Here is a 54499-nt window from a genome sequence, read left to right as displayed (position 1 = left end):
TTTAAAAGAGACAGATGCCGTCGAGGCGTGCATCGTTGCTGCTTTCGCCGGGTGTTGCGGCGAGATCGCTCGCGTGGGTGTGCGGGGCAAAGAAAAACCCGCCACGAGGGCGGGTTTTGAGTATCTCACTGGATCCCTGCCTGCGCAGGGATGACGTCATGGCAAAGGCATTCGCGCGATGCGCGAACGCGCCATGACGTCACTTGATCTTGCCTTCCTTGTAGATCACGTGCTTGCGCACGACCGGATCGTACTTCTTGAATTCGAACTTTTCCGGGGTGTTCTTCTTGTTCTTCTGCGTGGTGTAGAAGTGGCCGGTGCCGGCCGAAGAAATCAGGCGGATCTTGTCTTGCGATTTGTTGGCCATGGTGTGCTCCTCAGACCTTTTCGCCGCGGGCACGCATGTCGGCAATCACGGCTTCGATGCCATTCTTGTCGATCGTGCGCAGGGCGTGGTTGGAAACGCGCAGCTTGATCCAGCGGCTTTCGCTGGGGACCCAGAAACGACGCTCGTGCAGGTTGGGCAACCAGCGGCGACGGGTCTTGTTGTTGGCGTGCGAGACATTGTTGCCGCTCTGCACACCCTTTCCGGTGACTTGACATACACGGGCCATGACGACCTCCCAAGAATGGCTTCGGTTGAAGCCGTGATTGCCACCCGTTGGCCAGGGCGGCATCGGCCCAGCGACGCTGGTGCGCCACGCAATGCCGGAGATGTTGCATGGCCCGGTCGCGTGGGTCCGCATTGCGTGGCGGACCACCCGGAGAACCGGGCCGACATGAGGCGAGCCGCGCATTGTCGCAGAAACAAGCGGTTGGGCGCAATCCTCGGCCATCCGCGCAAGGGCGCGATGGGTGCGCCAGACGGGGATGTATGGAACAATCTGTCTCTTTGCTCGACCGCCCAGACTTTGAGAGGAACACCCGATGGCACAAGAGATCACCAACGACCAGGCCAACGGCCAGGCCAGTCAGCCGCAGCTGGTGATGCAGAAGATCTACGTGAAGGACGTCTCCTTCGAGGCGCCCAACGCGCCGCAGATCTTCCAGGATATCGACGAGAACGCGCAGCCGCAGGTGCAGTTGAACCTGGGCCAGAAGGCCAGCGACCTGGGCAACGACCTGTATGAAGTGGTGCTCAGCCTCACCCTGACCTGCACCGTGGGCCAGCGCACCGCCTATCTGGCGGAAGTGGAGCAGGCCGGCGTGTTCGGCATCGCCGGTTTCAACGACACCGACAAGGCCGGCATCCTGGGCAGCTATTGCCCGAACCTGCTGTTCCCGTATGCGCGCCAGGTGATTTCCTCGATGGTGCTCGAAGGCGGCTTCCCGCCGTTCCTGCTGCAGCCGATCAATTTCGACGCGTTGTTCGCCGAACAGCAGCGCCGTGCCGCCGGCGGCGACGAAACCCCGGTCATGCTCAACAGCTGAACCCGGACCATGCCTGACAAGCCGAAGCTGACGGTGCTCGGCGCCGGCTCCTGGGGCACGGCGCTGGCGGCTCTGTGCGCCCGCAACGGCGTGCCTACCCGCCTGTGGGGCCGCGATGCGGGGGCCTTGGCGCAGATGGCGGCGCAGCGTTGCAACGCGCGCTACCTGCCCGATGTGGCCCTGCCGGAAACCCTGCAGTACGAGGCCAACCTGGGCACGGCCGTGCGCGGTGCCGACATCGTGCTGATCGTGGTGCCCAGTCACGCGTTCGCGGCGATGCTCGATGCGCTGGTGCCGCTGCTCGATGCCGGCACGGCGATCGCGTGGGCGGCCAAGGGCTTCGAGCCCGGTACCGGGCGTTTCCTGCACGAGCTGGTGGCGGAGAAGTTGCCGGGCCGGCCAGCCGCGGTGGTCACCGGGCCGTCGTTCGCCAAGGAAGTGGCCACCGGCCTGCCCAGCGCAGTCACCGTGCACTCCGACGACGATGCTTTCGCGCAACGACTCGCCGGCCTGCTGCATGCGCCCAATCTGCGCGCGTACTCCGGCGGCGACGTGCTCGGCGCCGAACTCGGCGGCGCGATGAAGAACGTGCTGGCGGTCGCCACCGGCATCGCCGACGGCATGAACCTGGGCCTCAACGCCCGCGCCGGCCTGATCACCCGCGGCATGAACGAGATGCTGCGCCTGGGTGTGGCGCTGGGCGCGCGGCCGGAAACGCTGATCGGCCTGTCGGGCCTCGGTGATCTGGTGCTGACCTGCACCGGCGACCTCTCGCGCAATCGCCGGCTCGGTCTGGCGTTGGGCCAGGGCGTGGCAATCGACGAGGCGGTGCGCCGCATCGGCCAGGTGGTGGAGAGCATCCTCACCGCCGATGAAGTGGCGCGGCTGGCTGCCAAACACGGCCTGGACCTGCCGATCAGCGCCGGCGTGCGCGCCGTGCTGCACGGCGAGGTCACCCCGGCCGAGGGGCTCAAGGCACTGATGGCGCGCGAGCAGAAGCCGGAATATCCGCACGGCCTGTTCGGCCGCGACTGACGCGGTGGTGGCGGCGAACGTCGCGATCATCGTCGCATCCGGTGCCGGCACTGCTAAGCTCAAGCATTTGGTCGTCGCCACGGAACGCACGCGGATGCCGCAACCGGACGAGAAGCAGCGCATCGCCAGTCCCCCTGCTGGCGACGACGAAGCCCTGCCGCTGGCCTGGCGGCGGCTGCTCGCCGCGCCCAAACCCGCGGCTGGCGACGACGGTAGCGTGCTGGGCTTCTTTGTCGAGGTGATGCCCGAGGAGGGCGCAGCCTTTGCGCGGGTGGACGTGGCGCCGGTGCTGCTCAGCGTGGCCGAGCACGGCCGTTACAGCCGCCCGGTGCCGCTGGACAGCCGCCATCTGGTGCAGACCCCGCTGCAACCGCACGAGCAGCGCCTGGCCGCCAGCGTGCTCGGCCTGCCGCTGAGCGTGCGCAAGAGTCGCAGCTATGCCCGGCTCGGCGGCCACGTCGGCGACAGCCTGCTGGCCGAGGTGCTCGACACCGCGCCGTGCTTCCTGGGTGGGCTGGCCGGCCTGCGTCTGTCGCGCGGCAAGTCCCACCAGCTCAACTGGCACTGGCAGATGGATCCCGACGGCAGCCAGCGCCTGCTGCCGCTGCTGCCCAACAACCAGCGCCTGCTGCGCGTCGGTGCGTTGTGGTACCTGGACGCCGAGCGCGCGACCCTGGGCCTGTTCGATGCGCCGGCCGAGGAAACCCAGTGGCTGGAGCTGCCGCCGCTGAAACACGAACACGGCCGCCGCCTGCGCAACAAGCTGCCGAACAGCCGGCTGGCCACGCGCGTGCCGCTGCCGCAGGTGTTCGGCGATCTCAAGCGCTCGCAACTGGCGCCCAAGCCGGTGCTGATCCTGCATGCGCTGACCCGCCACGCGCGGCTGGCGGCCGGCACGCCGCCGCTGGGCTATGCGCGGCTGGCTTTCGATTACGCCGGGGAGCGCCTGCCCGGTCGCGGCGGCGAACCGCTGGTACGCCGCGTGCGCAACGACCAGCTGGTCGAGATCACCCGTCGCCGCGCCGAGGAACTGGCCGCGATGGAGCAGCTCGAACGCGCTGGGCTCACCCCCGGCGTGGACACCGAAGGCCTGCCGTGGGACGTGGCCGAAACCCTGCCCGAAGATGCCTGGCTGTTCCCCGGGGCCGGCTATGCCGGGGCACTGGAGGTCAACACGCCGGCGCGCTGGCTGGCATTGCGCCCGAAGCTGGAGGAGGAAGGCTTTGTCGTCGAATACGCACCCAGCTTCCCCTTCGAGGTGCTGGAGGGGCCGGTGCGCTGGTACGGCCAGGCGGCCGAGGACGTCGACGACCATGCCTTCGACCTGGAGATCGGCATCGAGGTCGATGGCCAGCGCCACAACCTTCTGCCGGCGGTGGCGCAGGCGCTGGCCGAACATCAGTTGACGCTCAGCCCGGCGGCGAACGAGCCGGAGGACGCGGTGTGGTACGCGCCGGTCGATGCGCGCCGCCGCGTGCCGGTGCGCCTGCGCGAACTGCGCGGCCTGCTGGCGCCACTGGCCGAATACCTGGAGAAACCGCGCAAGGCACTCCACCTGCCGCGCGTGCAGGCCGGCCGGCTGGAGGAACTGGCCGCCGCCATGCCCGTCGGCGGCACGCTGCAGGCGGCCGAGCCGCTGCTGGGTTTCGCCGCGCGCCTGCGCGATGCCGCCGCGCGCGCCAGCGACGCCGTGCCCGAGGGACTCGCCGCCGAACTGCGGCCCTACCAGCGCGAAGGCCTGCGCTGGTTGAACGCGTTGGCGGAAGCCGGCGTCGGCGGCGTGCTGGCCGACGACATGGGCCTGGGCAAGACCCTGCAACTGATCACCCACCTGCTCTCGCTCAAGCAAGGTGGTGCGCTGTCCCAGCCCGCGCTGATCGTGGTGCCGACCAGCCTGATCCCGAACTGGCAATCGGAGATCGCGCGCTTTGCGCCGATGCTGCGGGTGCTGACCCTGCACGGCCCGCAGCGCGCCGAAGACTTCGACCAGCTCGGCGCGCAGGACATCGTGCTGACCAGCTACGCCCTGCTGCCGCGTGACGTCGCCGCGTTGCGGCAGCAGTCGTTCGCGCTGATCGTGCTGGACGAGGCGCAGCAGGTGAAGAACCCGCGCACGCAGGCACGCCGCGCGTTGCTCAGCCTGCGCACGCCGCGCTACCTGTGCCTCACCGGCACGCCGCTGGAAAATCATCTGGGCGAGCTGTGGTCGCAGATCGACCTGGCCGTGCCCGGGCTGCTCGGCGACGAAGGTGCATTCCGCCGCCACTACCGCGTGCCGATCGAGAAACAGCGCGACGAGGAGTGCCAGCAGCGCCTGAACCTGCGCCTGGCGCCGTTCATCCTGCGCCGGACCAAGGCGCAGGTGGCGAAGGAGCTGCCATCGAAAACCGAGATCACCCGCCGCGTGGTGCTGGAAGGCCGCCAGCGCGAGCTGTACGAAGGCCTGCGCCTGTCGCTGGCCGAGGAGCTGCGCGAGGTGATCGCCCAGCGCGGCATTGCGCATTCGGGCATCGTGGTGCTCGATGCGCTGCTCAAGCTGCGCCAGGTCTGCTGCGATCCGCGCCTGGTGAAACTCGAAGCGGCGCGCGGCGTGCGCGAGTCGGCCAAGTTCGAGCTGCTGATGGACATGCTGCCCGCGCTGCTGGACGAAGGCCGCAAGGTGCTGCTGTTCTCCCAGTTCACCGGCATGCTGAAACTGATCGCCGCCGAGCTCGATCGTCGCCGCATCCGCTACGTCACCCTCACCGGCGACACCCGCGACCGCGCCGAGCCGGTGCAGCGCTTCCAGGACGGCGAGGTGCCGCTGTTCCTGCTCTCGCTGAAGGCCGGCGGCGTGGGCCTCAACCTCACCGCCGCCGACACGGTGATCCACTACGACCCATGGTGGAACCCCGCCGCCGAGGCGCAGGCCAGCGACCGCGCGCACCGCATCGGCCAGGACAAGCCGGTGTTCGTGTTCCGCCTGATCACCAGCGGCACGGTGGAAGAGCGCATCGAGGAACTGAAACTGCGCAAGGCCGAACTCGCCGACGCCGTGCTCGAAGGTGGCGGCAGCCGCGAAAAGCTGCGCTTCGACGAAGGCGACCTGGATACCTTGCTGGCACCCGGTTAGCGCGCCAGCTCACCACACCCGTCCGGGTGGGAGTCGTGTCACGACCCCGGCGGCAGTCGCGTGCGCAGCAGGGCGTCGACCGACTGCTGCCACTGCGGCGAGCCCGGCGTGGACTGCGGCGCTTCCTCGCCCAGCTTGCGCTGCACGGCCTGGTTCCACTCGGGCGAACCGGGGTCAGGGCCGTGGCCCTTGTCACTGATGCCCAGCGACTGATCGACCCAGGCCAGCCATTCCGGCGAACCCAGGGCGGGATTGGCGGGTGCCGTCTGCGTCTCGCCGGGGGGCGCCGGAGGCGTGGGCGCGGGCGAGCAGGCGGCGAGCAGCAGGGCGAGCGGAAGGCTGGCGATGAGGCGGCGCATGGGACGGCTCCGGAAAGGACGGTGGTGCCGGTTCAGCCTAGCGTCCGACTTGTCGCCGGTGATTAACTTTTCATGATGCGCGCAGCGCGGGTTCAGCGAAGCGCGGTCGGCTCAGTCGCGTGCGGCCACTTCGTCGATGTGGCGCAGCAGGTCGGCGGGGTCGTCGTAGACGCGAAATGCACCGGACTGCTGCAGCTCGGCGTGGCCGTAGCCGCCGGACAGCAGGCCCACGCCCAGCGTGCGGGCGCGTTGCGCGGCGAGCATGTCCCACACGCTGTCGCCGATCACCAGCGATTGCCGGATGTCCACGCCGAGCCGCTCGGCCGCTTCGATGAACAGATCCGGGTCGGGCTTGGCGTGGCGCACCTGGTCGCGCGTCACCACCGGGACCCTCGACGGATCGACACCGAGCGCCTCCAGGTTGTGCCGCGCCGTTTCCATCCGCCCGCTGGTGGCGATCGCCCACGGGATGTCCTGCGCGGCGAGGTACTCCAGCAGTTCGCGCGCGCCGGGCAGCGGTCGCACCGCGCCTTGCGCATGCATGCGGTTGAACGCCTCGGCGTGATGCGCGCGCATGCGATCCAGTCGCTCGGCCGTGATCGGCAAAGTCGTCTCGCGCAACAGCATGTTGGCGAACAGGCCGCCGCTCATGCCGATCTTGCGATGGATCCGCCACACCGAAATGTCCAGCCCTTCGGCGTCCAGCGCCTGCTTCCACGCCAGCACGTGCTGGTAGACGCTGTCGATCAGGGTGCCGTCCAGATCGAACAGGAAGGCGCCGTCACGCCGCGGCATGGCCGCTCTCGCGCCGCGGCAGCAGCGGCCGGCCCGAGTCCAGCACGGCCAGCGCGGCGCCGCCGAGCAGGCCCGGTTCCGGATTCATGATCGCCTGGGTGGGCACCTTTTCCATGATGTCGCGGAAGCGACCCTTGGCTTCGAAGCGCTCGCGGAAGCGCCCGCGTTCCAGCCACGGCAGCAGCACCGGAATCAGTCCACCGGTCAGGTAGACGCCGTCCCAGGCGCCGAGCGTGAGTACCAGGTCACCGGCCACGCTGCCGAAGATGCCGGCGAAGGTTTCCACCGTGCGCGTGCACAGCGGGCAGCTGTCGGCCTTGGCGCGGGCGGTGATGTCCTCGGGCTTCAGGTCGGCCGGTTGCGCGCCGACCATGTGGCAGATCGCGTCGTACAGGTTCACCAAGCCCTGGCCACAGATCAGCCGCTCGTTGGAGACGCGGCCGTACTTGTGGTTGAGGTAGTCGAGGATGGCGATGTCCTCCGGCGTGTGTGCGGCGAAGCCGGCGTGGCCGCCTTCGGTCTGCAGCACGCTGCAGTGGCCGCCGCGCACCAGCAGGCCGCCCACGCCCAGCCCGGTGCCGGGGCCGACGATGGCAAAAGTCTGTTCGTCCTCGGCACCGACCACCGGCCGCGGCACCGGGCCGACGTCGACCAGGTCGTCACCGTGCAGCAGGGTCACCGCCATGCTCTGCGCGGCGAAATCGTTGACCAGGTGCACATGCTCCAGGCCCAGCGCCTCGGCGGTCTGGTGCGCCGAGATCGCCCACGGATTGTTGGTGACCTTCACCGTCTCGCCGTCCACGATGCGTCCGGCCGCGGCGACGATGGCGCGCTTCACCACCAACCCCGTTTCGTCGAGATACTGCCGGGCGGTGGCTACCAGCGAATCGTGCTCGGCGACCCGATAGCGCCGGATGCTGTCGGCCAGCAGCGGGTGCTCGCGCGACGGGTTCGCCACGCCGAAGCGGACGTTGGTGCCACCCAGATCGACGAGCAGGGTGGGTACGCTGCGGGACGGGCTCATGTAGCTTCCTGCGGAAACGGAACAGCAAGCGTGCCGCCGTTGTGCCGCGTAGTCCAGCGTTTTGCATCCGTACGCGCCGGAATGGCGGCGCCGGCGGACCGCGGCTGCGTGCGGGGCAAAGGCGTAAAATAGAGGGCTGCCGACTTGCGAGTACCGCCATGAGCTTTCCCGCCACCCGCATGCGCCGCATGCGCCGCGACGCCTTCTCCCGCGCGCTGATGCGCGAGCACACCTTGCTGCCGAGCGACCTGATCATGGTCGCCTTCGTGATCGAGGGTGAGGGCCTGCGCGAAGCGGTGCCGTCGATGCCGGGCGTGGATCGGCTCTCGATCGACGAACTGCTGAAGCTGGCCGGCGAATGCGTGCGCCTGGGCATTCCCGCGTTGGCGCTGTTCCCCTCGCCCGGCGCCGGGGTGAAATCGCTCGATGCCGCCGAGGCATGGAACCCCGACAACCTGATGCATCGCGCCACCCGCGCGCTGAAGGCGAAGTATCCGGAACTGGGTTTGATCGGCGATGTCGCGCTCGACCCGTACACCACCCACGGCCAGGACGGCCTGATCGACGAGCACGGCTACGTGATGAACGAGCCCACCGTCGAGGCGCTGGTGAAGATGTCGCTGGCGCAGGCCGAGGCGGGCATGGATATCGTGGCGCCGTCGGACATGATGGACGGCCGCGTCGGCACCATCCGCGACGCGCTGGAAGCGGCCGGCCACATCCATACGCGCATCCTCGCCTACTCGGCGAAGTACGCCTCCGCGTTCTACGGCCCGTTCCGCGACGCGGTCGGTTCCTCGGCCAACCTCGGCAAGGGCAACAAGCACACCTACCAGATGGACGTGGGCAACAGCGACGAGGCGCTGCGCGAGATCGAGCTGGACATCGCCGAAGGCGCCGACGCGGTGATGGTGAAACCGGGCATGCCGTATCTCGACGTGCTGCGCCGGGTCAAGGACGCGTTCGGCGTGCCCACCTTCGTGTACCAGGTCAGCGGCGAATACGCGATGCTCAAGGCCGCCTCGCAGAACGGCTGGCTGGACGAGAAGAGCGTGGTGCTGGAAGCACTGACCGCGTTCAAGCGCGCCGGTGCGGATGCCATCCTGAGCTACTACGCGGTGGATGCGGCGCGCTGGTTGCGCGGCGAGTAAGGGCCTTTCCCGGCCGCCTTTGCACGGATGGCGCGTGATGGCTGGCACGCGGAGGGGGCGAGCTCGGCACGCCATCGCCGCGAACGCGTCTGGAAGCCGCCGGCACCCTCGCGTAAGCTGGCGAGCGGGGCCGATGAAATGGCCGGGGGCGAATGAGGATGGGGGAGTTGCAGGATCACCCGTTGTTGACTGATCGCGCCGCCGGCTTGCCGGCGGCGGCGACGGTTCTGCTCGGGCAGGCGGAGGCCGCGCTGCAGGCGCAGGATCCGCAGGCCGCCGAGGTGGCGCTCGATGGCGTGCTGGCGATACTGCCCGATTGCGCCGAGGCCTTGCGCATGCAGGGCGTGGTGCGCCACCTGCGCGGCGATTACGTGGCTGCCGTGGCGGTGTTGCAGCGCGCGCGGGCGTTGCAGCCGGATGATCCGCTGGTGCGCATGAACCTGGCGACGGCGCTGTTTGCCGCGGGCGAGCCCGCCGCGGCGATCGCCGGCTTGCAGCGCTGCTGCGCGATGGCGCCGGGTTTCGCGCCGGCATGGTTCAACCTGGGCAAGATGTACATGCTGCAGCAGCGTCCGGCCGGGGCGGTCACGGCCCTGCACCGCGCGCTGGATGCCGAACCCGGCCACGTGCCGTCGCGGATGCTGCTGGCGCAGGCGCAGGCGAGTCTGGGCGCGCTGGAGCCGGCCGGCGAAAACTATCGCGCGGTGCTGCGCCTGCAGCCGGACCAGGCCGATGCATGGGTCGGCCTGGCCGACCTGGAAACGGCGCGATTCAGCGCGGCGGACGCGGCTCAGCTCGAACAACTGCTGGGCTCGCCACTGGCCAGTCCGCGGGCACGAGTTTGCCTGGGTTTTGCGTTGACCCGCGCACTGGAAGACCAGGGCGACTACGCCGGTGCCTTTCGCACGTTGCGCAAGGCCAATGCGCAGATGTACCGCCAGCTCGCCTGGAATCCGGCCAGGGCCACGGCGCAGATGCAGGCGATGCGCCGCGTGTTCGACGCACCGCGGGCCGGTGCCGCCGACGCGAGACTGGGCGAGGGGATGATCTTCGTGGTCGGCATGCCGCAGGCCGGTTCGCGGCTGACCGTGCAAGTGCTGGCCGCGCATCCGGCCGTGGCGGTGGTCGACGAAACGCAGGTGGTCGAGCAGGTACTCAAGGCCGAAACGCAGCGGCTGAGGCAGCCCCGTGCGCAGTGGATGGCGCACGCGACGCCGGCGGACTGGCAGCGGCTGGGCCAGGAGTACCTCGCCCGCACCGCGTCATGGCGCGGCGACCGGGCTTGCCTGGTCGACCGCACGCCGGACAACTGGCGGCTGGTCGGCGCGATCCGCGCGATGCTGCCGGGTGCGCGCGTGGTGGACAGTCGTCGTCGTGCGCTGGAAACCTGCTTCTCCTGCTACCGGCAGCTGTTCCTCGATCGCCACGAATTCAGCTATGACCTCGATCACGTGGTCGGCTGCTGGAGCGATTACGACGCGCTGTGCCTGCACTGGCGGCAGCTGTTTCCCGGCGGCTTTCTCGAACACCACTACGAGGCGTGGCGCGCCGAACCGGTGTTGCAGGTACGTCGCCTGCTGGCGTTCTGTGCGCTGCCGTTCGCGCCGGCCTGCGTGGACGTGCACGACGGCGGCGAGCGCATCGTCGGCAGCGTGGCCGAATTGATGCGCCGGGACAGCGAGCGCTGCGCCGCCTACGGCAAGGAGCTCAAGCGCCTGCGTGCCCTGCTGCGGATGCGTGGCGCGGGCGAATGAGCGCCGGCCACGCGGCAGCCCCGCGCGGCCTCACGAGCCTGCGCTGGACGCCGCCGGCGCTGCCACGGACGCGCCTGCGGCCGGCGGAAGTGCCGGACACGCCACTGCCCGCCGCGGCGTGTCCGGCCCCGGCGGCACGTACTGCTGGCCGATCGGACCCATGCGCTGCACCAGCGGTACCACCGCGCGGTTGAGGCGCCAGTCGTAGATCACGCTGAAGGCCATCACGCGGGCGACGTATTCGCGGGTTTCCTTGTACGGGATGGTGGCGACGAACAAGTCCGGCGCCAGCGTGCCGCGTTCGGCCAGCCACACGTCGACGCGGTTCGGGCCGGCGTTGTAGGCCGCGCTGGCCAGCCAAGTCGAGCCGTCGAAACGCTGCGCCATCTGCGCCAGGTAGCGCGTGCCCAGGGCGATGTTGACCACCGGGTCGTACAGGCTGGCGCCGCCGTTCCATGGCAGGCCGGCGGCGCGCGCCACCAGCGCGCCCGTGCTCGGCAGCAGCTGCATCAGGCCGCGGGCGTCGGCGCCGGAACGCGCGTCGCTCATCCACGCGCTCTCGGCGCGCAGGATCGCGTACGCCCATGCCGGATAGATGCCGGCCTGCTCGGCCTGCGGCACCAGGCCATCCTGGCTGGCCAGCGGGAAACGCAGGTCATACAGGCGCAGCGCGTCGCCGCTGCTGAGCGTGAACACCGCGCGGTCGTACCAGCCGCGGCGATTGGCCAGGTCCGCGGCGAGGCGTCGGGTCGCCTCGTCGGCGCCGTGCAGGGCGCGGTTCCATTCGCGCCGCGCCAGCGACGGCAGATCGACCGCAAACAGCTCGAACGCGCGCTGCAGGGCGGGCTGCGTCAGCAATGCCTGCTCGCGGGGCGGGTCACCGGCCAGGCTCAGCGGGCAGATCGCGTAGTCCTGCTGCAGGCGGTCGGCGGCGAGGAAGCCGAAGTAGGTGGCCTGCCCGGCCAGCGCGGCGTATTGCTGTCGTGCGGCAGCGGTGTCGCCGGTGGCGGCGAGCGCGCGGGCGCGGAGGTATTGCCATTCGTCGTCTTGCTGCAGCGATGGCGGCATCGCCGCGATCGCCGCCAGCACCGCCGGCCAGTTCATGCGCGCCAGCGCCACCCGCGCGCGCCATTCGCGGGTGCTGTCGTCCTGTGCGGCAGCGGGCAGTGCGATGAGACGGGCGAGCGCGTTGTCGTCGAAGTCGGTGGCGTGGAACAGCGCCAGCGCACGCAGGATGGCGTCACGTTGCGGGGCGTTGAAGGCGAAGCGCGACTGCAACTGTTGCCACGAGGCGTCGGCGCTGTCCACGTCGCGCCGGGCCTGTCGCACCAGCGCCAGGGTGGCAGCCTGGCGTGCGCGCGGCGTGTCGCTCCAGTGCGAGGCCTTGGCCAGCGCTGCGGCCGGGTCGCGCAAGGCCAGCGCCAGCCGCTGCGCGTCGTCCTGCTGGGCGGCGGGCAACCAGCTCGCCAGGCTGGCGATGGTGCCGGCCTGGCCGGCATCGGCGGCGCGGTCGATGCGCGTCCACAAACGCGCGGCGGTGAGCAGGCCCTGGCGCTGCGCGGCGTCGAGCACCGGGTCGCAGGCGTCGGGCAGGTTCGGCTGCGACCACAGCGCAGCCAAGTCGCGATCGAAGTCCAGCGCGGCGCCTTGTGCGAGCTTCGCCTGCAGCGCGTCGCAGCTCAGCGTGTCGCCGAGGCCCGGCTGGTACAGCGCAAGAAAACCGCTCCAGTCCTGCCGCCGCGCCAGCTCGCGCAGGAAATCCCGGCGCAGGTCGGCGGCGGGAATCCAGTCCGGATACTGCTTGAGGTAGGCCTCGACGGTGGCGCGGTCGACGTTGCGGATGTCGTGTTCCAGCGCTGCCGCTTGCAGGTAGGGATACAGCGGGTAGTCGTGCAGCGTGCCGGCGAGCGCGCGCCAGTCGTCGCCTTGCTCGGCCGCCGCGTAGGCCTGCTTGAACGTGGCGCGTTGCGCCGGCGTCGGCTCGGCGGCCTGCGCGTTGCCGGCGAGCAGCCAGGCGCAGGCCAGCAGCAGGCCGCCCGCGCGCGCCAGGCATGAGGAAGTGAAAACAGGCATGGGGACTCCGCGATTCGATCTGGCGGCAGTGTAGTGGATGGTCTGCAACGTCTTGTTTGGATCGGGTGAACGCATGGCGCGCCCTGCTAAGCTGGCACGCTGATTCGTCGCCATCCACGGTTTGCCGCATGTCATCCGAAGCTGCGCCTGTTGTCCGTCGGGAACCTCTGGCGTGGCTGGCCTTGCTGCTGGCAGCACTGGCATCGCTGTACGGCTGGTGGGCGATCGGCCGGCCGGTGGCGTTGCCCGATGCGCCCACGTCGCGCATCGCCTGCGTGTCGTATGCGCCGTTCCGGCTGGCGGGCGAGTCGCCGCTCGACGCCTCCGCTTTCGTCAGCGCCGAACGCGTCGACCAGGATTTGCGCGCGCTGTCGCAGCGCTTCGATTGCGTGCGCACCTACTCGCAGGGGCAGGGCCTCAGCGCGGTGCCGCGGATCGCCCGCCGCTACGGCATGAAGGTGCTGCTCGGCATCTGGCTGGGGCAGGACCCCAAGGCGAACGACGAACAGATCCGTCTCGGCATCGCCACCGCGCGCGCCTACCCGGACGTGGTGCGCGCGGTGATCGTCGGCAACGAGGTGTTGTTGCGCGGCGAGCTGTCGTCGGCGCAGCTGGCGGCCGATCTGGCGCGCGTGCGCGAGGCGGTGCCCGAGCCGGTGACCTATGCCGACGTGTGGGAGTTCTGGTTGCGCCATCCCGAGCTGGCCGCTTCGGTGGACTACCTCACCATCCACATCCTGCCGTACTGGGAAGACCGGCCGGTGCCGCCGGAACGCGCGGTGCAGCACGTGGCGGCGGTGTACGCGAAGGTGAGCGCGGCATTTCCCGGGCGGCGCGTGATGATCGGCGAAACCGGCTGGCCCAGCGCCGGCCGCCCGCGCCAGGCGGCCAGCGCCAGCGTGGTGGACGAGGCGCGCTACCTGCGCGACTTCCTGCGCTACGCGGAGAAGACCGGCCTGCCGTACAACGTGATCGAAGCGTTCGACCAGCCGTGGAAGCGCGCGCAGGAAGGCACGGTAGGCGGCTACTGGGGCATTTTCGATGCCCAGGCGCGGCCGAAGTTTGCGATGACCGGGCCGGTGGTGGAGATGACGCGCTGGTGGCTGGGCTGGCTGGCCGCGGCGCTGGGTGGCGTGATCTTCGCGCTGGCCGGCACATGGCGACGTCGCCGGCACGGCTGGCGCGAGCGGCTGGCACGGGGCTTGGCGGGCGTGGCCAGCGGTGGCGCCATCGCCTGGCAATTCCGGCAGATGTGGTTTGCGTGCCGCAATCCGTGGGAGTGGACGATCTCGCTGGCCGCCTGCGTGCTGGCCGTGTTCACCGCGCTGCGGCTGGCGCGCTGGATCGCCGGGCGGCTGGCCGGAGCGCCGCGGCCGGGTGGCGCCGGCGGCTGGCGCACGCCGTGGCTGTTCGCGCTGGCGTACTACGGGCTGTTGCTGGTTTTCGACGGACGCTATCGCGATTTCCCGCTGGGCCTGTTCGCACTGCCGTGCGTGGGCCATGCGCTGGCGGGGTGGCTGTCCCGCGCAAGCGAGCGGGTGCGGCCCGCGCTGGAGCAGCGCTTCCTCGCCGCGTGCCTGCCGCTGCTGGGCGTGGTCGTGGTGGTGCAGGAGGCCGGGCTCGACCCGACCGCGTGGTCATGGCTGGTGCTGAACCTGCTGTTCGCCTGGCCGGTGTGGCGTGCGTGGCGCGCGGGCGTCCGCCTGCAGGCGCAGCAGGCGCAGGCTGCCCAGTAGCAAGGCCAGCGCGCCGGCCTCGGCGCCGTACAACTGCATCGCGAACACGCCCAGCGCGGCAGCCAGCCAGGCCAGCGACGGGCGCCGCAGCAGCCACGCCGGCAGCAGCGCGACGAGCGCGAGCGAGCCGTAGACGTGGTGCAGGAAACCCAGCACCAGCCACGTGCGCAGCGTGCACCACGCAGGGCCGTGGCCGCTGCCGCACAACTGCCCGATCGCGCTGGATTCGATCAGCCCGAAACGCAGCGCGGTGGCACCCAGCCCCACCGCCAGCAGCGCCAGCCACCATCCCGCGGCGCGCCACGGCAGCGAGGTCATCGGCGCTTCTTCCGGTTCGAGCTGCGGCCGCCGACGTGAGCGGGCAGGCGGATTTCCGCGGCCACCGGCAGGTGGTCGGAGAACGCCTGCGGCAGCGTCCAGGTCTTGTCCAGCTGGATCGCCTCGGAGGTGAGGATGTGGTCCAGCGCCCGCCGCGGCTTCCAGCTGGGGAAGGTGGGCGTGGGCTGCGCCGGCGGCTGCAGGCTGCTCTTGCCGAACAGCTGGCGCATTTCCACGCTGCCGGGCTCGGTGTTGAGATCGCCCATCAGCACGGCATGGCGGAAATCCTGCAGCAGCTCGGCGATGAAACCGAGCTGGCGCGCGCGCGCCGGGGCGCTCAGCGAGAGATGGGCGATCATCACCGCCAACGCGTCCTCGCCTTCGCCGAATTGCGCCAGCAGGGCGCCGCGGCCGGGGATGCGGCTGGGCAGCGGGTAGTCCATCACGGCAGTGGGTTCCAGCCGGCTGATCAGGCCGTTGGCCGAGTGCGCCAGCCTGGCCATCGCGCGGTTCGGCTGGTGACTCCAGAACGGCAGGCCGGAGGTTTCGGCGAGGTAACGGGTCTGGTTGAGGAAGCCCGAACGCAGGCTGCCGGCGTCGGCTTCCTGCAGGCCGATCACGTCGAACCCGGCCAGCACCTCGGCCAGACGGTCGAGGTTGTCCATCTTGCTGCGCCCGGGCAGCACCGCCTTGAGGCTGCGGGTCAGGTAGTCGCGGTAATGCGCCACGCTGGCGCCGGCCAGGATGTTGCAGCTGAGCAGGCGCAGGCGGCGCTCGGCGGGGGCAGTGGCAGGGGCAGCAGCAGGATTCATGACAACACGGGGCAGAAGAGGGAAGCGGAGGCCTTCAGCGGCCGGCCTGGCCGCCCGCTTGACCTGCAGCATGCACGCTGCCGCATGAACGCGACGGGGGATGCGCGATCCACCGCGTCGCAGGGCCGCCTGGCGCCGGTTACTTGCCGGCCAGTTCGCGCTTGGCCAGCCATAGCGCCACCGCCATCATGTGCTCGTGCGAGCGCACCGTGGCAATGCGGTACTTGCCGTCGACCACCAGGGTCGGCGTGCCGTCGACCTGCCAGGTGCGCAGCAGGTCGAGGTCGTGCTTCATCTTCTCGGTGGTTTCCGGCGCCATCGCGATGCGCATGAACTCGTCGCGGTTGACCCCTTCGCGGGCGTAGAAATCGGCCAGCTCGTCCATCGAGTTGATCGGGTAGTGCTCGCCGAACTTGGCCACGAACAGCTGCAGGTGGGTGCGTTCGACCACGCCCAGCTGTTTCGCCGCGTAGTAGGCCCGCGCGAACGGCACCCACTGCTGGTTGAACGGCGCCGGCAGCAGCTTGAACTCGACCCCGGCCGGCAGTTCCTTGCGCAGCTTTTCGGCGTCCGGCGCGAACTGCGCGCAATGGATGCAGCCGTAGGAGAACACCTCGACCAACTCGACCTTGCCGTCGCTGCCGTAGCGCTGGTGCGGGGAGGGCAGGGTGACGTAATCGGTGCCCTCGACGTACGGCGCCGGGTCGCTGGATTGCGCAGTGCAGGCGCTGGCCAGCAGCAGGCCGGCGAGCAGGGCCAGGACGGGCAGGCGGGCGTATCGCTTGAACATCGGGTCGTTCTCCACGCGGGTGGCGGCGCGCCGCCGCACGCGCCGGGTTGTGCTGGCGGCTTACTTGCCGGCCTGTTCCTTGGCGACCAGCCACTGGGTCAGCTCGATCGTCTGGGCATAGCCGCCGGCCGTGCTCGGTCCGTAGCGGTACTTGCCGTTGACGACCATCGACGGCGTGCCGTCGATGCCGTACGCCTTGATCAGATCATCGGCACGCTTCATCCTGGTGTTGACCGAGAACGAGTTGGCGACCGCGACGAACTCCTTCGGATCCACGCCGAACTGCGCGTAGAACTTCGCGATGTCCTCGATCGTGGGCCACGCTTCCTTCGGCTTCAGGCCGGTGCCCTTGAGGTTGTATGTGGCCGTTTCGCCGGTTTTCCAGGTGGCGTCGAACATCGCGTCATAGCTCTTCTCGGCCACGCCCAGCGCCTGTGCCGCATAGAACGCGCGCTGGTAGACCACCCAGTTCTCGTCCGGACGGAATGCCGCGGGCAGGTAGTTCATCACCGCGCCGGCGGGCAGGCTCTTGCGGATCTGGTCGGCCGTGGCGTGGAACGCGTTGCAGGCCGGGCAGCCGAAGGAGAACACCTCGGTCACCTCGATCTTGCCGGGGTGGCTGGTCGGCTGCGCCGGTTCGATCAGGAAATAGTTCTTGCCCTCGACCCACTTGCCGTTGTCGACGAAGGGAACCGCCGGTGCGGCAGCGGTCGGCGCGCTTTCGGCCGGGGCGGGCGCGGCGCTGACGGCGGTGGCCGGCGCGCTGCTGTCGTCGACGGCAGGTGCACTGGTCGCCGGTGCCGGTGCGCTGGCCGGGGTCGCTGGGGCGGTCATCGTGCTGCTGGCGGCGGGCGCGGCGGCCGGTTGGCCCTCGTCATGGCTGCTGCAGGCGGCGAGGGCGAGCAGGATGACGCAGAGAATCGGAAGACGCTTGAACATGACCACCTCGAATCGGTGAAACGGGAGACGCGCCGCGCGGGCCGGGGTCGGCGCGACGAACGCGGTCAGGGTGTGGCGGCAGCTGCGGGCTCGCTTTCGGCGGAGTGCAGGCCTTCGATATAGCTGGCCAGCGCGGCGATGTCCCTGGCGTCAAGTTTCGCGGCGATCGCGGGCATGATCTGCGAGCGGGTGTCGGTGCCCCAACTGGTGCCGTCGTGCCAGGCCTTCAGCGTGGCCTCCACGTACTGCGCGTGCTGGCCGGCCAGCTGCGGGTACATCGCGCCCGGGTTGCCGCGGCCGTCGATGCTGTGGCAGGCCATGCAGGCCGGGATGCCGCGCGTGCTGTCGCCCTGGCGGAACAGGGTCTCGCCGGGCTCGACCAGCGCCTGGTCGGCCACGCCCGGACGCGATTTCTGGCTGGCGAAATAGGCGCCCAAGTCGTGCATGTCCTGCACCGACAGCGGGGTGGCCATGCCCAGCATGATCGGGTTCTGGCGCTGGCCGGACTTGAAGTCGGTCAGCTGGCGCACGATGTACTGCTCGCTCTGCCCGGCCAGTTTCGGGTACTGCGCGTCGGCGGAATTGCCGTCCATGCCGTGGCAGGCGCCGCAGACGGCGGCCTTGGCCTGGCCGGCGGCGGCATCACCCGGCTTGACGGCCACGTCGGCCACGCTGGCCGGAGCCGGCGCTGCGGCGCTCGCAGAGGCGGCGGGAGCCGGCGCTTCCTGGGCCATCACGGCCGTAGCGGACAGTGCCAGCGCGAGAGCCAGGGCGGACCCGAGCGCGGCGGGCCGAAAACCAGCAGAGCGAAAACTCATACACTTGACTCCCGAGAGACTTGCGAACACTGCCGACGGCGCACCGAAACGAAGCGGTGGGCAGAAACCGCAGAATTATCCCGTGCCCATCCACCTTGGTCAAACCGCTCCCATGCCCAATCCCCTCCAGGGCGCGCAGTTCATGCTCGCCGCGCACCGCCTCAGCCAGCTGCCCGCCGACGAGGGCGCCGAGGTGGCGTTCGCCGGCCGCTCCAATGCAGGCAAGTCCAGCGCGCTCAATGCGCTGACCAATCACAAGGGCCTGGCGCGTACCTCGAAGACGCCGGGACGCACCCAGCAGATGGTCGCCTTCAGCCTGCCGCCGCCCAGGGATGGATCGCCGGAGCAGGCGTCGCAGCCTGCCAGGCGCCTGATCGACCTGCCCGGCTACGGCTACGCCAAGGTGCCGCTGGACATGCGCGAGCATTGGAAACAGGAGATCGACGCCTACCTGCACCGCCGCCGCAGCCTGCGCGCGCTGGTGCTGATCGTCGACATCCGCCACCCGCTGAAGGAATTCGATCGCCTGATGCTGCAGTTCTGCGCCGACACCGGCCTGCCCTGCCACGTGCTGCTGACCAAGGCCGACAAGCTCTCGCGCGGCGCCGCCAGCCAGGCCCTGGCTGCCTTGCGCAAGCAGTTTGCCGCCGAGGGACTGCACGCCAGCGCGCAGGTGTTTTCGTCGTCCGCCGGCACCGGCGTGGACGAGGCGCGCAACGCGGTGGCGAACTTGCTGCAACAGCCGCGACCCGACCATCCCGCGCAGTCGTAGGAGCCCGCTCGCGGGCGATGCCCTTGCGCCGGAAACGGGGAATCGCGGGAGCACCACCCGCGAGCGGACTCCTGCATGGGGAGTGCTCAGCCGCTGATGGCTTCCAGGAACACCGCGCACAACGCTTCCATCCCGGCGCGGTCGTCCTCGTCGAAGCGGTCGGTGACCGGGCTGTCGACGTCCCACACGCCGAGCAGCGAACCATCGCGGCGGACCAGTGGCACCACGATCTCCGATTGCGAGGCCGCGTCGCAGTAGATGTGGTTGGGGTGCGTGCTGACGTCGCGCACCAGCTGGGTCTGGCGCTCGCTCGCCGCGGTGCCGCAGACGCCACGGCCGAGCGCGATGCGGATGCAGGCCGGCTTGCCCTGGAACGGTCCGACGACCAGCTCGGTGCCGTCGAACAGGTAGAACCCGGCCCAGTTCAGCTGCGGCAGGCCGTGGTAGACCAGCGCGCTGAAATTGGCCGCGTTGGCGATCAGGTCCGGCTCGCCCGCGAGCAGGCCGCGCGCCTGCTGCGCCAGGTGCTGGTAGAGCTCGGGCTTGCTGGCGGTGGCCAGGGGCGTGGCGTTGAACATCGTGGTTTCCGTGGTGAAACGCATATCATGCGCCGAATCGTCGTGACGAGAATGCCACATGGGCCTGGTCGAGCAGCGCGAGGGGACGGAAGCGGGGCGACTGGATGCGTTCGTGGACGGCGCGTTCGCCTTCATCCTGACCTTGCTGCTGATCGGTGGCGCCTCGATCCCGGACAGTGCGGCGAAGCTGCTGCACGCGCTCGGCGGCGTGCCGGCATTTGCCGCGTGCTTTTTCCAGGTCGCCTTTTTCTGGCACGGCCACGTGCGCTGGCGCAGGCTCTGTCCGCGGGATGAGGCGGCCGGACGCTGGTGGTCGTTGCTGCTGGTGTTTTTCGCGCTGATCTTCGTCTATCCCCTGCACATGGTGTTTGCCGGGGTGTTCTCCTGGCTGAGCGGCGGCCTGCTGCCCAGCGACTTCGCGCCCGTCGGCGGCCCGATCGACATGCGCATCCTGTTCGCCTGCTACGGGCTGGCCTACGCCTGCATGGCAGGCACGCTGGCACTACTGTTTGTGCACGCGGCAGGCAGCTCGGCACGGCAGGGGCTGGATAATCTGGGCGCGCGCCGCGAGATGCGCGTGTGGAGCGTGCCCGCGCTGGTTGGCCTGGCCTCCGCGCTGACCGCCCTGCTGCTGCCGTTGTCGGCGCCAGGGTGGATGTGGGCGATTCCCGGCATGATGTATTCGCTGCTGTTCCTGATCGGGCCGGTGGTGAACCGCTTCAACCGGCGCTACGTGCCAGCATGAGCAGGAGCGTCTTCATCGCCGGCACCGATACCGGCATCGGCAAGACCTTTGTGTGCTGCGCGCTGCTGCGTGCCTTGCGCGCCGACGGCCTGCGCGCGGTGGGCATGAAGCCGGTGGCCAGCGGCTGCGTGGCGACACCCGACGGCCTGCGCAACGACGATGCGCTGGCCCTGATCGAGGCCAGCGCACCGCGTCCGGATTACGCGAGCTGCAATCCGTTCGCCTTCGGCGAAGCGGTGTCGCCGCACCTCGCCGCCGCCGCCGAGCATGCCGAGGTGACCCTGGCGCCGATCGAGGCGGCGCATGCGCAACTGGCCGGCGGTGCGGACGTGGTGGTGGTCGAGGGGGTCGGCGGGTGGCTGGCGCCGCTGGCGCCGACGCTGCTGGCCAGCGCCTTGCCGCAGGCGCTGGGCCTGCCGGTGATCCTGGTGGTCGGCTTGCGGCTGGGCTGCCTCAATCACGCGCAACTCGGTGCACGGGCGATCGTGGCCGACGGCTGCAACCTGCTGGGCTGGGTCGGCAATGCGGTCGACCCGGCGATGGAACGGCGCGAGGACAACCTCGCCACCCTGCGCCGGCTGTTGCCGGCGCCATGCCTTGGTGTGATCGATCACGGTGCCGGTGCTGCGGCGGCAACGGCGGCGCTGGCAGACGCCGTCGCCGCCTTGCGCACGCCGTAGCCGCCGGCCCGCGCGGTCAGCCGGCGGGCGGTGGCGCGGTGGCGGATGCCGGCCGCATCGCCGGCGGCGCCTTGTCCACCCCCGGTGGCTGCGGCGGCAGGGTCAGCGGATGCGCCTGGATCTCCTTGCCGAGCACCTCGATCGCCTTGTCGAGCTGCGGGTCCTTGCCGGCGAGCTGTTGCGACACGTCCTCGTTCACCACGATGTCGGGTTCGACGCCGTGGCCCTCGACCACGTACTTGCCCTCGAAGTTCACGATCGCGGCAAACTGCGGTATCGATACCGAACCGCCGTCCATCAACGGACCCCAGTCGGTGATGCCGACCACGCCACCCCAGGTGCGCGTGCCGATCAGCGGCCCGAGCTTCGCCTGCTTGAACATGTACGAGAAGATGTCGCCATCGGACGCGGTGGTGCCGTTGCTGAGCGCCGCCAGGTGACCCAGCGGCGTCGCACCCGGGTAGGTGCCGGTGATCGACGTGCCGCGGAAGTAGTTGTACGCCAGCAGCTTGCGCGACAGCCGCTCGATCATCGTCTGCGACATGAAGCCGCCGCCGTTGTCGCGCACGTCGATGATCAGGCCCGGCTTGCGCAGTTGCGGATAGAACCACTTGATGAACTCGCGTGCACCGTCCTCGCCCATGTCGGGGATGTGCAGGTAGCCGATCTTGCCGTCGCTGGCCTTGGCCACGTACTGGCGGTTCGCCTGCACCCAGTCGTAATAGTGCAGCGGCATCTCGCTGGAGATCGGCTTGAGCAGCACGGTCCGCGCGCCGTCCGGCGACGGCCGCGTGTTGACCGTGAGTTGCACCAGCTGGCCCGGGGCGATGCGCAGCAGGCGATACGGGTTGTCGCCTGCGGTCAGCGGCACGCCGTTGATCGCCAGGACGTAATCGCCGGCCTTCACCTCCACGCCGACCTGGGTGAGCGGCGAGCGGTAGCGCGGTTCGTCGTTCTCGCCCGGGAACACGTGGGCGATGCGGTAGTGCCCGCTGGCGGCATCGAGTTCGAAGTCCGCGCCGAGCAGGCCTACGTGCGGCTTGTCCGGCAGGCCAAGGTCGCCGCCGGCGACATAGGTGTGCGAGTTGGACAGCTCGGCGATCATCTGGCCGAGCACGTAGTTGAGGTCGGTGCGATCGCCCACGTACGGCAACAGCGACTCGTACTTGGCGCGGATCGCGTTCCAGTCGTAGCCGTTCATGCTGGTGACGTAGAAATAGTCGCGGTAGCGCCGCCACACGTCGTTGAAGATCTCGGCGTATTCCGCCCTGGGGTCGACGCGCGCGAACAGGCCGTCGAGCTTGACGTCCTTCGGATCGGGCTTGTCGGCATCCAGGTCGACCGCCTTGTAGTCCTTGCCGTCGCGCACCAGCAGGGTGCTGCCGTCGCGCGACAGCGCCAGAACACCGGTGCCGTCGACCGGCTTGTCGTAGGTGTAGACCTTGTCCGCCTTGTGCTGCTTGAACGACCACGACTCGATCCGGGTCGGCACGGCGCTGTCGCGGCCCAGGTACTGCGCGCCGGTGCTGGCGTACAGGATCGCCTTCGTCGTCACCGCCAGCCAGCGGATGTTGTCGGGCTCGATCGGCGCGCGCATCAGGCGCTGGCCGATGCCGTCGAAGTCGATGCGGTCGTCGATCTGCGCCGGCGGCTTGGGCTTGGCCTCGTCCTTGCCGTGGTCTTCAGCGGATTTGTCCGCCTGCCCCTGGTCGCTGCCGGTCGCCTCGTCGTTGCGCGGGGCGAACGGATTCGCCAGCTTGTCGCGCAGGGCGTAGGCGAGGATCTGGGTGCTGCGGCTGGTGGCGTAGTCCAGTTCCACGCCGGACATCTGCGGGGCCCACTCGCGGTCGCCGAGGAAGTACAGGTACTTGCCGTCGGGCGAGAATGCCGGCGCATACGCGTTCTGGTACTCGCGGCCGAGTTCGGTGGCCTTGCCGGAGCCGACGTCGTACACCATCAGCCGCGCGAGCAGGGTGTCCTTGTCGGTCAGCGAGTAGGCCAGGTAGTGGCCGCCGGGCGACCACGCGTAGTCGCGCTGGGACTGGCCGGGATCCTGCGCGATCACCTTGTCGGTGGCGCCGGCGCTGGTACCGATCAGGTGCAGCCGGTTGTTCGAATCCACAAAGGCGAGCTGTTTGCCGTCGGGCGACCACGAGGGCGCGTACAGGCGGCCGAGCACGCCGCGACTCAGCATCAGCGGTTCGCTGCCGTCGGCGTTGCGTACCCACACTTCTTCCTCGCCGCTCTGGTCGGAGATGTAGGCGACGCGCTTGCCGTCGGGCGACCACGCCACTTCGCGCTCGTGCGCACCCGGAGTGTGGGTCAGGTCCAGCGTGATGCCGTGCTTCAGCGGCACGCTGAACACCTCGCCGCGCGCGGTGAAGGCCGCGCGCTTGCCGTTGGCGCTGAGCGCGAAGTCCTCGACGTGATCCTTGACGCTGCGCTCGGACGCGCGCGTGGCGACCAGGTCGCTCGGCACGCGGATGTCGAGCGCGCGGTCGCTCTGGTTGTGCGTGTCGTACAGGTGCAGCACGCCGCCCAGCTCGAACACGATCTGCCCGGCTGCGTCACCGCTGGCCCAGCGCGCGTCGTTGTTCTTGTAGTCGGTCACCTGGGCGGTCTTGCCGTCGCTGGTGTCGTAGCGATACAGGTTGAGGTGCGGGCCGCGGTCGGACAGGAAATAGATGTCCTTGCCAATCCATACCGGATCACGATCGGTATTCGGATCGCTGGTGATGTTCTTCGCCGATTTCGCGGCGAAGTCGTAGACGAACAGGTCCTGTGCCCAGCCGCCCTGGTAGCGGTCCCAGTCGCGGAAGTCGCGGTACTTCGGCGAGTACACGATCTGCTTGCCGTCCGGCGAGTAGCGGCCGACGCCGGCCACCGGCATCGGCAGCGCGGTCGGCAGGCCGCCGGTGGCAGCCACGCTGAACAGTCGCGGATTGGAGATGCTGCGTGCCTCGCGCCACGAGCGGAACAGCACCGACTTGCCGTCCGGCGTCCAGCCGTAGACCTGGTTGTCGAAACCCCAGCGCTGCGGCAGCGGGCCCATCGCCGGATACCAGGTCAGCTGGGTCGGCACGCCACCATCGGTGGCCACCACGTAGACCTGGCTGTCGCCGCCGTACTGTCCGGTGAAGGCGATCTGCCGGCAGTCGGGCGAGAAGCGCGCCGCCATTTCCAGGCCGGGCGCGGCGGTGAGGCGGGTGGCGGTGCCGCCCTGGGTCGAGGCGAGCCACAGGTCGCCGGCGTAGGTGAACACCACGCGTGCGCCGCACACGTCAGGGAAGCGCAGCAGGCGCGTGCCGCTGCCGGCCGTGATGGCGCCGCCGGCACTCGATGCGGTTGCCGGTAGGGATAACGGTGGAGGCGGCGTGGAGGAAGCGCCGGCCGGGGCGACGGGTGCCGATGCCGGTGGCGAGGACGAGGAACAGGCGCCCAGCAGGCCTGCTGTCGCGATGAGCAGGCCGCAGCCTGCAGACCTGATTACACGGACGCCAGTCATGCGTGACATCGGAAGCCCCTGGTTTGGACAAACAGACCGTGATTCATACGCCCTTTCCGGCGGCGGTGCCAGATGCCGCACTCGCCTCGTCGGCTTCACGTCCGCCGTGCTTGAATCGGAATGGAATCCAGCTTGGGAGCCGCCATGCCCCGCAACCGTTACTACCTCTCCATCGCCGACCTCGGCCACGCCCGCGGCGAGGATCCGCGCTTCAGCTACGCCGGCGCCGGCCCGAATGATTTTGCCGGCGCGCTGCAGCAGGCCTTGCGCAACGACGAGTTGTTCCAGCGCTGGCGCGCGGCGCAGCCCGACCCGGATGCGGTGGACGCCAGCCTCGGCAACACCGATCCGGCCGCCGAGGTGACGGCGAAAGTCGCCGACCTGCGCACCGACGTCGAGCTGACCACCGACCTGCCGATGAGCGTGGTGCGCCATCGGCTGTTCCTGCTGATCGGCGGCGGCTGGCAGCTGCGCGACATGCGCGTGGCGTGATTCCGCTGCGCGGATCCGCCGTCCGCAGGTTCCTGCGAACGTTTGGAAAGCGGCGGCCGTATGGGTAAAGTCGGGGACTGCATTTCCATCCCGTCCCGTCGCGGACACCCAACGTTGGGGAACCTGATGCTTCGACTCCGCCTGCTCGTGATTGCCACCACGATCGCCCTCGCCGCCTGCTCGCAATCGCCGGGCGGCGCCGATGTCGCACCCACACCCGCGCCTGCGTCGACGGCGAGCGCTTCCGCCACTGCCCCGGCCGATGCCATGACCAGCAACCCGTTCTTCCAGGCCAGCACGCTGCCGTTCCAGGCGCCGCCGTTCGACAAGATCACCGACGCCGACTACCAGCCGGCGATCGAGGAGGGCATGAAGCAGCAACTGGCCGAGGTGCAGAAGATCGCCGACAACCCCGAGCCGGCCACGTTCGAGAACACCTACGTGGCGCTGGAGAAGACCGGCGTGATGCTCAACCGCGTGATGGCGGTGTTCAACGGCGTCACCGCGGCCAACACCAACCCCACCCTGCAGAAGGTGCAGGAGGAAGAGGCGCCCAAGCTGGCCGCCCACCAGGACGCGATCTATCTCAACGACAAGCTGTTCAAGCGCATCGCGGCGGTCCACGACCAGCGCGACACCCTGAAGCTCGATCCGGAATCCGCGCGGCTGGTGCAGGTGGTCTACGACAACTTCGTGCATGCCGGCGCCAAGCTGTCCGACGTCGACAAGACCAGGCTCAAGGCAATGAACAAGGAGGAGTCCAGCCTCAGCACCGCGTTCACCAACAAGCTGCTGGCGGCGACCAAGGACGCTGCGCCGGTGATCGGCGACAAGGGCAAGCTGGCCGGCCTGAGCGACGCCGAGATCGCCGCGGCCAGCCGCGCCGCGGCGGATCGCAAGCAGGACGGCAAGTACGTGTTGCCGCTGCAGAACACCACCCAGCAGCCCGAGCTGCAGGATCTGGCCGACCGTGCCACCCGCCAGCAGCTGTTCGAGGCGTCGTGGAACCGCGCCGAGCAGAACGACGCCAACGACACCCGCAAGACGATCGAGCGGCTGGCGCAGCTGCGCGCGCAGGAGGCTGCGTTGCTCGGCTACCCGAACTACGCCGCGTGGAAGCTGGAAGACCAGATGGCCAAGACGCCGGCCACCGCGATGGGCTTCATGCAGAAGCTGGCGCCGGCCGCGGTGGCGCGCGCCACGCGCGAAGCCGCCGACATCCAGGCGCAGATCGACCAGGACCAGAAGGCGGCCGGGCAGCCCAGCTTCAAGCTGCAGCCGTGGGACTGGAACCGTTACGCCGAACAGGTGCGCAAGGCCAGGTACGACCTCGACGAGAACCAGATCAAGCCGTACTTCGAGCTCGACAACGTGCTCGAGAACGGCGTGTTCTACGCCGCCAACCAGCTCTACGGGCTGACCTTCAAGGAGCGCAAGGACATTCCGGTGTACCAGCCGGACGTGCGCGTGTTCGAGGTGTTCGACCACGACGGCAAGTCGCTGGCGCTGTTCTATTGCGACTACTTCAAGCGCGACAACAAGGGCGGCGGCGCGTGGATGGACAATTTCGTCGGCCAGTCGAAGCTGATGAACACCAAGCCGGTGATCTACAACGTCGCCAACTTCACCAAGCCGGCCGCGGGCCAGCCGGCGCTGCTGTCGTTCGATGACGTGATCACCATGTTCCACGAGTTCGGCCATGCGCTGCACGGCATGTTCGCCGACGAGCAATACCCGACCCTGTCCGGCACCAACACCGCGCGCGACTTCGTCGAGTTCCCGTCGCAGTTCAACGAGCACTGGGCGACCAATCCCAAGGTGTTCGCCAATTATGCGAAGAACTACCAGACCGGTGCGCCGATGCCGCAGGCGCTGGTCGACAAGATGAAGAAGGCCGGCAAGTTCAACATGGGCTACAACATGACCGAGCTGGTCGCCGCGGCGATGCTCGACATGAACTGGCACATGCTGGGCGCCGACGCACCGGTGCAGGATGCGGACAAGTTCGAGGCCACGGCGCTGAAGAAGGACGGCGTGGACCTGAGCTACGTGCCGCCGCGCTACCGCTCCAGCTACTTCCAGCACATCTGGGGCAATGGCTACGCCGCCGGCTACTACGCCTACCTGTGGACGCAGATGCTGGCCGACGACGCCTTCGTCGAGTTCAAGGACAACGGCGGCCTCACCCGCGCCAACGGCGACCGCTTCCGCAAGATGGTGCTCTCGCGCGGCAACACCGAGGACTTGGCCAGGATGTACAAGGACTGGCGCGGCCAGGACCCCAGCATCGAGCCGATGCTGGAGAACCGCGGCCTGAAGGACGCGCCGAAGAAGTAACCGGCGCGCCCGACGCAACCGGACAGGCCCGCTTCGGCGGGCCTGTCGCTTTTCCGGGACGGAATTCGCTGTCGCCGATGCGGCGCAGGCGGGGCGGCATGGAATAATCGGGCATCCCCGACTGGAGTTGCCGACGCTTGGACAGCCATCATCTGCTGCAGACGGCCCTGGTGTTTTTGCTCGCCACGGTGATTGCGGTGCCGCTGACCAAGCGCTTCCGCCTCGGCGCGGTGCTCGGCTATCTGCTGGCGGGGGTGGCGATCGGGCCGCAGTTGCTGGGGCTGATCCACGACACCTCGGGCGTGGCGAGCATCGCCGAGTTCGGCGTGGTGCTGATGCTGTTCGTGATCGGGCTGGAGCTGTCGCCGCAGAGGTTGTGGGTGATGCGGCGCTCGGTGTTCGGTACCGGCATCGCACAGGTGCTGGCCAGTGGCCTGGCGATCGGCGCGGTCGCGTACTGGCTGTTCGGCCTCGACGGCAAGGCGGCTTTTGTCGTTGGCGGCAGCCTGGCGCTGTCATCCACCGCGTTCGGCCTGCAGATCCTGGCCGAGCGCAAGGAGGCGGGTTCGGCCTACGGGCGGCATGTGTTCGCCGTGCTGCTGTTCCAGGATCTGGCGGCGATTCCGCTGATCGCCGCCTTGCCGCTGCTGGCGGCGTCCTCGGCTTCGCACGTGGAACTGCTCGGCGTGCTGCGCACGATCGCGGTGATCGTCGGCGTGGTGGTCGGCGGCCGCTATGTGTTGCGCGCGGTGTTCCGTTTCGTGGCCAAGGCCGACTCGGTCGAAGTGTCCACCGCCACCGCCTTGCTGGTGGTAATGGGCGTGGCGTGGCTGATGGAACTGGCTGGCCTGTCGGCCACCCTGGGCGCATTTCTCGCCGGCGTGCTGCTGGCCGATTCGGAATACCGGCACGAGATGGAATCGAACATCGAGCCGTTCAAGGGATTGCTGCTGGGGCTGTTCTTCATCAGCGTCGGCATGTCGATGGAGCTGTCGCTGCTGTGGCATCGCCCCGGCCTGGTGCTGACCCTGCTGGCGCTGCTGCTGGCGCTGAAGAGCGTGCTGTTGTGGCCGCTGGGACGCTGGCTGTGCGGACTCAATCGCTCGGACACGCTGCGCCTGCTGGTGCTGCTTGCCGCCGGCGGCGAGTTCGCCTTCGTGGTGTTGCGGCTTGCCGCCGAGCAACGCTTGCTCAGCGTCGCGCAACGCGACTTGCTGATGCTGGTGATCGCCCTGAGCATGGCGCTGACGCCGCTGCTGGTGGTGCTGGCGGCGAAGGCGCTGGACCTGCGCCCGCGTCAGCCGTCGCGCGAGTTCGACACCATCGACACGGCGCCGCCACGGGTGATCATCGCCGGCTTCGGCCGCGTCGGCCAGATCATCGCCCGCGTGCTGCGCGCGCAGGGCATTGCCTTCGTGGCGCTGGAGCATTCGGCCGACCAGGTTGATCTCTCGCGGCGCTTCGGCACCATCAACCTGTTCTTCGGCGACCCGGCGCGGCCGGAACTGCTGCGCGCGGCGCACGCGGCCACCGCCGAGGTGTTCGTGCTGGCCACCGACGACCCGGAGGCGAACCTGCGCACCGCGCGCCTGGTCAAGCGGCAGTACCCGCACCTGAAGATCGTCGCGCGCGCGCGCAACCGCCAGCACGTGTTCCGCCTGCTCGACCTGGGCGTGGACGACCCGGTGCGCGAGACCTTCCATTCCAGCCTCAAGATGACCCGCAAGACGCTGGAGGCGCTGGGCCTGTCGCACGAGCTGGCGGTGGACCGCGTCGAACGCTTCCGCCGCTACGACGAGGACCTGCTGCAGAAGCAGGCGCTGGTCTACGACGACGAGACCAAGCTGATGCAGAGCACCCGCGATGCACTGGTCGACCTGCAGCGCCTGTTCGAGGCCGATGCGGAGCGCGCCGCCGAACGCCAGCGCGACAAGGGCCCGGCCACTCCGGACAGCCCCGAATAAGCGACGTCGGCGCGACTACTCCGCCGGTTGCCGCAGCGTCTGCCGCACGCTGGGAATCGCCTGGCTGCTGCGCGCGCCGAGTTCGTGGGCGATGTCGATGAAGCCGAGTTGGCGCGCCACTTCGGCGGCGGTGCGACCGAAGGCGTCGGTGGCCTGGCGGTCGGCGCCGCGCGAGAGCAGCACGCGGGCCGGGGCGAGCAGGGCGTGCATGGCGCAGGCGTGCAACGCGGTGACGCCACGCTGGTCGGCGTGGGCGACGTGCGCGCCGGCATCGAGCAACGGCGGCACCAGCGCGCCCAGGTGGGTGGCGTCGCCATCGCTGCCGGGCGGCAATTGCGCGCCCAGCAGCAGCAGCAGCGGGGTCTTGCCTTCGCGATCGGCGTGGTTGATCTCGGCGCCGTGCTTGAGCAGGCTGTCGAACAGGCGGCGGGTGCGCAGGCTGTCGTTGTGTTCGAAGCCGAATTGGGCGGCGGCGTGCAGTGCGTTGCGGCCGGAGCTGTCCACCGCCTTGACCTCGGCGCCGGCGGCCAGCAGTTGTTCGGCGATGTCCGGGTAGCCCAGCGCGGCGGCCACCATCAGGGCGGTGGCGTCGTTCGGCAGGCGCTGGTCGACGGCCACCTGGCGTTGCAACAGCAGGGCCACCAGCGCTTCGCGCCGCGCGCTGACCGCGGCGACCAGGGCGGTGACGCCGCTGTGCGCAGGCAGACCGGGGTCGGCACCGGCGTCGAGCAGGCAGGCGGCCACGTCGCGATGACCGGCACCGCAGGCACGCAGCAGCGCGGTGGCGCCTTGCTCGTCGCGGGTGTCGACGGCGAAGCCCAGTTGCAGCAGACGCTGCACTGCGGCCAGCGCACCGGCAGCGGCGGCGGCGGGCAAGTCAGTGCTGCGCAGCGGGCGCTGCGGCAACGGCCAGTCGCGCCAGTCCAGCCAGCGCTCCAGCGCGGGGTGCTCCAGCGCCAGCCCCAGCGGCGTTTCGCCGTGGGTGTCGGCCGCTTCCGGGTCGGCGCCGTGGGCGATCAGGCTGCGCACCAGCGGCAGCGCGGCAGCGCCGTGTTCCAGCGCGGCGAACAGCGGCGTGCGTTGGTCGCCGTCGCGTGCGTTGGGGTCGCAGCCACGCGCCAGCAGCGCCTGCAGCAGGTCGCCGTGTGCGTGGCGGGCGGCCAGGTGCAGTGGCGTGCGCTGGTTCGTGTCCGGGCCGAACGGATCGGCGCCGCGCTCGAGCAGGCCGAGTGGCAGCGCGGTGGCCTGGGCCGCGCCTTCGAGCTGCACCAGGGCCGCGGCCAGCAGACCGCAACCAGCGGGGCTGGCGCCGGCCTGCAGCAGGTCATCGATCGCTTCGGTGGCGTCGGGCAGGCGTTCGAGCAGGGCGTCGAACAGGCGTCGCCCCAGCGGCTCCTGGGTGTGCGCGTCGCCGGTGTCGGGCTCGTCGACGCGTGGCGCTTCCAGCCGGGCCTCGACGGCGAGGCCGTGGTCCAGCAGCCAGCGCCTCGCCGCACCCAGCCCCGGCGTAGCCAGTTCCAGGTAGAGCCGGGCCAGGTCGGCTTGCGGCCAGGACTGCACCCGCTCGCCGAAGGCGGACACGGTAGCCCAGTGGCCGAAGCGGAGCGCGTCGAGCAGGTGCTGCGGCGTATCGGCGCCTTCGTCCAGCAGGTCGTGGCTGAGGTTGGCGGGCAGCGCCGTATCCGGATCCAGTAGCGCAACCAGATCCCAACGGCCGGAGGCGGTGGCGTGATCGAGGGCGCTGCGACCGTCGCCACCGGTGGCCCTGGCGTCGGCACCCAGTTCGAGCAGGGCGCGGACGGTGGCGGCATCGGCGTGCGGCGACTGGCAGGCCAGCATCAGTGCATCGCGGCCATGCTGGTCGCGGGCCAGCGCGTTGGCTTTCGCTTCGGCCAGCCGCTGCACGATGCCGCTGGCGCCGGCACGCGCAGCTTCCATCAGCGCGGTGCTGCCGTGTTCGTCGGCCAGCTTGACGTCGGCGCCGGCGTCGCACAGCGCGCGGGCAATGCGCTCGTGGCCTTCGGCGGCGGCGCCGAGCAGGGCATGGCGCTGGCGCGCGTCGAGGGCGTTGACCGCGGCGCGGTGCTTGAGCAGCAGGGCGACGCCGGTCGGGTCGTCATCGGTGATGGTGGCGGCGGCGACCAGGGCGGGTTCGCCGCCGGCCGGGGCCGGCTTGGCGCCGTGTTCGAGCAGGAACTTCGCCAGCGTCCAGTTGGCGGCGCGGCAGGCGGTGGCCAGCGGGCTCAGGCCGGCCTGGTTGAGTGCGTCGATCGGGGCGGCGGCATCGAGCAGCATCGCCGCGACGCCGGCGTCGGCGCTGAGCACGGCGCCGTGCAGCGGGGTGTTGCCGTCGGCGTCGGTGGCCAGCGGGCTGGCACCGTTGGCGAGCAGCATCAGGACGGCTTCGGCGCGGCCGTGCCAGCTGTCGCGGGTGGCCGCCAGCAGCGGAGTGAGTCCACCACTGGCGCGATTGACGTCGGCGCCGCGGGAGATCAGCGCGCGCAGCAGGCGCGTGTCGGGCAGCAGCGCCGCCAGCATCAGCACCGGGCGCTGGTCGCGGTCGTCGGGCTGCGGCACGGTGTCGCAGGGGGCGCCCACTTCCAGCAGGGCCAGCGCGCGTTCGATGTCGCCGGCACGGGTGGCGGTCAGCAGCGCGGCGGCCTGTTCGGGCGTGCCGGCGGTGCGTTCCGGTTCGCTCAGCACGGGGCGCGGAAATTCGGCGGCGACCGGGTCGGCGTCGCTGCGGCGACGCGGCCGATGGCGTTCGCACAGCATCGCACGCAGGGTGCGGTTGGCCACCACCAGGCAGGCCAGCGGCAGGATCACCAGCGCGTAGATCGCCAGCGCCGCCAGACGCATTTCCTCCGGCAGCATGCCCACCAGTCCGGTCAGTGCGATCGCACTGAAGGCCAGTGCGAGCAGGCACAGCGCCGCGGGCACGAAATGGGTGAAGAAGCGCTCCTCGCGCGACAGGTGCCGGCCGAACGCCATGCTGCGCAGAGTGGCGGTGAAGATCCACGAACCGTCACGCTGCGGCGGGTAGGCGTCGTCCCACACGAACACCAGCCCGAACGCCGGCCACAGCCGCCACAGCGAGACCAGCGCCAGCACCAGTGCGGCGGCCAGCAGCAGCGCGGCACTGAGGCTGGGGCTGTGGCTGAGTTGCAGCATCGGCCAGGCCACCAGCACGAATACCAGCACGGTATAGCCGGTGAACATCACCAGGTGCGCGGCGCCGCGGCGCAGCACGGTGCGCGTGAAGCTCGGTTCCGGATCGAAGCCGATCGCGTGGCAGATGGCCGCCATGGTCAGCGCGTTGGCCAGCAGCAGCGGGATCAGGGTCAGCGGGTGGGTGGTCAAGCCGGCCAGCGCCACGGCCAGCAAGCCGGGAATGAACCAGGCCAGCGCATGCAGGAAGGGAGGGCGGCGGCGGGATTTGGTCTGGGTCATGGCGGCAGTATAGAAATCGTGGACGGTGCAGGCGGTAACCAAGCGTTAACGCGAGCGCGATGATGCGCGATTCACTCCTCCCGATCATTCCGCGGCGAGTGCGTATAAGCGGGATGGTTGGCGGCAGCCAGCGTCTCCTGCGGCGGCAATTGCAGATGCCAGCCTTGCGCACGCAGGTGCTCGAGCACCTGACGGGTGTCTTCCACCGGCAACTTGCGCTCCAGGGTCAGCTGCACCTCCATCACGAAGCGCAGTTCGCCGAGCATCAGGGTCAGTGGCTCGGGCAGTATCCCGAACGCGTCGCGTTCGGCCAGCCACAGATAGGTGTCAGCCTTGGACAGACTGGCATAGACGAAACATTGCATGGCAGCACCGTGGTGGGGCGAGGCGGACGCCCGGAAAGCGAGAGTACCAGCGCCGGCCGGCTAGCCGGCGCGCGGGTTTTTGCCGACCCGGCGGCCGTATTTGTTATTAACTTGTTGCGAGCGCACTTGCAACGCCTTGTCCGAGAGGGCAGAGTCCTCCGCAGGAAGTTCAAACGCGCGTATGAAAATTGTTCTTCTCAGCCGTACCAGCCACCACTCGAGCGGTCCCAAACATCATGCAGGAGCCAGCGATGCACACGTCTTTCCGTTCCCTCACGGGCGCTGCCCGTCCACTGGCGCTCGCCGCGCTGAGCATGGCGATCGTGGGTGCCCTGGTTGCGCCCGTGAGCGCGAATGCCAGCGCGTTCCAGCTCAAGGAAAACAGCGCCAAGGGCCTGGGCCGCGCCTTCGCCGGCTCCGCCACCGCCGGTGGTGATGCTTCGGTGGTGGTCAACAACCCGGCCGCGATGTCCGAGTTGAAGGGCACCTACCTGCAGGCGGACGTTACCGCCATCAATTTCAGCGCCAAGTTCGAAGGCAGTGCACACGACGTGCTGGGCCGCCCGATCAGCGGCGGCAACGGCGGTGACGCCGGCACGACCTTGCCCGTTCCGGCGTTGTTCTTTGCCACCCAGGTCAGCGACCGCGTGCACGTGGGCGGCGGTTTCTCGGTGCCGTTCGGCTTCCAGACCGAGTACGACAAAGACTGGGTCGGCCGCTACCACGGCCTCAAGTCCAAGTTCCAGTCACTCGACGCGACGCTGTCGGCATCGTTCGACGTCACCGACAACTTCAGCCTCGGCGCCAGCTTCATCGCGCAGAAGACCAGCGCGGAGCTGACCAGTGCGGTCAACTTCAACGCCGTCGGCCTCGGCATCCAGCAGGCCATCGGTGCGCAGACTGCCGCCGGTGTGGCGCAGATCCAGGCGGCCATCGCGGCCGGCCAGATCCCGGCGGCGCAGGGTGCCGCGATGATCCAGGCGGCCGTGCAGCAGGGCCAGGCAGCCGCGGCCGGCGTGGCGGCGGTGACGCCCCCGGGCGTGGACGGCTATGCGCGCATCAAGGGTGACGACTGGGGTTACGGCTGGCAGCTGGGCGGCTTCTGGAAGCTGACCCCGAACGACAAGCTGGCCCTGAACTACCGTGCCAAGATCAGCCATCGCCTGCAGGGCACCGGCAACTTCACCACCACGCCGGGCTACGACCTGCTGCTGGCCAACCCGGCGCTGGCCAGTTCGATTCCGCCGTTCTCGCACACCACCGGCACCGCCGACTTCACCACGCCCGCCGTGGCCAGCGTGAGCTACTGGCACCAGGGCGAGAAGTACGGCCTCGGCGCCGACGTGGCGTACACCAAGTGGGACGTGTTCAAGAACCTGACGGTGAACTACGGCAACTCGCAGCCGCAGACGTCGGAGCCGTACAACTGGCGCAACACCGTGTACGCCTCGATCGGCGGCGACTACTACGTCAACGACAAGCTGACCTTGCGCGCTGGCGTCGCGGTCGACAGCAGCCCGACCTACGAGAAGACCCGCAGCCCGCGCGTGCCCGACTCCACCCGCAAGATGGCCACCGTCGGCATCGGCTACAAGGCCAGCGAAAACTTCGAGATCAACGCGTCGTACGCGCACATCTTCGTCAACAACGCGCACGTCTCGCTGACCAACAGCACCGGCGACACGCTGACCGGCAATTTCGACGACTACGGCAACCTGCTCAGCTTCTCGGCGATGTACAAGTTCTGACGCCCTGCCTGCGGTAACTGCACAAGAAAACTCCCCGCTTCGGCGGGGAGTTTTTTGTGCGTGAAAGAAAATCAGCCGCGATGCAGCAGCAGGTCGAGCAGGCGCCGGAAGCGCGCGCCGTACGGCGGGTTGAGCAGGCCGGCGCCGTTCCAGCGCGCCTGGCGGAACACCGGCTTGAAGTGCGAGAAGGTGCGGAAGCCGGCCTGGCCGTGGTAGCCGCCCATGCCCGAGGCGCCGACGCCGCCGAACGGCAGGCCGTGCTGGGCAATGTGGTACAGCGTGTCGTTGACGCTGACGCCGCCGGCGTGGGTGCATGCCAGCACCTGGTCGATGCGCGCCGGGTCGTCCTCGAACAGGTACAGCGCCAGCGGGTGCGCGTGGGCGGCGACATGCGCGATCGCCTCGTCCAGCGTGTCGTACGGCAACAGCGGCAGCAACGGGCCGAAGATCTCCTCGCGCATCACCGCCATGTCGTCGTCGACCTCGGTCAGCAACTGCGGGGGCAGCAACCGGCGCGCCGGATCCTCCGTGGCTTCGCCCAGCACGTGCACGTGCGCGCCGGCGGTTTGTGCTTCGTCGCGCAGCGCCGCGAGGCGCTGGTACTGGCGGTCCGAGACGATGCTGGCGTACTGCGCGTTCTGCTGCAGTTGCGGATACATCCGCGCCACCGCCTTGCCGGCCAGCTCGATGAACTCCGCCATGCGTGCGCGTGGCAGCAGCACGTAGTCCGGCGCGATGCAGGTCTGCCCGGCGTTGAGCAGCTTGCCGACCATGATGCGTTCCACGGCGTGCTCCAGTCGCGCGCCGGGGCCGATGATGGCCGGCGACTTGCCGCCCAGCTCCAGCGTCACCGGGGTGAGGTTGGCCGCCGCCGCGCGCATCACGTGGTGGCCGACGGCGGTGGAGCCGGTGAACAGCAGATGGTCGAACGGCAACGCGGAAAAAGCCTGCGCCACCTCGGCGTCACCGGTGACCACCACCACTTCGTCAGGCTTGAAATACCGCCCGGCCAGTTCCGCCAGCAGCGCTGAAAAGCGCGGGGTGAATTCGCTCATCTTCACCATGGCGCGGTTGCCGGCGACCAGCGCGTCGACCAGCGGGCCGACGGCCAGATACAGCGGGTAATTCCACGGCACGATGATGCCGACCACGCCGCGCGGCTGCGGCCGCAACTCGGTGCGCGCCGGCAGGAACAGCCAATCGGCCAGCCGCCGCCGCGGCTTCATCCAGCGCCGGCCGTGGGCCAGCGCGTGGCGGATCGCCGACAGGCTGGGGAAGAACTCCAGCAACTCCGTTTCTTCCCGCGGCCGACAACCGAAATCGGCATGGATGGCCTCGACCATGCGCTCGCGGTTCTCGCGCAGCAGCGTTTGCAGTGCACGCAGCCGGGCGGCCCGCACGGTCCAGTCGGGCATCGGTTGCGCCCGTTGCGCGGCGCGCAGCAGCCGCAGGCTGTCGGTGAGCGTGGAAACGTGGTCGGTGGTCATGGCGTTACTCGGGACAGGTCCTGCAGCATGCACGCAAACGGCGAACGCCGTCGGCCGGGTCAGAAGCGCGCACGCAGCTCGACGCCCCACATCCGCGGTGGCGTGACGCTGGCGAACGGCGTGCCGAACACGCTGGTGGTGATGTTGTTGACACCGTCGACGTAGCGCTTGTCGAACACGTTGGTGCCATAGAGCGCCACGCCCCACTGGTCGTCGGCCGCGCTCCAGCCCAGTCGCGCGTCGGTGATCTGGCGCGCCGAGCCGACCTGGAAATTGGGGCTGATCTGGCAGGTGCCCTGCAACTGCGAGTCGTTGTTGCAGCGGGACGGGGCGCGATAGGCATGGCTGAGGTCGAATTGCAGCGCGCCGCCGGCCACGTCGTGCCAGGTATAGGCCAGGTGTGCGGCGAACGAATACTTCGGCTCGCCGGTGGGCTGGCCGTCCAGGCTGGCACCGGAAGGTGCGGTGGCGTTGCGATAGGTGGCGTCGATGTAGGCGCCGTTGACGCCAAGCCGGAACGCCGTGTTCGGTTGCCATTGCAGCTCCACTTCGACGCCGTGGGCCTGCTGGTCGGTACTCGCCACCAGGTAGCGCGGCACGCCGGAGCCGGTGCTGTTCGGGTCGAGAGTGAGCGACTGGCGGTTGTCGTAGCGGTAGTAATAGGTGCTGGCGTTGAGCAGCAGGTTGGGGCCGGGGAACACGCTCTTGATGCCGGCCTCGTAGTTGAGCACCTTCTCCGGCGCGAAGTGCGAGCCGACCTGCACGCTGTTGTAGCCGCCGGCCTTGTAGCCCTTGGTGACCGACCCGTAGACCATCACGTCCGGGCTGAACGCGTAGTCCAGTACCACGCGCGGGCTGAGGTCGTTCCAGGTGTTCCTGCCTTGCACCAGCACGCCCACCGGCGCGCCGCTGGCGGGGTTGAAGATCAGGTTCTGGCGGAACGCGTCGGGATTGACGCCGGCCAGCGCGAGCAAGCCCATCGCGTCGAGCGCGTCGATGGTCTGGTCCAGTTCCGGCGCGCTGCGCTGCGGGTTGAACCACGAGAAGCGTTTCTGGTCGCGGGTGTAACGCAGGCCGGTGGTGAGGTTGAGCTTGTCGCCCAGATGCCAGATCACGTCGCCGTACAAGGCGTACGCCTTGAAGCGGCCATGGTTTTCGATCTGCTCGCGCCACGGCGCGCCCAGCACGGAGTAAGGCAGGCCGAACAACTTCAGCAGCGAATCGAAACCGGCGAAGGTGTCGGCGTAGCTGGCGCCGCCCACGTTCAGCGCCAGCGTGTCGATGCTGTCGGTGAACACGTCGGTGCGACTGGTCTGGCGCGCCTGTTCGCTGTACCAGCTGGTACCGGCCACCCAGTCGATCAGGTCGGTGCTGCCGGCGAACTTGAACTCCTGGTACCAGCTGTTGTTGTGCTCGATGTTGGCGGTGTCGAGGTAGGTGGTGCGCTGGTTGGTACCGTCGTAATCACCCAGGTTCAAGGTGTCGAAATTGCGCCACGCGGTGGTCGAGGTCAGGCTGCCCCAGCCGAAGCTGTGGTCGACGATCAGGGTGGAGCCGTCGAAGCGACGGCTCTCGGCCGCGCCGACCGCGTCGTTGTACAGCGGCGCATGCAGCGGGTTCAGGTACTGCGCGGGGTTGGCCGGATACGGTGGACTCGGCACGCCGGCGTTCGGGTCTGGCCGCACCGACCACGCCGACGCCGGGATCAGGCCGAAGGCGGGTTGCGGTGGCTGCTTGAGTTCCTCGTGGTCCCACGACCACAGCACGCGGGTGTTCGGCGTGATGTTCCAGCGGTAGACGCCGCGCGCGCCGCGGTCGTTGTCCTGGCCGTAGCGCTTGCCGGTGGCCGCGTCGCGGGCCCAGCCGTGGCTCTGGTTGTCGAACAGGCTGAAGCGCAGGGCCATGTCCGCGTTGAGCGGCAGGTTCAGCAGGAAGTCGCCGTAGCGCTTGCCGTAGTTGCCCAGGCGCATGCGCGCCTTGCCTTCCAGTTTGTCGCTGGGTTCGTTGGTGACGATCGAGATGGCGCCGGCAGCGGCATTGCGGCCGAACAGCGTGCCTTGCGGGCCCTTCAGCACTTCGATGCGCTGGATGTCGTTGAATGCCAGCAGGGCGCCGCCGGAGCGCGCCGCATAGACGCCGTCGACATACACGCCCACCGCCGACTCGGTGCCCACGCCGAAGTCGTCGGTGCTGATGCCGCGCAACTCGTAGTTGGGCTGGGTCGGCTGGTTGGCGCTGACCACCAGGCCGGGCACGAACAGGCTCATCTTGCTGAGGTCGGTGGCCGCCAGCGTGTCGATCTGCCGCGCGGTGACGATCTGCAGCGCGATCGGTACCGACTGCATCTGCTGACTGCGGCTCTGCGCGGTGACGGTGATGGTGCCCAGCTCGGTGGGCCGATCCGCGTTCGCCGCGGTGGTCGTGGCGGGGACCGGTGCGGTGCCGTCCGTGTTCGTATTCGTCTGCGCCGCCAGCGGGGCGCACAGCAGCAGCGCCATGCCGCCGAACAGCAAGCCGCGCAGCGCGGTCGAAAGTGGACGTTGACGAAGGTTCATGCCGTGCTCCCCGTTGCATGGAATGGCCGCGACCCATGCGCCGCGGCGGTCGTTTGTCGGTTCAGTGCAGCACGGTGCAGGTACCGGGCATGGCCGCGATCCACGCCTTGATCAGCGCGATGGCTTCGTGGTCGGCCGTGCTGCGGCCGATCTCCGGCATCATCGTGCCGGGCTCGGTCGAGGTCAGCCGGTACGGGATGATCGAAGCATCCGGCTGGCCCGGCACGATGTCGAAGAAGTGGTTGCCGGTGCCCTGGCCGGCGGCGGTCGGCGGCTTGCAGATGCCCAGTTCGTGATTCTCGGGCGTGCCGTGGATCAGCGACAGGCCGGTGGTGTTGGCCGCGCCGTTCGGGTTGTGGCAATGCCCGCAGTTGATGTCCAGCCAGGCGCGTGCGCGCGCATCCAGCGGCGCCTTCGGATCGCCGGCGTCGACGTCGCGCGGCACCGTGGCCAGCGCCGGCACGCCGCCGAGATAGCCGACCTTGGCCAGGTGCTCGAGCTGGTTGTGCTCGCCATCGGCATACAGGTAGTTCTTGTTGATGTGCCGCGCCTTCGGGCCGATCGGATGCACCTTGCGATCGATCCAGTCCTGCGCATGGCAACTGGCACACTGGCTTTCGTCGGGCACCACGTAGTTGAAATCCTCGCGCGCCGGGATACCGTCCCGTGCGCTGGCGGCGACCAGGGTCAGCGGCAGCACCGCGCCGGTGCGCGCCAGCGTGGCCTCGGTCTGCGCGTCGTTCCACACGTACGGGATCGCTTCCCAGCCGTTCTGGCGATGCACCAGGATGCGTGTCTCGATCAGCCGGACGTTGGCCATCTCCAGGCCCTGGCCGGCGAAGTCGCGCGAGTAATCCGCGGTGCGTGCCACGTCGCTGAACTTGCCGTCGGCGGCACGCGGGTAATAGAAGGTCTTGCTGAACACCGTGCCGACCGGAAAGTCGAGCGTGTCCACCGGCTGGTACTTGCCGCTCGCGCCCTTGGGCATCCAGATCGTGCGCAGCTTGTGCGCGTAATCGGTGAACAGCGGCGTGTTGAGGTCGTACGGCACCACCCCGTCGTTGAGTTGCAGCTGGCCGTCATGCACCTCGACCACGTGCCAGTCGCTGAGTTTGGCCGGGCGGCCTTCGGCATGGAACGCCACCGGCTGCATGCCGCGCTGGCAGCCGGCCAGCAGCAATGCGAGCAGCAGCGCGAAACCCTGCACGAGCGCACCCCCGGATCGAGTCCGGGGCAGGCTCTGTGCGCGATGTTTGTGGGTGACGTGACGAAGAGCATCGCGCACAGGATGCGCTCCTGCAGTGACCGGAAATACTTGAAACATTCCTCAGACCTTCGGCTCGGGATTCAGCGTCACCGCCGGCAGCCGGGGCAGGGTGCAGACAAACGGCTTCATGTCCGTGGCCGGGTTCTTGTAGTCATGCGGGCCGTCGGCATCGAGCACGCCGTTGACGCCCTGCAGGCAGATGCGGTCGTCGGGCGGCGGCAGGCCGTCGACCAGGGTCTTGCTGTCGACGTAGCCATCCCAGAGCACGTCGGGGAAGCTGCCGGTGAGGCCGTACATGGCGGTCTTGAGTGTCTTCAGCTTGATGCCGTCGGGCGAATCGCCGCCGCCCTTGAGGCGGTTGTCGAGCACGTAGATCCCCTTCGGGTACGGGTTGTAGCTCGCCGCCACGCCGCGGGTGTTGTAGTAGTTGGTGGAAAAATAGCTGGCGATGATGATGTTCGCGGTCTGGTTGTCGGCGATGTCGTTGTCGAAGATCTCCACCTTGTCGTTGGAGTTGATCACCACGCCCGAACCCGCCGGCACGCTGGCCACCGCCGCGCCCTTGGCGGCGAAGTTGCCCAGGTTGTTGGCAAAGACCTTGTTCTTGAACACCCGCGTGCTGTGGCCTTCCTTGGACAGGTTGGGCATGTTGAACACCAGGATGCCGCCGGTGTTCTGCGTGGCAGTGTTGCCGTAGACGTCGGCGCGGGTGGAGTTCTCGACCTCGATGCCGGCCACGTTGTGCTCGGCGCGGTTGTTGCGCACGATGATGTTGTCCGACTGGCCGACGTAGATGCCGGCATCCGACGCGCCGATCACCACGGAGTCCTCGATCAGCACGTTCTGCGTCTTCACCGGGTACAGGCCGTAGGCGCCGTTGGTGGTCTTCGGGCCGTCGGTCCACTCGATGCGCACGCCGTGGATGGTGATGTTCCTGCCCTGGTTGATCTTCAGCGCGTCGCCCTTGCTGTCCTCAATCGCCAGGTTCTCGATGGTGAAGTCGCTGGCGTTGACCAGCAGGCCCTCGGGGCCGACCACCTGGCCCTTGAACGAGAGCACGGTCTTGTCCATGCCGGCGCCCCGGATGGTGACGCCGTCGGTGCGCAGGCTGAGGCCGCGCTTGAGGTGGTAATGGCCGGCGGGGATCTCGATCACGCTGCCGGGCTTGGCGTCCAGCAGTTGCTCCTGCAGCTTGGCTTCGAAACTGCCGTCGGCGGTGGTTTGCGGCGGCGCCTCGTGTTTGCCGCAGCCGGCCAGTGCGGCCGTCAGCGCGATGGAGATGAGCAGCGTGCGCATGGTCCGGTTCCCCCGTGTGAAGAGCGTCGCGTCGATGGCCCCGACTCTCGCCCATTCCGGCCGGCAAGGGGAGGGCAAAGCGGCCAGCTTACGGGGGGCAAACCGGCCTATTCGATCAGCCGCCGGCGCGCCTCGCCTCCTGCGGAGGCATCCCGGTCCAGCGCTTGAACGCCCGCCGGAACTCGCGCGGGTCGTTGAAACCCACCGCGCTGCCGACGTCCGCCACGCTCAACGTGCCCGCTTGCAGCAACTGCAGCGCGCGTTCGGCGCGCACGCGATCGTGGATGTCGCGGAAGATCCGCCCGCTCTCGGCCAGCTTGCGGCGCAGCGAGCGTTCGCTGAGGTTGAGCGTGTGCGCCACCTCGTGCAGCTTCGGCTGCTGCGCCAGCCGACTGCGCAGCAGCCGTTCCACGGCGGCGACGATCTCCTGGTGCGGCTCGCCGCCGTCCGGCGTGCGCTGTTGCGCGCACAGGGCCAGCGCCTGCTTCGCGGTGAGCGGGTTGTAGCCGGGCAACGGGTGCGGCAGCCACTGCACGTCGATCAGCAGGCGGCAACGCGGTGCATCGAAACGCGCCTCGCAATCGAACAAGGCACGGTACTTCTCGGCATAGGCCGGGCGCGGGTAGGCCAGTTCCAGCCGCACCGGACGCAACGCCGGGCCGATCAGTTCGCGGGCGATCATGGTGGAACTGGCGAACAGCTCCTCGCAGAAGAACGGCAGCAGTTCGACGTCGTCGAACAACGGCAGCGCGGTGAGCGCGACGGTGCGTTCGTCCACCGCCTCGAACGCCAGGTCGAGCAGGCAGCCGCAGATCTTGTGATGGGCGATGCCGGCCTGCATGGCTTCGCCGAAGGTGCGCGCGGTCATCATCGCCAGCCCGAGCAGGCCGAAGCCGCCGATGGTGCCCTCGCGCCCGATGCGCAGCCCGGCGTCGGCCACCCCCGCCGCGCGCAGTGCCGCCAGCGCCCGCCGCACGAAGGTGGCCGCCTGGCGATAGGAAACCCGCAACGCGGGGTCGGCCAGCTGGGCGCGGTTCAGCGCCAGCCCGCCGAACCACGTGCGGCAGTCGATCCCGCACGCATCCGCCAGCTGGGTCAGGTACAGCAGTTTGTTGGTGGGAAACTCCGCGGCGGTGTAGCGCGGATCATCCCCCGCCGCCACCGCCGCGGGAGAGGAGTGCAGGCCGATCATGCCGGCGGGACGTGCCATGGTGCCGATGCTCCGACGCGCAGGCGAAGCACCTGCAGTCCACGCTTTCTAACATGGCCGCCGCGGCGCCTGCTTGCGCGCTGCACAAGTGCGGCGCGCCAGTCCCGGCCTACTCCCCGATCGTCAGCAGCGACGCGTTGCCGCCCGCCGCGGTGGTGTTGATGGTCAGCGTGCGTTCGCCGGCGAAGCGCAGCAGGTAATGCGGACCGCCGGCCTTGGGGCCGGTGCCGGACAGGCCTTCGCCGCCGAACGGCTGCACGCCGACCACCGCGCCGATCTGGTTGCGGTTGACGTAGCAGTTGCCGACGCGCGCGTGCTGGCTGATGTAGTGCACGGTGGCGTCGATGCGGCTGTGCACGCCCAGCGTCAGGCCGTAGCCGGTGCCGTTGATCTCGTCGACGACGTTCTTCAGTTCGCTGGCCTTGAAGCGGATCAGGTGCAGCACCGGGCCGAACACCTCGCGCTTGAGCACCGACAGCGAAGGGATCTCGTACGCGCGCGGCGCGAAGAAGGTGCCGTGCGCGGTACTGGCCGGGTCCATCGGCGCCTCGGCGATCTTCTTCGCCTCCTTGTCCATGCGTTCGGCGTGGGCCACCAGGATCGCCTTGGCGTCCTCGTCGATCACCGGGCCGACGTCGGTCGACAGCAGGCCCGGATCGCCCACCTTCAGCTCGGCCATGGCGCCGGCCAGCATCCCGATCACCTTGTCGGCGATGTCCTCCTGGATGTACAGCACGCGCGCCGCCGAGCAGCGCTGGCCGGCGGACTGGAAGGCCGAGGCGATCACGTCCTTGACGATCTGCTCGGGCAGGGCGGAGGAGTCGGCGATCATCGCGTTCTGGCCGCCGGTCTCGGCCACCAGCACCGCGATCTGCGCGTCGCGCGCGGCCAGCGCGCGGTTGATCGCCCAGGCGGTTTCGGTGGCGCCGGTAAACACCACGCCGGCCACGCGAGGGTCGCGGGTGAGCGCCGCACCCACGGTGGGGCCGTCGCCGGGGACGAACTGCAGCACTTCCTTCGGCACGCCGGCCTCGTGCAGCAGCTGGGTGGCGAGGTGACCGATCAGGCTGGTCTGTTCGGCCGGCTTGGCGATCACCGCATTGCCGGCCGCCAGCGCGGCGCTGACCTGGCCGATGAAGATGGCCAGCGGGAAGTTCCACGGGCTGATGCCGACGAACACGCCGCGGCCGCCCAGGTACAGCTGGTTGGTCTCGCCGGTGGGGCCGGGCAGCTGCTCGGGCTCGGCGAACAGGCGGCGCGCCATGGTGGCGTAGTAGCGCAGGAAATCGGCCGCCTCGCGCACTTCGGCGATGGCGTCGGGCAGGCTCTTGCCGGCCTCGCGCACGCACAGCGCGATGAACTCGGCGCGGCGCGCCTCCAGCTGGTCGGCCGCGTACTCGAGCATGGCGGCGCGGTTGGCCACCGGCAGGTTGTTCCAGCCGTCCTGGGCGGCTGCCGCATTGGCCATGGCCCGGTCCACCGTGGCCTGGTCGGCGCTGAGGTAGCTGCCGATCGTGCGGCGCCGGTCGGCCGGGTCGGTGACCGGCACGGTGGCGCCCTGGCTGCTGGCCCCGGGCACCAGCGGGGCGGCGTGCCACGGACCGGTCTGCGCGTTGACCGCGGCGGCGAGGTCGTTCAGTTCGTTGTCGTTGGCAAAGTTGACGCCCATGGAATTCTTCCGAAGTTCACCGTAGAGATTGGCCGGCAGCGGGATGCGCGGGTGCGGGATGTGGTCGAACGCGCGCACCGTCTCGCAGGGGTCGGCCACCAGTTCGCGCGCGGGCACGTCCTCGTCCACCACGCGGTTGACGAAGCTGGTGTTGGCGCCGTTCTCGAGCAGGCGGCGCACCAGGTAGGGGAGCAGGTCCTCGTGCGTGCCGACCGGCGCATACACCCGGCAGGGCACGTTGAAGCTGTTCTTGCCGATCACCTCGGCATACAGGTCGCTGCCCATGCCGTGCAGGCGCTGGAATTCGAACGGCCGGCCCTGTGCGATGTGGTGCACGGCGGCAATGGTGTGCGCGTTGTGGGTGGCGAACTGCGGGTAGATCAGGTTGCCGCCGGCGTTGAACAGCCGCCGCGCGCAGGCCAGGTAGGAAACGTCGGTGTTCGGCTTGCGGGTGAACACCGGATAGCCCGACAGCCCCTGTTCCTGCGCCTTCTTGATCTCGGCGTCCCAGTAGGCGCCCTTGACCAGCCGCACGTACCAGCGCCGGCCGCTGGCCAGTGCGGTCTCCACCAGCCAGTCGATCACGAACGGCGTGCGCTTGGCGTACGCCTGCACCACGATGCCCAGGCCGTTCCAGCCCTCCAGCGAGGGATGCGCGAAGACGTCGCCGATCACGTCCAGCGACAGCTCCAGCCGGTCGGCTTCCTCGGCGTCGACCGACAGCGCGATGCCGTGCTTCATCGCCAGCTGCGACAGTTCCAGCAGTTTTTCGGTGAGCGCCCGGTGCGTGCGTTCCCGCTGCGCGACCTCGTAGCGCGGGAACAGCGCCGACAGTTTCACCGAGATCGACGGCGCATCGGTGTGGTTCGCGTACGGGCCGCGCGCGCCCAGCGCGGCGATCGCGTTGCGGTAGTCCTGCTGGTAGCGCTCGGCGGTGTCGGCGGTCATCGCCGCTTCGCCGAGCATGTCGAAGGAGTAGCGGAATACCGCGTTCTCCTTCTTCACGCTGCGGTCGAGCGCCTCCTCGATATCGCGGCCCATCACGAACTGGTGGCCCATGATGCGCATCGCCTGGCGCACCGCTGCGCGGATCGTGGGGTCGCCCACGCGGGTGACCAGCCGGCGCAGCGCGCCGTTGAAATCGTCGCCGCTGCCGTCGGCCAGGTTGACCAGTCGGCCGGTGAGCAGCAGGCCCCAGGTGGAGGCGTTGACCAGCAGCGATTCGCTGCGGCCCAGATGCTTGCGCCAGTTGGCGTCGCCGAGCTTGTCACGGATCAGCTTGTCGGTGGTGGTCTTGTCCGGGATGCGCAGCAGCGCCTCGGCCACGCACATCAGCAGGATGCCTTCCTCGCTGGACAGGTCGTACTGGCGCATGAAGGACTCGACCACGCTCTGGTCCTTCGCCCGCGCCCGCACGCGAGTCACCAGTGCGGCGGCGCGGTCGATCACCTGTTCGCGTTCCTCCGGGGGCAGTACGGCCTGGTCGAGCAGGTCGTTGACCGCCTCGGTCTCGTCGCGCAGCCAGGCGGCAGTGATGCGCGCGCGCGCGGGTGTGGTTCGAGCGGGCAGCTCGGGGCTCAGGATGGGTGGGGTCACGGTCGTGTCGATGCCGGTCGCGGGAGGATGGAATAAACCCGCGATTGTACGCTTCGCGCCCGGCCATTGGGGTGCGTCGCCGCTCGCGCGGGTGCGCCTCGGGTTGGATGATTTGCCGCACGCGCGTGACGGGTTCGCGGTGCTCGCAAACGTGATCCGCTGCGTTGATCGAAGTCAATCGGGTGCGACATTCTTGCCCACCGCGCCGCCGCGGCCTATCATTCCGGCAGTTCCAGGCACGCCGGATCTCCATGATCGTGCTTCGACCAGCCAGCGCCGGCTTGCCCTGCGTGACGATGTGGCTCAAGCCAAATCGCTCGCTCAGCAGGCGCGGCCTGCGTCGACTGATCGTGGTTCTGGTGGCATTGGCGCTGACAACGGCAGAACTGGGGGCGTGGCAGGGGAACGTGTTTGCTCCGCTGTTTGCCCTGGTGGAATCCGCCGCCATGGCCGTCGCGTTGAGCGTGGCCTGGCGGGCCGGCGACCGCTGCGAGCGCATCACTCTCGACGAATCGTCGCTGGAGGTGCAGTCGCTGCCGGGCCGGCGTTGCACTCGCTTCCAGCCTTGCTGGGTGCGCGTGCGGCTGGATACCGGCAATGGACGCCTGGTGTTGACATCGCATGGCCGCGATCTGGAGATCGGTGCGTTTCTGGCGGCAACGGAACGCGTCGAGCTGGCGAAGCGACTCAGGGTGCTGCTGGCCGGTTCGGCCGGACAGTGGCGCAAACAGCAATGACAAAGGTGCAAGACATGACATCTGGCGGGATCAGGCGATCATTCATGGCAGCGGCGGGTCTTGCCCTTGCGACGTTCGGCAGTGCCGTGCAGGCGAATCCGCATCCATGGCAGCTGAACATGGAACGCGGCGCGAGCACCTGGTCGCACGTCCCCTACGATCTGAACAACATCTCGCTGTGGGTCTGCGTGGTGATCGGCGTGCTGGTGTTCGGCGCCATGTTCGTCGCGATGTTCCGCTTCCGCAAATCGCGCGGCGCGGTGGCCGAGAAGTGGGCGCACAACACCGCGCTGGAAGTGGTCTGGACCACGATCCCGGTGCTGATCCTGATCACCCTGGCCTACCTCGCCACCGGCGGCCTCACCAGCTGGGCCGACACCACCGGCTCGCAGATGACGGTGAAGGTCACCGGTTACCAGTGGAAGTGGCGCTACGACTATGTCAGCTACATGGGCAAGCCGATCGACAAGGTCGGCTTCATGTCCAAGCTGGACAAGCAGAGCGACTACACCCGCCAGCTCGATTCGGGCATGGACCCGTACGCGGTCAAGGTGGGCGACGAGCAGACCTATCTGTTGAACGTCGACAAGCCGCTGGTGGTGCCGGTCGACACCAAGATCCGCTTCGTCATCACCGGCGGCGACGTGATCCATTCGTGGTGGGTGCCGGCACTGGGCTGGAAGCTCGACGCGATCCCCGGCATCGTCAACGCGGCCTGGACCAACATCAAGGAGCCGGGTACCTACCGCGGCCAGTGCGCCGAGCTGTGCGGCCAGGACCACGGCTTCATGCCGATCGTGGTGGTGGCCAAGTCGAAGGCGGACTTCGCCAAGTGGCTGGCCGAGCAGGAAGCCGCTTCCGGCAAGTCCCTGCCGCCGCCCGCGCCGATCGACGGGGGCGCGGCGGCCACTGCCGCGGCGACCCCTCCGCAGGGCTGAGCCCGATCCCATCAGCGTTTTCGTTGCAGTCGCATTCCATTACAGGTTAGAGGTGCATGGCCATGTCCTACGCAGCCACCCATGATCAGCACGATGATCACCACGGCGCGCCGAAGAGTTTCTTCCAACGCTGGTGCATGTCCACCAATCACAAGGACATCGGCACGCTGTACCTGATCTTCGCGCTGACGATGTTCTTCATCGGCGGCAGCTTTGCGATGGTCATCCGCGCCGAGCTGTTCAAGCCGGGCTTGCAGCTGGTGCAGCCGTATTTCTTCAACGAGCTGACCACGTTGCATGGCCTGGTCATGATCTTCGGCGCGATCATGCCGGCGTTCGTGGGCCTGGGTAACTGGATGATCCCGTTGATGGTGGGCGCGCCGGACATGGCCTTGCCGCGCATGAACAACCTGTCGTTCTGGATCCTGCCGTTCGCCTTCATCCTGATGTTGTCCACGTTGTTCCTGCCGGGTGGCGCTCCCGCCGGCGGCTGGACCATGTATCCGCCGCTTTCGTTGCAGGGCGGTTCGCTGGCCTACGTGGTGTTCGCGATCCACCTGATGGGCATCAGCTCGATCATGGGCGCGATCAACATCATCGCCACCATCCTCAACATGCGCGCGCCGGGCATGGATCTGCTGAAGATGCCGGTGTTCGTGTGGAGCTGGCTGATCACCGCGTTCCTGCTGATCGCGGTGATGCCGGTGCTGGCGGGTGCGGTGACCATGCTGCTGACCGACAAGTACTTCGGCACCAGCTTCTTCAACCCGGGCGGCGGCGGCGACCCCGTGCTGTATCAGCACATCTTCTGGTTCTTCGGCCATCCCGAGGTCTACATCATGATCCTGCCGGCATTCGGGATCATCTCGGAGATCGTGCCCACCTTCGCGCGCAAGCCGATCTTCGGCTACAAGGCGATGGTGTTCGCGCTGGCCTGCATCGCGTTCCTGTCGTTCATCGTGTGGGCGCACCACATGTTCGCGGTGGGCATGCCGCTGGGCGCTGACCTGTTCTTCATGTACGCGACGATGCTGATCGCGGTGCCCACCGGCGTGAAGGTGTTCAACTGGGTGGCCACCATGTGGGGCGGCTCGATGACGTTCGAGACGCCGATGCTGTTCGCCATTGCCTTCATCATCCTGTTCACCATCGGCGGCTTCTCCGGCCTGATGCTGGCCCTGGTGCCGGCGGACTTCCAGTACCAGGACACCTTCTTCGTGGTCGCGCATTTCCACTATGTGCTGGTGACCGGTGCCCTGTTCGCCATCATCGCGGCGGCTTATTACTGGCTGCCGAAATGGACCGGCAACATGTACAACGAGTTCTGGGCCAAGGTGCACTTCTGGAACAGCGTGATCTGGGTGAACGTGTTGTTCTTCCCGCAGCACTTCCTGGGCCTGGCCGGCATGCCGCGTCGCATTCCCGACTACAACGTGGCCTTCGCCAACTTCAACATGGTCAGTTCCATCGGCGGTTTCCTGTTCGGCGCCTCGCAGCTGATCTTCATTGGCGTGCTGATCCACTGCGCGTTCTTCTCCAAGAAGAAGGCCGCCGATCGTGTGTGGGAAGGCGCCAAGGGGCTGGAGTGGACCGTGCCTTCGCCGGCGCCGCACCACACCTTCTCGGTGCCGCCCGTGATCCATGACGAAGAGCTGGCGCACGGCAACGTGCACGCCTGATCGGCGGGGAAGCCGTGGAAATGACACAGCCGGTTGACGAGATCCATGCCGCGGACCAGCGCCGCGGCGTGCGCCGCACGGTGAAGATCCTGGTCGCGGTGGTGATCGGCTTCTATCTGCTGGCGTTCCTGCAGATACTGCTGATGAAATAACCGCGCCAGCACCTTTCCACTTCAATCACCCGGGTCGGCACGACCGGCAGGCAGGTCCCCGAGCGGCATGGCGGGGCAGAGTCATCAAGAGAAATCCACGGGGTCTCAGCATGGGTCAGCAACACGACGTTTACTTTGTACCGGCCAAGAGCTACTGGCCGATCGTCGCCGCGGTCGTCATGTTCATCTTCATGTTCGGCGCCGGGCACTGGCTCAACGCCGAACCGGGCGAAACCGGTTTCGGCAAGTCGGTCTTCGTGGTCGGCGTGGTCGGCGTGCTGGCGATGTTCTTCGGCTGGTTCCGTTCGGTCATCCGCGAATCGCTGGCCGGCGACTACAACCAGCAGGTGGACACCTCGTTCCGCATGGGGATGATGTGGTTCATCTTCTCCGAGGTGATGTTCTTCGGCGCGTTCTTCGGCGCGCTGTTCTACATCCGCATGTTCTCGGTACCGTGGCTCGGTGGCGAAGGCCATGGCGTGCTGACCCACCAGTTCCTGTGGAGCGACTACACCGCGGCCTGGGGTGCCAACGGCGGCAACGGCCCGGCGAAGATCGGCGGCGCGTTCGAAACGGTGCCGGCCTGGGGCCTTCCGCTGCTGAACACCCTGATCCTGCTGACCTCCAGCGTCACCGTGACGATTGCCCACCACGCCCTGCGTGCAGGGCATCGCGGCCGGATCCTGCTGTTCCTCGGCCTGACCGTGCTGCTGGGCGCCACCTTCCTGTACTTCCAGGCACACGAGTACATCGAGGCCTACCACGAGCTCAACCTGACCCTGGGCAGCGGCGTCTACGGTTCGACCTTCTTCATGCTGACCGGCTTCCACGGACTGCACGTGACGCTGGGTACGATCATGCTGGCAGTGATCTGGCTGCGCGTGCTGAAAGGTCATTTCAGCAAGGACCATCACTTCGGCTTCGAGGCGGTGGCCTGGTACTGGCACTTCGTCGACGTGGTGTGGCTGGGCCTGTTCATGTTCGTCTATATCCTCTGAGCGTCGTTCCGCGCTCGGTTGCAACGGCCCGCCACTGGCGGGCCGGTTCGTTTCCGGGCGGCGGAATGTACGCGTCGGTGCCACACTGCACGCGTCCGCGTTCGCCGGGGGAGGCATGAACACAGGTCACTTCACCTCCATCGTGCACGCAGCGCTGGCGCAGGCGGGCTTCACGCCGCCAGCGCGGAACGAGGGCCGCACCATCGTGTTCGCGTGTACGCCGCTGGTGGCGCAGGTCACGCACGCGCAGGCCGTGCTGGATGCCGGCGAAGCCCAGCGTGCGGCACGTTTCCGTTTCGACCGTGACCGTACCCGCCATGTCCTGGCTCATGCGGTCTGGCGTATCGCGCTTGCCACGTGCCTGGACGTCGCGCCGGCCGCGGTTCCGCTGTTGGCGACGCCGTCGGGACAACCGACCCTGCCCGGTACGGGGCTCAGCACCAGCCTCAGCCATGCCGGCGACTGGGCTGCGGTGTCGATCTGCGCTGATGAAACCAGCGGCATCGACATCGAGCAGCAGCCCTCGCGGGTGCGCCTGGCGGAGATGGCCGAGGTTGTCTGCACGCCCGCCGAGGCCACGCGAGTGATGGCGCTGGACGTGGCTGCGCGCGAGCACGCGCTGTTGGTGCTGTGGACGCGCAAGGAGGCGCTGTTGAAAGCCTTCGGCGTGGGGCTCGGCGTGGACCCGGCGCGCTTCGATGCCGGTGCGACCGAACCCGTTGCCCCTCCCCCGACGGCTGCCGACATGCCTTCGTGCCGGGCTCTCCCGCTGGATCTGCCGACCGGTCTGGTGGGGGCCGTGGCGCTGCCCGTCGGGAGCAAACTGGTCGGCCAGCACGGCCTGGAGTGGGTCTGAGCCTCACCGAAGGAATGTTTGGCGCCAGACCGCCCACCAGCTTTCAGATTTGTGACAAATACGGTTGTATTGAATACGGTTTTCGTGTATATGTGCATGCCCGCCGCCAGGCGGGGCGCGCGCCAAGCGGCGCCGTCGGTTCGCCATGCTGGCTGGAGTGGCAGGGTTGGGGGGATGGAGATGTTTCGCTTTCTGCGTCGAAAAGCCAACCGCTGGCTGTTGCTGCTGGCGGCCGTGGACATGGTGCTGCTGGGCTTTTCGCTCAACGCCGCCATGTACCTGCGCTATTTCAATCAGCCCGCCGACCTAGCCCAATTCTCCCGCCACATGCCCGAGCGCTCGCTGGCGTTCGCCGTGATCATGCTGCTGGCGATGGTCGCCCTCGGCCACTACCAGTCGCACATGCGGACCAGCTGGTTCGGCGTGTTGGCGCGCCAGAGCGTGGGTTTCGTGCTCGGTGGCGTGGGCGTATTCATCATGTATTACCTGCTGCCGCAGGCCTATGTCGGCCGTGGCGTGCTGACCATCGCGCTGGTGCTGTCCTTTGCCTTGATGATGGGGTTCCGGCTGGTGTTCCTGCGCCTGGTGGACGCCGTGGTGTTCCAGCGGCGGGTGCTGATCCTGGGGGCGGGCAAGCGCGCCTCGCAGATCCAGACGCGCATGCGTCGCCACGCCGACCGGATCGGCTTCAACGTGGTGGGCTTCGTGCCGCGAGAGGGGGAGGAGGCGCAGGTCAGGCCGGAGTTCCTGGTGGCGCCCGAGGGCCCGCTGGTGGACTGGGCGCTGCACCGCCAGGTGGACGAGATCGTGGTCGGGGTCGACGACCGGCGCGGCGGCCTGCCCATGCGCGACCTGCTGGAATGCCGCCAGAACGGCATCGACGTGACCGACCTGGCGACCTTCTTCGAACGCGAGTCCGGCCGCGTGCAGCTGTCGTTGACCGATCCTTCCTGGCTGGTGTTCTCCGGCGGCTTCGATGCCACTCCGCTGCGCCGATTCAGCAAGCGCTGCTCCGATCTGCTGATCGCCGCGCTGGTACTGCTGCTGACCTGGCCGCTGATGCTGCTGGTGGCGCTGGCCATCCGCATCGAGTCCGGGGCCGGCCAGCCCATCCTCTACCGGCAGGAACGCGTCGGCGCGCGCGGCAAGACGTTCCAGCTGATCAAGTTTCGCAGCATGCGCACCGACGCAGAACTGGACGGCATCGCCCGCTGGGCGAACAAGGATGACGACCGGGTGACCCGGGTGGGTCGCTTCACGCGCAAGGTGCGCCTGGACGAACTGCCACAGTTGTGGAACGTGCTCAAGGGCGAGATGAGCTTCATCGGCCCGCGGCCCGAGCGACCGCAATTCGTGATCGATCTCGGTCAGAAGATCCGTTACTACGATCTCCGCCATTGCCTCAAGCCCGGTCTGGCCGGCTGGGCGCAACTGCGCTATCCGTATGGCGCGTCCGAGGCCGATGCCGAGGAAAAACTCAAGTACGACCTGTACTACGTCAAGAACCACAACCTGCTGTTCGACCTGCTGATCCTGTTCCAGACGGTCGAAGTGGTGCTGTTCCGCCGCGGCGCGCGCTGATCGGCGGTTTCCTCCCCGGGCGGCGGCCGGCGCGCCCGTCGCGTCGGCCCGGCAAGCCCGAACCCCCTTCCTGAACCTGCGGCGTGGTTGGCGCGTCATAGCTGCCAAGTCCGCTATGACGCCGCATTGTGTGGTGATACGCTTTCCGGGCAAGGGGCGTTCAGGATAATCAGCCACCCACCTCGAACCGCCGGTTTGGCGAGGCTGGGTCGTTGGCATCGGCCTACCTATGGATTCCCCCCATGTCCCGTACCGATCAGATTGCGCCGAACGGCAGGCCTGCAGCATCGCCCCGGGGCGGTGACGCGCCCCTCCCGTCATCCCTGCGCCCGCAACGCAGGCGTACCGCGCTGCTCGGTGGCGGTGTGGTGCTGATGCTGCTGTTCACTGCGGTATCGCTGTTGCTGGCCCGTGATGACGAACCGCGACCGCTGACTTCCCGCCCGACGGCCGCCGCGCCGGCGCCTGCCAGGCGGCCGGCGGCTCCCGCCAAGCCTTCGCCGCTTGCCGCGGAGAAGCTCCGACATACCGCTGACGCCCAGGTTCCCGCCACCGTCGCGGCGGCATCGCGCCGACGCGTGGTCCGGGTCGATGCCGCCGCGGTGGCACCGCCGGCGAAAGCGCCGCGTGCGCTCCCACGCGCGACGACGACCGAAGCGACGCCCCGCTTGATCACCCGCGTTGCCGGTGCGCGGCCGCTGCTGGAGCCCGCCGGTGTCTCCTCACACAGCACCGCTGCAGGGCATGCGGTCGGCGTGCCGGCCGGCCTGGCCGGCACGCCGACGGGCCGCGATTCGGCGGTGCGGGGCGCGCCGCAGGCAGCCGCGTTCAGCGCCGTGCCGGTGCAGCCGCAAGCCGTGACGCTGGCGGCGCATCCGCGGCTGCTCCTGGACTCCTCCGCGCTGACCGCGCTGCGCCAGCGCGCCGCGGCGAATACGCCGCAGTGGACCGCGCTGAAAGCCACCTGCGATTCCTACATCGGCGGCACGGTGGAGTATCCCACCGGCAATCAGTATCCCGACAAGCCGAATCTTGGCTCGGGCTACCAGGGTGAATCGTATCTGCCGGCGCTGCTGGCCGAGGGCATGTGCTACCAGGTGCTGAAGTCCAGCAATGCATCGGCCGCCGCGCCCTATGGCGCCAAGGCGGTCGACATCCTGATGAAGATGTCGATGCCGTACCCGGGCAGCAACGGCTGGGATCCCTGCACCGACAGCGGCTACGGCATCCGCTTCTACGGCGTGGGTTACGGCCTGGGCTACGACTGGGTCTACGACCTGCTGACCGCGTCCCAGCGCACCCAGATCTACACCGCCGCGAACGCGTGGATCGCCGCTTGGGAAAAATCCGGCGGATGTGCCGCGTTTGCCTATGAAGGCAATCCCATCGGCAATTACTACGCCGGTTACTTTCACGCCAAGGCGGTGATCTCGCTGGCTACCTATGACGAGAATCCCAGCGCGCCGGCGCAGTGGACCGACTGGCTGAGCAACCAGTTCGGCGCGCGGGTGCAGCCGTACTATCGCCTGCACATGCTCGGTGGCGGCTGGCCGGAGGGTTACGGCAACTACGCGCCGCTGAGCATCCTCAACATGAGCCTGCCCGCGCGTGAGGTGAAGACCGCCACCGGACAGGACCTGCTGCATGCCAGCGCGCCGTACACCTTCCCGCTGGACAGTGCCGACTACTCGATGC

The 54499-nt window shown here is 68.7% G+C and carries 42 protein-coding genes (1 of these 42 running past the window's edge); 21 read left to right on the top strand and 21 right to left on the bottom strand.

What is annotated here, in order from left to right; genetic code table 11:
* Window positions 1–199 precede the first annotated feature (199 nt).
* Together rpmG and rpmB are read right to left on the bottom strand one after the other, a co-directional pair.
* Window positions 200–367, bottom strand: coding sequence for a 50S ribosomal protein L33 (gene rpmG, locus B1991_RS12065; protein ID WP_136258933.1), 168 nt, complete (start codon window positions 365–367; stop codon window positions 200–202).
* A 10-nt stretch (window positions 368–377) separates the two neighbouring features.
* Window positions 378–614 carry a 50S ribosomal protein L28 gene (rpmB, locus tag B1991_RS12060; protein ID WP_136258932.1) on the bottom strand — a complete coding sequence of 79 codons (237 nt, stop codon included), beginning with the start codon at window positions 612–614 and terminating at the stop codon, window positions 378–380.
* A gap of 313 nt (window positions 615–927) precedes the next feature.
* Between rpmB and secB the strand changes: the two genes are divergently transcribed.
* The 3 genes from secB to B1991_RS12045 all read left to right on the top strand — a co-directional run bounded on the left by secB (window position 928) and on the right by B1991_RS12045 (window position 5578).
* The gene (gene secB, locus B1991_RS12055) at window positions 928–1431 is read left to right on the top strand and encodes a protein-export chaperone SecB (RefSeq protein ID WP_136258931.1); all 504 of its coding nucleotides are present in this window, start codon (window positions 928–930) and stop codon (window positions 1429–1431) included.
* Between the two features lie 9 nt (window positions 1432–1440).
* A complete protein-coding gene (locus tag B1991_RS12050; protein ID WP_136258930.1) occupies window positions 1441–2466 on the top strand; it encodes an NAD(P)H-dependent glycerol-3-phosphate dehydrogenase in 1026 nt (341 codons plus the stop codon).
* Between the two features lie 94 nt (window positions 2467–2560).
* Window positions 2561–5578 (top strand): DEAD/DEAH box helicase, encoded by a 3018-nt coding sequence (locus B1991_RS12045; protein ID WP_136258929.1) that lies wholly within the window; start codon window positions 2561–2563, stop codon window positions 5576–5578.
* A 38-nt stretch (window positions 5579–5616) separates the two neighbouring features.
* Here B1991_RS12045 and B1991_RS12040 read toward each other — a convergent pair whose 3' ends face one another.
* From B1991_RS12040 to glk, 3 genes are all read right to left on the bottom strand, one after another.
* On the bottom strand, window positions 5617–5937 hold the full coding sequence (locus B1991_RS12040) for a hypothetical protein (protein ID WP_136258928.1): 321 nt from the start codon (window positions 5935–5937) through the stop codon (window positions 5617–5619).
* Window positions 5938–6048: 111 nt separating this feature from the next.
* Window positions 6049–6732, bottom strand: a complete 684-nt coding sequence (locus tag B1991_RS12035) for an HAD family hydrolase (RefSeq protein ID WP_136258927.1) — start codon at window positions 6730–6732, stop codon at window positions 6049–6051.
* Window positions 6719–7756: a glucokinase gene (gene glk / locus B1991_RS12030; RefSeq protein ID WP_136258926.1), complete on the bottom strand. Its 1038-nt coding sequence runs from the start codon at window positions 7754–7756 to the stop codon at window positions 6719–6721. The genes B1991_RS12035 and glk overlap by 14 nt, the downstream gene beginning before the upstream one ends.
* Window positions 7757–7914: 158 nt before the next feature.
* Between glk and hemB the strand changes: the two genes are divergently transcribed.
* Window positions 7915–8907: a porphobilinogen synthase gene (gene hemB, locus B1991_RS12025; RefSeq protein WP_136258925.1), complete on the top strand. Its 993-nt coding sequence runs from the start codon at window positions 7915–7917 to the stop codon at window positions 8905–8907.
* A 185-nt stretch (window positions 8908–9092) separates the two neighbouring features.
* Window positions 9093–10661: a tetratricopeptide repeat-containing sulfotransferase family protein gene (locus tag B1991_RS12020; RefSeq protein WP_246031156.1), complete on the top strand. Its 1569-nt coding sequence runs from the start codon at window positions 9093–9095 to the stop codon at window positions 10659–10661.
* Window positions 10662–10691: 30 nt separating this feature from the next.
* Here the strand turns inward: B1991_RS12020 and B1991_RS12015 are convergent, their stop codons facing one another.
* On the bottom strand, window positions 10692–12734 hold the full coding sequence (locus B1991_RS12015) for a transglycosylase SLT domain-containing protein (RefSeq protein ID WP_136258923.1): 2043 nt from the start codon (window positions 12732–12734) through the stop codon (window positions 10692–10694).
* A gap of 128 nt (window positions 12735–12862) precedes the next feature.
* Between B1991_RS12015 and B1991_RS12010 the strand changes: the two genes are divergently transcribed.
* On the top strand, window positions 12863–14470 hold the full coding sequence (locus B1991_RS12010) for a glycoside hydrolase family 17 protein (protein WP_136258922.1): 1608 nt from the start codon (window positions 12863–12865) through the stop codon (window positions 14468–14470).
* Here the strand turns inward: B1991_RS12010 and B1991_RS12005 are convergent.
* From B1991_RS12005 to B1991_RS11985, 5 genes are all read right to left on the bottom strand, one after another.
* Window positions 14372–14788 carry a hypothetical protein gene (locus B1991_RS12005; protein WP_136258921.1) on the bottom strand — a complete coding sequence of 139 codons (417 nt, stop codon included), beginning with the start codon at window positions 14786–14788 and terminating at the stop codon, window positions 14372–14374. The genes B1991_RS12010 and B1991_RS12005 overlap by 99 nt on opposite strands.
* Window positions 14785–15600, bottom strand: coding sequence for an endonuclease/exonuclease/phosphatase family protein (locus tag B1991_RS12000; protein WP_136258920.1), 816 nt, complete (start codon window positions 15598–15600; stop codon window positions 14785–14787). Before B1991_RS12000 ends, B1991_RS12005 begins: the two co-directional genes overlap by 4 nt.
* 139 nt (window positions 15601–15739) lie before the next feature.
* The gene (locus B1991_RS11995) at window positions 15740–16390 is read right to left on the bottom strand and encodes a thiol:disulfide interchange protein DsbA/DsbL (RefSeq protein ID WP_136258919.1); all 651 of its coding nucleotides are present in this window, start codon (window positions 16388–16390) and stop codon (window positions 15740–15742) included.
* Window positions 16391–16450: 60 nt separating this feature from the next.
* Window positions 16451–17329, bottom strand: a complete 879-nt coding sequence (locus B1991_RS11990) for a thiol:disulfide interchange protein DsbA/DsbL (RefSeq protein WP_136258918.1) — start codon at window positions 17327–17329, stop codon at window positions 16451–16453.
* Window positions 17330–17394: 65 nt separating this feature from the next.
* Entirely contained in the window at window positions 17395–18063 is a 669-nt protein-coding gene (locus B1991_RS11985; RefSeq protein WP_425466681.1) for a c-type cytochrome, read from the bottom strand.
* Window positions 18064–18259: 196 nt separating this feature from the next.
* Between B1991_RS11985 and yihA the strand changes: the two genes are divergently transcribed.
* The gene (gene yihA, locus B1991_RS11980) at window positions 18260–18919 is read left to right on the top strand and encodes a ribosome biogenesis GTP-binding protein YihA/YsxC (protein WP_136258916.1); all 660 of its coding nucleotides are present in this window, start codon (window positions 18260–18262) and stop codon (window positions 18917–18919) included.
* An 86-nt stretch (window positions 18920–19005) separates the two neighbouring features.
* On the opposite strand, the gene B1991_RS11975 is transcribed toward yihA, so the two are convergent.
* Complete coding sequence (locus B1991_RS11975; protein WP_136258938.1) at window positions 19006–19497, bottom strand: GAF domain-containing protein; 492 nt, start codon at window positions 19495–19497, stop codon at window positions 19006–19008.
* Between the two features lie 58 nt (window positions 19498–19555).
* On the opposite strand from B1991_RS11975, the gene B1991_RS11970 reads away from it, so the two are divergent.
* Both B1991_RS11970 and bioD read left to right on the top strand, forming a co-directional pair.
* Window positions 19556–20242 carry a TMEM175 family protein gene (locus B1991_RS11970; protein WP_136258915.1) on the top strand — a complete coding sequence of 229 codons (687 nt, stop codon included), beginning with the start codon at window positions 19556–19558 and terminating at the stop codon, window positions 20240–20242.
* A complete protein-coding gene (bioD, locus tag B1991_RS11965; RefSeq protein WP_136258914.1) occupies window positions 20239–20922 on the top strand; it encodes a dethiobiotin synthase in 684 nt (227 codons plus the stop codon). The genes B1991_RS11970 and bioD overlap by 4 nt, the downstream gene beginning before the upstream one ends.
* Window positions 20923–20938: 16 nt before the next feature.
* Here the strand turns inward: bioD and B1991_RS11960 are convergent, their stop codons facing one another.
* A complete protein-coding gene (locus tag B1991_RS11960; protein WP_168709634.1) occupies window positions 20939–24427 on the bottom strand; it encodes a S41 family peptidase in 3489 nt (1162 codons plus the stop codon).
* Window positions 24428–24571: 144 nt separating this feature from the next.
* Between B1991_RS11960 and B1991_RS11955 the strand changes: the two genes are divergently transcribed.
* The 3 genes from B1991_RS11955 (at window position 24572) to B1991_RS11945 (ending at window position 29220) form a co-directional block, all read left to right on the top strand.
* Window positions 24572–24919: a hypothetical protein gene (locus B1991_RS11955; RefSeq protein WP_136258912.1), complete on the top strand. Its 348-nt coding sequence runs from the start codon at window positions 24572–24574 to the stop codon at window positions 24917–24919.
* A gap of 126 nt (window positions 24920–25045) precedes the next feature.
* Window positions 25046–27256 carry a peptidyl-dipeptidase Dcp gene (gene dcp, locus B1991_RS11950; protein ID WP_136258911.1) on the top strand — a complete coding sequence of 737 codons (2211 nt, stop codon included), beginning with the start codon at window positions 25046–25048 and terminating at the stop codon, window positions 27254–27256.
* A gap of 137 nt (window positions 27257–27393) precedes the next feature.
* Window positions 27394–29220: a monovalent cation:proton antiporter-2 (CPA2) family protein gene (locus B1991_RS11945; RefSeq protein ID WP_136258910.1), complete on the top strand. Its 1827-nt coding sequence runs from the start codon at window positions 27394–27396 to the stop codon at window positions 29218–29220.
* 15 nt (window positions 29221–29235) lie between these two features.
* On the opposite strand, the gene B1991_RS11940 is transcribed toward B1991_RS11945, so the two are convergent.
* Entirely contained in the window at window positions 29236–32670 is a 3435-nt protein-coding gene (locus B1991_RS11940) for an ankyrin repeat domain-containing protein (protein ID WP_136258909.1), read from the bottom strand.
* A 71-nt stretch (window positions 32671–32741) separates the two neighbouring features.
* On the bottom strand, window positions 32742–33035 hold the full coding sequence (locus B1991_RS11935) for a YcgL domain-containing protein (RefSeq protein WP_136258908.1): 294 nt from the start codon (window positions 33033–33035) through the stop codon (window positions 32742–32744).
* Between the two features lie 251 nt (window positions 33036–33286).
* Between B1991_RS11935 and B1991_RS11930 the strand changes: the two genes are divergently transcribed.
* A complete protein-coding gene (locus tag B1991_RS11930) occupies window positions 33287–34783 on the top strand; it encodes an OmpP1/FadL family transporter (RefSeq protein ID WP_136258907.1) in 1497 nt (498 codons plus the stop codon).
* Between the two features lie 71 nt (window positions 34784–34854).
* Here the strand turns inward: B1991_RS11930 and B1991_RS11925 are convergent, their stop codons facing one another.
* The 6 genes from B1991_RS11925 to putA form a co-directional block, all read right to left on the bottom strand.
* Window positions 34855–36270, bottom strand: coding sequence for a coniferyl aldehyde dehydrogenase (locus tag B1991_RS11925; RefSeq protein ID WP_136258906.1), 1416 nt, complete (start codon window positions 36268–36270; stop codon window positions 34855–34857).
* A 59-nt stretch (window positions 36271–36329) separates the two neighbouring features.
* Window positions 36330–38825 carry a TonB-dependent receptor gene (locus tag B1991_RS11920; RefSeq protein WP_136258905.1) on the bottom strand — a complete coding sequence of 832 codons (2496 nt, stop codon included), beginning with the start codon at window positions 38823–38825 and terminating at the stop codon, window positions 36330–36332.
* Between the two features lie 61 nt (window positions 38826–38886).
* A complete protein-coding gene (locus B1991_RS11915; protein ID WP_246031155.1) occupies window positions 38887–40032 on the bottom strand; it encodes an SO2930 family diheme c-type cytochrome in 1146 nt (381 codons plus the stop codon).
* Window positions 40033–40152: 120 nt separating this feature from the next.
* Window positions 40153–41388, bottom strand: a complete 1236-nt coding sequence (locus B1991_RS11910) for a parallel beta-helix domain-containing protein (RefSeq protein ID WP_136258903.1) — start codon at window positions 41386–41388, stop codon at window positions 40153–40155.
* Window positions 41389–41503: 115 nt separating this feature from the next.
* On the bottom strand, window positions 41504–42598 hold the full coding sequence (locus B1991_RS11905; RefSeq protein ID WP_136258902.1) for an AraC family transcriptional regulator: 1095 nt from the start codon (window positions 42596–42598) through the stop codon (window positions 41504–41506).
* Between the two features lie 109 nt (window positions 42599–42707).
* Window positions 42708–45863 carry a bifunctional proline dehydrogenase/L-glutamate gamma-semialdehyde dehydrogenase PutA gene (gene putA / locus B1991_RS11900; protein WP_136258901.1) on the bottom strand — a complete coding sequence of 1052 codons (3156 nt, stop codon included), beginning with the start codon at window positions 45861–45863 and terminating at the stop codon, window positions 42708–42710.
* Window positions 45864–46159: 296 nt separating this feature from the next.
* Here putA and B1991_RS11895 point away from each other — a divergent pair, with 296 nt between their 5' ends.
* The 8 genes from B1991_RS11895 to B1991_RS11865 all read left to right on the top strand — a co-directional run.
* Window positions 46160–46600, top strand: coding sequence for a DUF2244 domain-containing protein (locus tag B1991_RS11895; protein WP_136258937.1), 441 nt, complete (start codon window positions 46160–46162; stop codon window positions 46598–46600).
* 14 nt (window positions 46601–46614) lie between these two features.
* Window positions 46615–47538, top strand: coding sequence for a cytochrome c oxidase subunit II (gene coxB, locus B1991_RS11890; protein WP_136258900.1), 924 nt, complete (start codon window positions 46615–46617; stop codon window positions 47536–47538).
* A gap of 62 nt (window positions 47539–47600) precedes the next feature.
* A complete protein-coding gene (gene ctaD / locus B1991_RS11885) occupies window positions 47601–49217 on the top strand; it encodes a cytochrome c oxidase subunit I (protein WP_136258899.1) in 1617 nt (538 codons plus the stop codon).
* 20 nt (window positions 49218–49237) lie between these two features.
* A complete protein-coding gene (locus tag B1991_RS19090; protein WP_281280543.1) occupies window positions 49238–49369 on the top strand; it encodes a hypothetical protein in 132 nt (43 codons plus the stop codon).
* Window positions 49370–49479: 110 nt separating this feature from the next.
* The gene (locus tag B1991_RS11880) at window positions 49480–50367 is read left to right on the top strand and encodes a cytochrome c oxidase subunit 3 (RefSeq protein ID WP_136258898.1); all 888 of its coding nucleotides are present in this window, start codon (window positions 49480–49482) and stop codon (window positions 50365–50367) included.
* A gap of 115 nt (window positions 50368–50482) precedes the next feature.
* A complete protein-coding gene (locus B1991_RS11875; protein WP_136258897.1) occupies window positions 50483–51223 on the top strand; it encodes a 4'-phosphopantetheinyl transferase family protein in 741 nt (246 codons plus the stop codon).
* Window positions 51224–51403: 180 nt separating this feature from the next.
* Window positions 51404–52804, top strand: coding sequence for a TIGR03013 family XrtA/PEP-CTERM system glycosyltransferase (locus tag B1991_RS11870; protein ID WP_136258896.1), 1401 nt, complete (start codon window positions 51404–51406; stop codon window positions 52802–52804).
* Window positions 52805–53046: 242 nt separating this feature from the next.
* Window positions 53047–54499 carry the 5' end (the start) of a hypothetical protein gene (locus B1991_RS11865; protein ID WP_246031153.1) on the top strand. It continues 1517 nt past the right edge of the window, so the window shows 1453 of its 2970 coding nt (coding positions 1–1453); it begins with the start codon at window positions 53047–53049; its stop codon lies off the right edge, out of view.

Origin of the sequence: Rhodanobacter lindaniclasticus (assembly GCF_004799035.1) — a bacterium.
In the GTDB taxonomy this organism is placed as follows: Bacteria; Pseudomonadota; Gammaproteobacteria; order Xanthomonadales; family Rhodanobacteraceae; genus Rhodanobacter; species Rhodanobacter lindaniclasticus.
Note: the sequence above shows the minus strand (reverse complement) of the source record. Positions and strands in the feature narration are given on the sequence as shown.

What these genes read in the sequence shown, in the direction of transcription:
- B1991_RS12045 (WP_136258929.1), top strand. Translation starts at nt 2,561, where the DNA reads ATGCCGCAACCGGACGAGAAGCAGCGCATCGCCAGTCCCCCTGCTGGC.
- B1991_RS11930 (WP_136258907.1), top strand. Translation starts at nt 33,287, where the DNA reads ATGCACACGTCTTTCCGTTCCCTCACGGGCGCTGCCCGTCCACTGGCG.
- B1991_RS12035 (WP_136258927.1), bottom strand. Translation starts at nt 6,732, where the DNA reads ATGCCGCGGCGTGACGGCGCCTTCCTGTTCGATCTGGACGGCACCCTG.
- coxB (WP_136258900.1), top strand. Translation starts at nt 46,615, where the DNA reads ATGACATCTGGCGGGATCAGGCGATCATTCATGGCAGCGGCGGGTCTT.
- B1991_RS11985 (WP_425466681.1), bottom strand. Translation starts at nt 18,063, where the DNA reads ATGGCCCAGGAAGCGCCGGCTCCCGCCGCCTCTGCGAGCGCCGCAGCG.
- glk (WP_136258926.1), bottom strand. Translation starts at nt 7,756, where the DNA reads ATGAGCCCGTCCCGCAGCGTACCCACCCTGCTCGTCGATCTGGGTGGC.
- rpmG (WP_136258933.1), bottom strand. Translation starts at nt 367, where the DNA reads ATGGCCAACAAATCGCAAGACAAGATCCGCCTGATTTCTTCGGCCGGC.
- B1991_RS19090 (WP_281280543.1), top strand. Translation starts at nt 49,238, where the DNA reads ATGACACAGCCGGTTGACGAGATCCATGCCGCGGACCAGCGCCGCGGC.
- ctaD (WP_136258899.1), top strand. Translation starts at nt 47,601, where the DNA reads ATGTCCTACGCAGCCACCCATGATCAGCACGATGATCACCACGGCGCG.
- B1991_RS12005 (WP_136258921.1), bottom strand. Translation starts at nt 14,788, where the DNA reads ATGACCTCGCTGCCGTGGCGCGCCGCGGGATGGTGGCTGGCGCTGCTG.
- B1991_RS11870 (WP_136258896.1), top strand. Translation starts at nt 51,404, where the DNA reads ATGTTTCGCTTTCTGCGTCGAAAAGCCAACCGCTGGCTGTTGCTGCTG.
- B1991_RS11970 (WP_136258915.1), top strand. Translation starts at nt 19,556, where the DNA reads ATGGGCCTGGTCGAGCAGCGCGAGGGGACGGAAGCGGGGCGACTGGAT.
- rpmB (WP_136258932.1), bottom strand. Translation starts at nt 614, where the DNA reads ATGGCCCGTGTATGTCAAGTCACCGGAAAGGGTGTGCAGAGCGGCAAC.
- B1991_RS11910 (WP_136258903.1), bottom strand. Translation starts at nt 41,388, where the DNA reads ATGCGCACGCTGCTCATCTCCATCGCGCTGACGGCCGCACTGGCCGGC.
- yihA (WP_136258916.1), top strand. Translation starts at nt 18,260, where the DNA reads ATGCCCAATCCCCTCCAGGGCGCGCAGTTCATGCTCGCCGCGCACCGC.
- B1991_RS11960 (WP_168709634.1), bottom strand. Translation starts at nt 24,427, where the DNA reads ATGACTGGCGTCCGTGTAATCAGGTCTGCAGGCTGCGGCCTGCTCATC.
- B1991_RS11975 (WP_136258938.1), bottom strand. Translation starts at nt 19,497, where the DNA reads ATGTTCAACGCCACGCCCCTGGCCACCGCCAGCAAGCCCGAGCTCTAC.
- B1991_RS11955 (WP_136258912.1), top strand. Translation starts at nt 24,572, where the DNA reads ATGCCCCGCAACCGTTACTACCTCTCCATCGCCGACCTCGGCCACGCC.
- secB (WP_136258931.1), top strand. Translation starts at nt 928, where the DNA reads ATGGCACAAGAGATCACCAACGACCAGGCCAACGGCCAGGCCAGTCAG.
- B1991_RS11920 (WP_136258905.1), bottom strand. Translation starts at nt 38,825, where the DNA reads ATGAACCTTCGTCAACGTCCACTTTCGACCGCGCTGCGCGGCTTGCTG.
- B1991_RS11905 (WP_136258902.1), bottom strand. Translation starts at nt 42,598, where the DNA reads ATGGCACGTCCCGCCGGCATGATCGGCCTGCACTCCTCTCCCGCGGCG.
- hemB (WP_136258925.1), top strand. Translation starts at nt 7,915, where the DNA reads ATGAGCTTTCCCGCCACCCGCATGCGCCGCATGCGCCGCGACGCCTTC.
- B1991_RS11995 (WP_136258919.1), bottom strand. Translation starts at nt 16,390, where the DNA reads ATGTTCAAGCGATACGCCCGCCTGCCCGTCCTGGCCCTGCTCGCCGGC.
- B1991_RS11880 (WP_136258898.1), top strand. Translation starts at nt 49,480, where the DNA reads ATGGGTCAGCAACACGACGTTTACTTTGTACCGGCCAAGAGCTACTGG.
- B1991_RS11875 (WP_136258897.1), top strand. Translation starts at nt 50,483, where the DNA reads ATGAACACAGGTCACTTCACCTCCATCGTGCACGCAGCGCTGGCGCAG.
- dcp (WP_136258911.1), top strand. Translation starts at nt 25,046, where the DNA reads ATGCTTCGACTCCGCCTGCTCGTGATTGCCACCACGATCGCCCTCGCC.
- B1991_RS11895 (WP_136258937.1), top strand. Translation starts at nt 46,160, where the DNA reads ATGTGGCTCAAGCCAAATCGCTCGCTCAGCAGGCGCGGCCTGCGTCGA.
- B1991_RS12050 (WP_136258930.1), top strand. Translation starts at nt 1,441, where the DNA reads ATGCCTGACAAGCCGAAGCTGACGGTGCTCGGCGCCGGCTCCTGGGGC.
- B1991_RS11940 (WP_136258909.1), bottom strand. Translation starts at nt 32,670, where the DNA reads ATGACCCAGACCAAATCCCGCCGCCGCCCTCCCTTCCTGCATGCGCTG.
- B1991_RS11935 (WP_136258908.1), bottom strand. Translation starts at nt 33,035, where the DNA reads ATGCAATGTTTCGTCTATGCCAGTCTGTCCAAGGCTGACACCTATCTG.
- bioD (WP_136258914.1), top strand. Translation starts at nt 20,239, where the DNA reads ATGAGCAGGAGCGTCTTCATCGCCGGCACCGATACCGGCATCGGCAAG.
- B1991_RS12015 (WP_136258923.1), bottom strand. Translation starts at nt 12,734, where the DNA reads ATGCCTGTTTTCACTTCCTCATGCCTGGCGCGCGCGGGCGGCCTGCTG.
- B1991_RS12010 (WP_136258922.1), top strand. Translation starts at nt 12,863, where the DNA reads ATGTCATCCGAAGCTGCGCCTGTTGTCCGTCGGGAACCTCTGGCGTGG.
- B1991_RS12000 (WP_136258920.1), bottom strand. Translation starts at nt 15,600, where the DNA reads ATGAATCCTGCTGCTGCCCCTGCCACTGCCCCCGCCGAGCGCCGCCTG.
- B1991_RS12040 (WP_136258928.1), bottom strand. Translation starts at nt 5,937, where the DNA reads ATGCGCCGCCTCATCGCCAGCCTTCCGCTCGCCCTGCTGCTCGCCGCC.
- B1991_RS11990 (WP_136258918.1), bottom strand. Translation starts at nt 17,329, where the DNA reads ATGTTCAAGCGTCTTCCGATTCTCTGCGTCATCCTGCTCGCCCTCGCC.
- B1991_RS11925 (WP_136258906.1), bottom strand. Translation starts at nt 36,270, where the DNA reads ATGACCACCGACCACGTTTCCACGCTCACCGACAGCCTGCGGCTGCTG.